Origin of the sequence: Arthrobacter sp. 24S4-2, assembly GCF_005280255.1 — a bacterium.
In the GTDB taxonomy this organism is placed as follows: domain Bacteria; phylum Actinomycetota; class Actinomycetes; order Actinomycetales; family Micrococcaceae; genus Arthrobacter.
Window position 1 is genome coordinate 795288 of record NZ_CP040018.1, and the last position, 56687, is coordinate 851974.

48 protein-coding genes, 4 tRNA genes and 2 pseudogenes (2 of these 54 cut by a window edge) are annotated in these 56687 nt (G+C 66.3%); 30 read left to right on the top strand and 24 right to left on the bottom strand.

Features of this window, described 5'->3' with window-relative positions:
* The 7 genes from FCN77_RS03820 to FCN77_RS03850 all read left to right on the top strand — a co-directional run.
* Window positions 1-229 carry the 3' end of a hypothetical protein gene (locus tag FCN77_RS03820; RefSeq protein ID WP_254678837.1) on the top strand. 623 nt of this gene lie to the left of the window's left edge, so the window shows 229 of its 852 coding nt (coding positions 624-852); the start codon falls outside the window, past its left edge; the stop codon is at window positions 227-229.
* A 531-nt stretch (window positions 230-760) separates the two neighbouring features.
* Window positions 761-1627, top strand: coding sequence for a winged helix-turn-helix domain-containing protein (locus FCN77_RS03825; protein ID WP_137321192.1), 867 nt, complete (start codon window positions 761-763; stop codon window positions 1625-1627).
* 227 nt (window positions 1628-1854) lie between these two features.
* A complete protein-coding gene (locus tag FCN77_RS03830; RefSeq protein WP_137321193.1) occupies window positions 1855-2058 on the top strand; it encodes a dodecin family protein in 204 nt (67 codons plus the stop codon).
* A 57-nt stretch (window positions 2059-2115) separates the two neighbouring features.
* Window positions 2116-2643, top strand: a complete 528-nt coding sequence (locus tag FCN77_RS03835; protein ID WP_137321194.1) for a histidine phosphatase family protein — start codon at window positions 2116-2118, stop codon at window positions 2641-2643.
* 134 nt (window positions 2644-2777) lie between these two features.
* Window positions 2778-3365 (top strand): hypothetical protein, encoded by a 588-nt coding sequence (locus FCN77_RS03840; protein WP_254678838.1) that lies wholly within the window; start codon window positions 2778-2780, stop codon window positions 3363-3365.
* 45 nt (window positions 3366-3410) lie between these two features.
* Window positions 3411-4517, top strand: a complete 1107-nt coding sequence (locus FCN77_RS03845; RefSeq protein ID WP_137321195.1) for an EamA family transporter — start codon at window positions 3411-3413, stop codon at window positions 4515-4517.
* Window positions 4518-4579: 62 nt separating this feature from the next.
* The gene (locus FCN77_RS03850; protein WP_137321196.1) at window positions 4580-4984 is read left to right on the top strand and encodes a hypothetical protein; all 405 of its coding nucleotides are present in this window, start codon (window positions 4580-4582) and stop codon (window positions 4982-4984) included.
* Window positions 4985-5035: 51 nt separating this feature from the next.
* Here the strand turns inward: FCN77_RS03850 and FCN77_RS03855 are convergent, their stop codons facing one another.
* The 4 genes from FCN77_RS03855 to FCN77_RS03870 all read right to left on the bottom strand — a co-directional run bounded on the left by FCN77_RS03855 (window position 5036) and on the right by FCN77_RS03870 (window position 9949).
* Window positions 5036-5653 carry a TetR/AcrR family transcriptional regulator gene (locus FCN77_RS03855; protein ID WP_137321197.1) on the bottom strand — a complete coding sequence of 206 codons (618 nt, stop codon included), beginning with the start codon at window positions 5651-5653 and terminating at the stop codon, window positions 5036-5038.
* Complete coding sequence (locus tag FCN77_RS03860) at window positions 5650-7647, bottom strand: YhgE/Pip domain-containing protein (protein WP_254678989.1); 1998 nt, start codon at window positions 7645-7647, stop codon at window positions 5650-5652. Before FCN77_RS03860 ends, FCN77_RS03855 begins: the two co-directional genes overlap by 4 nt.
* On the bottom strand, window positions 7529-8392 hold the full coding sequence (locus FCN77_RS03865) for an ABC transporter ATP-binding protein (RefSeq protein WP_254678839.1): 864 nt from the start codon (window positions 8390-8392) through the stop codon (window positions 7529-7531). The genes FCN77_RS03860 and FCN77_RS03865 overlap by 119 nt, the downstream gene beginning before the upstream one ends.
* 87 nt (window positions 8393-8479) lie before the next feature.
* Window positions 8480-9949 (bottom strand): NAD(P)/FAD-dependent oxidoreductase, encoded by a 1470-nt coding sequence (locus FCN77_RS03870; protein WP_137321199.1) that lies wholly within the window; start codon window positions 9947-9949, stop codon window positions 8480-8482.
* Between the two features lie 149 nt (window positions 9950-10098).
* On the opposite strand from FCN77_RS03870, the gene FCN77_RS03875 reads away from it, so the two are divergent.
* Window positions 10099-10827, top strand: coding sequence for a FadR/GntR family transcriptional regulator (locus FCN77_RS03875; protein WP_137321200.1), 729 nt, complete (start codon window positions 10099-10101; stop codon window positions 10825-10827).
* Between the two features lie 104 nt (window positions 10828-10931).
* Here the strand turns inward: FCN77_RS03875 and FCN77_RS03880 are convergent.
* Window positions 10932-11005 (bottom strand) — tRNA-Arg (locus FCN77_RS03880).
* 278 nt (window positions 11006-11283) lie between these two features.
* On the opposite strand from FCN77_RS03880, the gene FCN77_RS03885 reads away from it, so the two are divergent.
* Entirely contained in the window at window positions 11284-13116 is a 1833-nt protein-coding gene (locus FCN77_RS03885) for a phosphoenolpyruvate carboxykinase (GTP) (protein ID WP_137321201.1), read from the top strand.
* Between the two features lie 114 nt (window positions 13117-13230).
* Here FCN77_RS03885 and FCN77_RS03890 read toward each other — a convergent pair whose 3' ends face one another.
* The 4 genes from FCN77_RS03890 to FCN77_RS03905 form a co-directional block, all read right to left on the bottom strand.
* On the bottom strand, window positions 13231-14391 hold the full coding sequence (locus FCN77_RS03890) for a globin domain-containing protein (protein ID WP_137321202.1): 1161 nt from the start codon (window positions 14389-14391) through the stop codon (window positions 13231-13233).
* Window positions 14392-14553: 162 nt separating this feature from the next.
* A complete protein-coding gene (locus tag FCN77_RS03895; protein WP_137321203.1) occupies window positions 14554-15015 on the bottom strand; it encodes an Rrf2 family transcriptional regulator in 462 nt (153 codons plus the stop codon).
* A 20-nt stretch (window positions 15016-15035) separates the two neighbouring features.
* Complete coding sequence (locus tag FCN77_RS03900) at window positions 15036-15506, bottom strand: hypothetical protein (protein WP_137321204.1); 471 nt, start codon at window positions 15504-15506, stop codon at window positions 15036-15038.
* 8 nt (window positions 15507-15514) lie between these two features.
* On the bottom strand, window positions 15515-16933 hold the full coding sequence (locus FCN77_RS03905) for a phosphomannomutase/phosphoglucomutase (RefSeq protein WP_137321205.1): 1419 nt from the start codon (window positions 16931-16933) through the stop codon (window positions 15515-15517).
* Window positions 16934-17085: 152 nt separating this feature from the next.
* On the opposite strand from FCN77_RS03905, the gene FCN77_RS03910 reads away from it, so the two are divergent.
* Both FCN77_RS03910 and FCN77_RS03915 read left to right on the top strand, forming a co-directional pair.
* Window positions 17086-19275: an ATP-dependent DNA helicase RecQ gene (locus FCN77_RS03910; protein ID WP_137321206.1), complete on the top strand. Its 2190-nt coding sequence runs from the start codon at window positions 17086-17088 to the stop codon at window positions 19273-19275.
* Between the two features lie 95 nt (window positions 19276-19370).
* Window positions 19371-20813 (top strand): MFS transporter, encoded by a 1443-nt coding sequence (locus tag FCN77_RS03915; RefSeq protein ID WP_137321207.1) that lies wholly within the window; start codon window positions 19371-19373, stop codon window positions 20811-20813.
* A 43-nt stretch (window positions 20814-20856) separates the two neighbouring features.
* Here the strand turns inward: FCN77_RS03915 and FCN77_RS03920 are convergent.
* Together FCN77_RS03920 and FCN77_RS03925 are read right to left on the bottom strand one after the other, a co-directional pair.
* Window positions 20857-22445, bottom strand: a pseudogene (locus FCN77_RS03920) (phytoene desaturase family protein).
* Window positions 22446-22563: 118 nt separating this feature from the next.
* Window positions 22564-22651, bottom strand: a tRNA-Ser gene (locus FCN77_RS03925).
* 372 nt (window positions 22652-23023) lie between these two features.
* Between FCN77_RS03925 and FCN77_RS03930 the strand changes: the two genes are divergently transcribed.
* Window positions 23024-24130 (top strand): IS110 family transposase, encoded by a 1107-nt coding sequence (locus FCN77_RS03930; RefSeq protein ID WP_137321208.1) that lies wholly within the window; start codon window positions 23024-23026, stop codon window positions 24128-24130.
* A gap of 291 nt (window positions 24131-24421) precedes the next feature.
* Here FCN77_RS03930 and FCN77_RS03935 read toward each other — a convergent pair whose 3' ends face one another.
* Window positions 24422-26704 carry a prolyl oligopeptidase family protein gene (locus FCN77_RS03935; protein WP_137321209.1) on the bottom strand — a complete coding sequence of 761 codons (2283 nt, stop codon included), beginning with the start codon at window positions 26702-26704 and terminating at the stop codon, window positions 24422-24424.
* Between the two features lie 61 nt (window positions 26705-26765).
* Here FCN77_RS03935 and FCN77_RS03940 point away from each other — a divergent pair, with 61 nt between their 5' ends.
* Window positions 26766-28757 (top strand): FAD/NAD(P)-binding domain-containing protein, encoded by a 1992-nt coding sequence (locus FCN77_RS03940; RefSeq protein ID WP_137321210.1) that lies wholly within the window; start codon window positions 26766-26768, stop codon window positions 28755-28757.
* Window positions 28758-28956: 199 nt separating this feature from the next.
* Here FCN77_RS03940 and FCN77_RS03945 read toward each other — a convergent pair.
* The 3 genes and pseudogenes from FCN77_RS03945 to FCN77_RS03955 form a co-directional block, all read right to left on the bottom strand.
* Window positions 28957-33533: pseudogene (locus tag FCN77_RS03945) on the bottom strand (ExeM/NucH family extracellular endonuclease).
* A gap of 364 nt (window positions 33534-33897) precedes the next feature.
* Window positions 33898-34713, bottom strand: a complete 816-nt coding sequence (locus tag FCN77_RS03950) for a VOC family protein (protein WP_137321211.1) — start codon at window positions 34711-34713, stop codon at window positions 33898-33900.
* A 170-nt stretch (window positions 34714-34883) separates the two neighbouring features.
* Window positions 34884-34971: transfer RNA gene (locus FCN77_RS03955), tRNA-Ser, on the bottom strand.
* A 124-nt stretch (window positions 34972-35095) separates the two neighbouring features.
* Between FCN77_RS03955 and FCN77_RS03960 the strand changes: the two genes are divergently transcribed.
* The 7 genes from FCN77_RS03960 (at window position 35096) to FCN77_RS03990 (ending at window position 41644) form a co-directional block, all read left to right on the top strand.
* Window positions 35096-36079, top strand: coding sequence for an NAD(P)H-quinone oxidoreductase (locus tag FCN77_RS03960; RefSeq protein WP_137321212.1), 984 nt, complete (start codon window positions 35096-35098; stop codon window positions 36077-36079).
* A gap of 132 nt (window positions 36080-36211) precedes the next feature.
* Window positions 36212-36748: a PadR family transcriptional regulator gene (locus tag FCN77_RS03965; RefSeq protein WP_137321213.1), complete on the top strand. Its 537-nt coding sequence runs from the start codon at window positions 36212-36214 to the stop codon at window positions 36746-36748.
* A gap of 146 nt (window positions 36749-36894) precedes the next feature.
* Window positions 36895-39195, top strand: coding sequence for a carbon starvation CstA family protein (locus tag FCN77_RS03970; RefSeq protein WP_137321214.1), 2301 nt, complete (start codon window positions 36895-36897; stop codon window positions 39193-39195).
* A gap of 13 nt (window positions 39196-39208) precedes the next feature.
* The gene (locus FCN77_RS03975) at window positions 39209-39400 is read left to right on the top strand and encodes a YbdD/YjiX family protein (protein WP_137321215.1); all 192 of its coding nucleotides are present in this window, start codon (window positions 39209-39211) and stop codon (window positions 39398-39400) included.
* Window positions 39401-39581: 181 nt separating this feature from the next.
* Window positions 39582-40208, top strand: coding sequence for a bacterial proteasome activator family protein (locus FCN77_RS03980; RefSeq protein ID WP_137321216.1), 627 nt, complete (start codon window positions 39582-39584; stop codon window positions 40206-40208).
* A 7-nt stretch (window positions 40209-40215) separates the two neighbouring features.
* Complete coding sequence (locus FCN77_RS03985; RefSeq protein WP_137321217.1) at window positions 40216-40671, top strand: hypothetical protein; 456 nt, start codon at window positions 40216-40218, stop codon at window positions 40669-40671.
* A gap of 127 nt (window positions 40672-40798) precedes the next feature.
* Entirely contained in the window at window positions 40799-41644 is an 846-nt protein-coding gene (locus tag FCN77_RS03990) for an aldo/keto reductase (RefSeq protein WP_137321218.1), read from the top strand.
* 64 nt (window positions 41645-41708) lie between these two features.
* Here FCN77_RS03990 and FCN77_RS03995 read toward each other — a convergent pair whose 3' ends face one another.
* Together FCN77_RS03995 and FCN77_RS04000 are read right to left on the bottom strand one after the other, a co-directional pair.
* Window positions 41709-41912 carry a hypothetical protein gene (locus tag FCN77_RS03995; protein ID WP_137324628.1) on the bottom strand — a complete coding sequence of 68 codons (204 nt, stop codon included), beginning with the start codon at window positions 41910-41912 and terminating at the stop codon, window positions 41709-41711.
* Between the two features lie 72 nt (window positions 41913-41984).
* Window positions 41985-42971, bottom strand: a complete 987-nt coding sequence (locus tag FCN77_RS04000; RefSeq protein ID WP_137321219.1) for a hypothetical protein — start codon at window positions 42969-42971, stop codon at window positions 41985-41987.
* An 85-nt stretch (window positions 42972-43056) separates the two neighbouring features.
* On the opposite strand from FCN77_RS04000, the gene FCN77_RS04005 reads away from it, so the two are divergent.
* Window positions 43057-43551, top strand: a complete 495-nt coding sequence (locus tag FCN77_RS04005) for a hypothetical protein (RefSeq protein WP_137321220.1) — start codon at window positions 43057-43059, stop codon at window positions 43549-43551.
* A gap of 27 nt (window positions 43552-43578) precedes the next feature.
* Window positions 43579-43986: a hypothetical protein gene (locus FCN77_RS04010; RefSeq protein WP_137321221.1), complete on the top strand. Its 408-nt coding sequence runs from the start codon at window positions 43579-43581 to the stop codon at window positions 43984-43986.
* 79 nt (window positions 43987-44065) lie between these two features.
* On the opposite strand, the gene FCN77_RS04015 is transcribed toward FCN77_RS04010, so the two are convergent.
* Window positions 44066-44138: transfer RNA gene (locus FCN77_RS04015), tRNA-Thr, on the bottom strand.
* Between the two features lie 271 nt (window positions 44139-44409).
* Here FCN77_RS04015 and FCN77_RS04020 point away from each other — a divergent pair.
* The gene (locus FCN77_RS04020) at window positions 44410-45168 is read left to right on the top strand and encodes an HAD family hydrolase (RefSeq protein WP_137321222.1); all 759 of its coding nucleotides are present in this window, start codon (window positions 44410-44412) and stop codon (window positions 45166-45168) included.
* Window positions 45169-45210: 42 nt separating this feature from the next.
* Here the strand turns inward: FCN77_RS04020 and FCN77_RS04025 are convergent, their stop codons facing one another.
* The 3 genes from FCN77_RS04025 to tmk all read right to left on the bottom strand — a co-directional run bounded on the left by FCN77_RS04025 (window position 45211) and on the right by tmk (window position 48699).
* The gene (locus FCN77_RS04025; RefSeq protein WP_137321223.1) at window positions 45211-46788 is read right to left on the bottom strand and encodes an alpha/beta hydrolase; all 1578 of its coding nucleotides are present in this window, start codon (window positions 46786-46788) and stop codon (window positions 45211-45213) included.
* 91 nt (window positions 46789-46879) lie between these two features.
* Entirely contained in the window at window positions 46880-48022 is a 1143-nt protein-coding gene (locus tag FCN77_RS04030) for a DNA polymerase III subunit delta' (RefSeq protein WP_137321224.1), read from the bottom strand.
* Complete coding sequence (gene tmk / locus FCN77_RS04035) at window positions 48019-48699, bottom strand: dTMP kinase (protein WP_137321225.1); 681 nt, start codon at window positions 48697-48699, stop codon at window positions 48019-48021. Before tmk ends, FCN77_RS04030 begins: the two co-directional genes overlap by 4 nt.
* 89 nt (window positions 48700-48788) lie before the next feature.
* Between tmk and FCN77_RS04040 the strand changes: the two genes are divergently transcribed.
* Both FCN77_RS04040 and FCN77_RS04045 read left to right on the top strand, forming a co-directional pair.
* Window positions 48789-49973 carry a PLP-dependent aspartate aminotransferase family protein gene (locus FCN77_RS04040; protein WP_137321226.1) on the top strand — a complete coding sequence of 395 codons (1185 nt, stop codon included), beginning with the start codon at window positions 48789-48791 and terminating at the stop codon, window positions 49971-49973.
* Window positions 49974-49982: 9 nt separating this feature from the next.
* Window positions 49983-50336 (top strand): DUF2516 family protein, encoded by a 354-nt coding sequence (locus FCN77_RS04045; RefSeq protein ID WP_137321227.1) that lies wholly within the window; start codon window positions 49983-49985, stop codon window positions 50334-50336.
* 26 nt (window positions 50337-50362) lie between these two features.
* On the opposite strand, the gene FCN77_RS04050 is transcribed toward FCN77_RS04045, so the two are convergent.
* Window positions 50363-51199 carry a class I SAM-dependent methyltransferase gene (locus FCN77_RS04050; protein ID WP_175417126.1) on the bottom strand — a complete coding sequence of 279 codons (837 nt, stop codon included), beginning with the start codon at window positions 51197-51199 and terminating at the stop codon, window positions 50363-50365.
* A gap of 101 nt (window positions 51200-51300) precedes the next feature.
* On the opposite strand from FCN77_RS04050, the gene FCN77_RS04055 reads away from it, so the two are divergent.
* A complete protein-coding gene (locus tag FCN77_RS04055) occupies window positions 51301-52047 on the top strand; it encodes a phosphoglyceromutase (RefSeq protein ID WP_137321228.1) in 747 nt (248 codons plus the stop codon).
* Window positions 52048-52120: 73 nt separating this feature from the next.
* On the opposite strand, the gene phoU is transcribed toward FCN77_RS04055, so the two are convergent.
* Window positions 52121-52783 carry a phosphate signaling complex protein PhoU gene (gene phoU, locus FCN77_RS04060; RefSeq protein WP_137321229.1) on the bottom strand — a complete coding sequence of 221 codons (663 nt, stop codon included), beginning with the start codon at window positions 52781-52783 and terminating at the stop codon, window positions 52121-52123.
* Between the two features lie 206 nt (window positions 52784-52989).
* On the opposite strand from phoU, the gene FCN77_RS04065 reads away from it, so the two are divergent.
* Entirely contained in the window at window positions 52990-54210 is a 1221-nt protein-coding gene (locus tag FCN77_RS04065) for a cell wall metabolism sensor histidine kinase WalK (protein ID WP_137324630.1), read from the top strand.
* Window positions 54207-54887, top strand: a complete 681-nt coding sequence (locus FCN77_RS04070) for a response regulator transcription factor (protein WP_137321230.1) — start codon at window positions 54207-54209, stop codon at window positions 54885-54887. The genes FCN77_RS04065 and FCN77_RS04070 overlap by 4 nt, the downstream gene beginning before the upstream one ends.
* Window positions 54888-55010: 123 nt before the next feature.
* On the opposite strand, the gene FCN77_RS04075 is transcribed toward FCN77_RS04070, so the two are convergent.
* The gene (locus FCN77_RS04075; RefSeq protein WP_137324631.1) at window positions 55011-55547 is read right to left on the bottom strand and encodes a hypothetical protein; all 537 of its coding nucleotides are present in this window, start codon (window positions 55545-55547) and stop codon (window positions 55011-55013) included.
* 350 nt (window positions 55548-55897) lie between these two features.
* Here FCN77_RS04075 and FCN77_RS04080 point away from each other — a divergent pair, with 350 nt between their 5' ends.
* Together FCN77_RS04080 and ispD are read left to right on the top strand one after the other, a co-directional pair.
* Window positions 55898-56380: a CarD family transcriptional regulator gene (locus tag FCN77_RS04080; RefSeq protein WP_026266570.1), complete on the top strand. Its 483-nt coding sequence runs from the start codon at window positions 55898-55900 to the stop codon at window positions 56378-56380.
* A gap of 109 nt (window positions 56381-56489) precedes the next feature.
* Window positions 56490-56687 carry the start of a 2-C-methyl-D-erythritol 4-phosphate cytidylyltransferase gene (ispD, locus tag FCN77_RS04085; RefSeq protein ID WP_137321231.1) on the top strand. Its footprint extends 624 nt past the window's final position, so 198 of the gene's 822 nt are visible here — the first part of the coding sequence; it begins with the start codon at window positions 56490-56492; the stop codon falls past the right edge of the window.

A 56687-nucleotide genomic window follows, 5' to 3' on the forward strand; every position in this document is an offset into this window, starting at 1 on the left:
CAAGAGCACGGACGGGTTCAGCCGCACCTATTCGCTGGGTTCGGATGTGGTGGTGAGCAATGTGCAGCAAAGGCGTCAACAGGCCGGCGGAACGTCAACCAGCCAGCTGACCGTGGCGGACATCGTCTCCGGAGCCACGGTCAGGATCGTGGCAGGTAAGGACTCCAACGGCTTCCCGGCCGAGTCCGTTCAGCTCGTGGCGGCGACGCTTACCGGCCAGTCCAACTGAACTGGCGGGGGCTCAAGGAGACAATTTTTCCGTGAAGCCCGGCCAGGGGCTGGACATCCGCGCCGAGGAGTTTTGGCTATTTCAGCTATTCCATACATGCTGATTTTTTGCGCGAGAAACCGCTGTTTGGAAGAATAATATTCGGAATACGGCAGAATCCGATCGATCGTTCTGAAAAACACTTGTTATTTTATTGTCAATTCAGAATCGTGATTTAGGCCACATTGCGGGATTTCATCTCACGATGCGGACGATAGCGTCCATTGTTACTTGCAAGTTGTCATTGTTACGTTGCACACTTCAATTGTGAACAAGAACTCAACAGCACCTGCAGCCGCAGAATCCTGGACCAGCCCACCCGCTGGCGAAGACATGCGCTGTTGTCGAATGCACGCCTAACTTCCCCACCCCCGAGAAGTTTTTAGGCATTCGCCCCAAGCCCAGCGTCGGGCGCCCCTCCCCAGATTTCATTGCGGGGAAAGCCAGCATTCGAGCCGCGATGACGGCCATTCACATTGAGGTAAGCATTCCATGTCAGTTGCATCTGGATACGTCCACATCTCCGTCCGAAACGCCAACAAGGGTGGCCAGCCTTCAGGCCTCCGCCAGGGATTCGGCGCCCGCCCGGCGTTTGCCCCGGCAGCGCCGAACAGCAGCTTCCCGGCCCCCGGCTACGCGCCGCAGGGCTACAACCCCAATTCGTATGGCCAGTTGCGTGCCGTCCCTGCCGCCGAAGCCCCGCAGACGGCACCCACGCCCGTGATTGCACCTGCCAACGGAAGCGCAGTACGACCGGTCGCGAATGAAAACGTGGCCCGTGGATTCGTGCTCTACATGGGCATCGACGAGGAAACGGCCGCAGCAGCAGGCACCTCCATTGCCAAGCTTGCCCAGGAAATCCGCGCCTATGCGCAGTCCCTCGTCAACGGTGCGGAAAGCTACGCGGCAGTGGCGGTAGCCCCCGCCAGCGCCCCGGGTTCCGCGCTCGACGTCGTCCGGTCCACCTTCGGTGACCCCACCGTGTCCCGCCAGCGCACGGAGGCCTCCCGCCTGCCGCAGCCGCAGGACCCCCGGCCCTCCGGCGTCCTCATCGACCTTGCCCGCCGCGAGGTGCACCTCGACGGCGAATCCCTGAACCTGACGTTCAAGGAATTCGAACTCCTCAACTACCTCGTGGAAAACGGCACCCGCACCGTGGGCCGCGACGAACTGCTCGAAGGCCTGTGGCGCAACGCCGAAGAAGTGCCCAACGAGCGCACCATCGACGTCCACATCCGCCGGCTCCGCTCCAAGCTGGGACGCCTCGCCAACACGGTCCGCACGGTCCGCGGCCAGGGCTACCGGTTCTACGAGCACCCGGAAGTTGTGGTCTGGGCCGCTCCGGAATACTCCATCTAGTCCTTAACTCCGCGCAAAGCGCCTGTCCCCTTGTTGGGGACGGGCGCTTTCGCTTTCGCGGTCCTTTCGGGCGCCGCGCTTCAAGCGGCGGGCTCTTGGCGTATGTGCCTCCGCGGCTGATGGGTGTTGGTGGGGAGGGCTTCGGCTTCGGTGCGGTCCTATGACCCTGTTGGTGCGGGGTGGGGCGGCGTAGTCTCTGATCGTCCATCCGACCATCAGGAGGAGCTATGTCTGTTGCACGCATTACCACCCTGAGCGCTAACTCGAAGACCTCGTTTGATGATGCCATCAAGGAAGGCATCGACCGGGCCAACAAGACGCTTCGGGGTGTCACGGGCGCGTGGGTGAAGGAACAGAAGGTCGAAATCGCGGACGGCGCCGTCGTTGCCTGGCACGTGGTGCTCGAAGTGACGTTTGTACTGGAGGGCTAAACCTCGTGCAGGGCGGCCGTGACCTGAGGGGCAGGGCCGCCGCACTAGGATTGGTGCATGAGCGAGCATCACATCAGGCGCCTGGTCCTCATGCGGCACTCCAAGGCAGACTGGCCCGGGGGTGTGCCCGATCATGAGCGCCCGCTGGAGGAACGCGGGCACCGTGAGGCTCCGCTGGCCGGCAAATGGCTGCGCAAGCATGGGGTGATTCCTGATTTCATCCTGTGTTCCAGTGCGCTGCGCACCCGCCAGACGTGCACCTGGGTCTGCTCGGAACTGGGGGACAAAGCCCCAACCCCAAAGCTCGAGGACGGACTGTACGGAGCGTCCGCGCTGCGCATGCTGGCCGTCATCAACCATGTGCCTGACACCGTGACCACACTGATGGTGATCTCCCACATGCCCGGCGTCCAGGATCTCGCTATGCACCTGGCGTCACGCGATTCCAACCACGATGCCTACATGGACGCCGCCACAAGGTTTCCCACCAGCGGGCTGAGTGTCCTGGAAACCGAAAAGACGTGGGCCGAACTGGACGGCCAGGACGCCCGCCTGACGCATTTCAAGGTGCCGCGCGCGCACTAAGGGAGCCCGTTGCAGCACCTGCCGTTGGCCGGGGCTTTGTGCCGCGCCGCCCGGGCCGCCGTTCCATGGTCACGAGTGGGTTTGTGATGTTTACTGGAGATATTCGTCAGCGGCCCAGGTTAGAGGAGATCATCGTGGACTCAGGACAGCTCGTGGGGATCATCATCGGCATCATAGTAGTGGCGGCGATCGTAGCGGCGGTGCTGTTCTTCAACCGCAAGCGCAAGACGGACGCGGACCGGAACAGGGCCGCCGAAATGCGCGAGAAAGCCAAGGCCGACGAGCTCGGCGCCCGCGACCGCGAGGCCAAGGCGGCACGCTCCGAGGCTGATGCCAAACAGGCCGAGGTTGAGGCCGAGCGGCTGCGCCGGGACGCCCACGAAAAGCAGCAGGAAGCGGAGCGCGTGCGCGTCGCTTCGCAGGATCAGCTCCGGAAGGCGGATGAGGTGGATCCGGACGTTGTCACCTCCGACCGCCACGATGCCGACACCCACGACGAGAACGTGCCTCCCCAGACCCGTGCGGAAGCAGGCACCCGCGGACGCGGTGACGCTGCCCCGGGTACCGCTGAACCGGGAACCGCTGCCCCGGGTACCGTAGCGCCGGGAGCTGCTGAACCCGGCTCCACTACCCACCATGACGCTGTCCCTGACCACCATGACGCCGTCCCGGACCGTCCCGGCCCCGACGGGGCTCCCGGGGAACGCCCGCGGAACCTTTGAGCGGCCGGCCATCGCGCCTGAATCCCTGGACCGGCAGCGCCGGGCATGAACCTTCGCCATTCCGCCCTGGCGGTTCTCGTCGCGATCCTCTGGGGCGCAAACTTCGTCGCGATTGACATCGGGCTGCACGCCAACGGCGCCGAAGTTCCGCCGCTGCTTTTCGTGGCCATGCGCTTTGTTCTCGTTGTCATCCCGTGGATTTTTTTCATCCGCAGGCCGGACGTCAGCTGGCGGGCCATCCTCGGCGTCGGCCTGTTCATGAGCGCCGGACAGTTCGGTCTCCTGTACCTCGCCATGGCGCTGGGAATGCCTGCGGGGCTCGCCTCACTGGTCCTGCAGGCGCAGGTGCTGCTCACAGTCCTGCTGGCTGCCGGAATCCTGGGTGAACGTCCCAGCGGCAGGCAGTTCGCCGGTGTTGTCCTCGGGGTGGCGGGCCTCGCTGTGGTGGCGGTGGGCCGGAGCATGGTGGCTCCCGTCCTTCCGCTGATCATCGTGCTGGCGGCCGCGCTGTCCTGGGCCGCCGGCAATATTGTCGCCCGCCAGGCCAGGGCCGCTTCCGGCCTGGGCCTCGTGGTGTGGTCAGGCGCGGTGGTTCCGCTGCCCCTGATCGGACTGTCGCTGCTGATCGACGGGCCGGCTGCCGTAGGGGGCGCACTGGCTGAGCTGCAGCCGGTCACTGTCCTGAGCGCCATCTACACGGCGTTTCTCGGGTCCCTGGTGGGCTACGGAATCTGGAACCGGCTCCTGGGCATCTACCCGTCCTCAGCAGTAGTCCCGTTTACGCTGCTGGTCCCGGTGGTTGGCATGGCGACGGCGTGGCTGGTCCTGGGCGAGGCCCCGTCACTGGCAGAGGTGGCCGGTGGGCTCCTGCTGCTGGGCGGGGTGGCCACTGCCGTGCTGCGGCCGGGCCGCCAAGGGGCCACTCCGGGCCAGCGCCGATGGCACGCTCAGCGCCGGGATGTGGCTTTTGCCGGCGACTTGGGCCCTGGTTTGGGTACCGATTTTGGTGCCGCAGATTTAGGTGCCGCCGATTTGGCGGCCGGCCGGGACACGCGCGGTGCGGTGGCCTTGACGGAGGACGACGCCGGTGCGGGCCGCTTGGCGGCCGGTACCCGCGTGGCACCGGACCTCGACGCCGGCACGCGCCCGTAAGCTGCTCCGGACGCCCGCCGGGAGGCCTGCCGGACCGCGGGCCGCCGTGCGGGGCCGGCAGGTTGACGCCGGCCGGCCCCGTTGCGGTTGCCGGACCTGATCCGCTTGCCTGCCGGCCACACGGCGCCGGCGAACAGGACCAGCAGCGTTCCCACGCCGGAAACAGCCGCGAGGTAGAAATAGATGTCGGAGTCCATGGTTGTCACGGCCGTGCCCAGCGAATCCGGCTCCGCCGTGAAGGCCAGCCCCCACATGCGCAGGAAGGCGATGGCGAAACCGATGAACAGGCTGGTTCCCGCGCCTCCCGCAAGCAGGGCCAGGTTGCGTCCCCGGGCCACCACCTGGACGACGCAGGCAAGGTACCCAACGGCCAGGGTCCCGAGGAACGCGAACAGCGCCGCCTCTTCAAGCGTGATCGCGGTGAGCACCAGAAGGCCGGCGGCTACGAAAGCCGCAACGATGGCTAGCTTCCCGCTGTTACCCATGTGGCGCATGTGACTAATCTTCCCCGACGCGGGCTACTTCCTGACGTAGCCACGCATGATTGCCATAATGGCGGCCACGCTCTGCTCGCGTGTGCGTTCGGGGTTGTATGTCTGGCGATCCAGGCCCACCACGAAGCACGCGCCGAAGATGGCCGTTTCCAGGCTGCCCTGCGAGATGGATTCATCAACGTCGTAGCGTCCGGCCACACCCTCAATGGCAGCGCCGATCACTTCCAGCAGACGGCCACGGAGCTCGGCAAAGGTGTCCTGCCATTCGCTGGGGGTCCGCCAGTTCTCGCTGACCCACAGCCTGGCGAACGACGGGTACTCTGCCATGAAGTCCATCGCCTGGCCGATCATTTCGTCCATGGCGGCCAGCGGGTCCGCGGAGGAGTCCTTCACGCTCAGCAGCCGGGCCAGCAGGATGTCCACGCCGTGGCGCAGCAGCTGGGCGATCAGATCGGACTTGCTGCCGAAGTTGTAATAGACGGTTCCCTTGGAAACGCCCGCTGCCGCCGCGATCTCGTCCACCGTGACCCCGGCCGCGCCGCGTTCACCAATGAGCTCCATGGAGGCTTCGAACAGCTTCTGCTTGGTGGCGTTCGTGCGGGCGGGGCGGAGCTTCTTTTCGCCGGCATCCTGCGTGGTCATACGGCGATCTCCGGTTTCAGGGACTTCAGGGTCCAGAACTTGTGCTTGTGGACCGCCAGCGTTGAGAGTGCGGCCCCCAGCACAGTGTAGCCAAGCAGGCCCGCCACGGTGGGCAGGATCATGGACAGGTCCGCACCGTAGATCAGGTGCCGCATCCCGGTAACCACGTAGCCCATGGGGAGGACCTCATGCACCACGTGCAGGGGCTGCGGTGTGGTCTGCCACGGGAATGTGCCGCCCGAGGACACCAGCTGGAGCACCAGCAGGATCAGCACCACCAGCTTCCCCGGCGAACCAAGCAACGCCACAATGCCCTGGATCAGGGCACTGAAGGCCATGGCCGCCGCCAGCATGAACAGCCACATCAGTACGGGGTGCGCGGGGTTGAGGCCCAGCGCCAGGTCCACTACGAGGGTGAGCAGGCTCGCCTGGACCACGGAGACCGCCAGGAACGGCAGCCAGCCGCCGATTGCGATCTTCCAGGACGGCGCGTTGGACGCCAACGCCCGCTGCGTAACGGGCCGCATGGCCTGGATGAGCATGAAGATGCCGATCCACATTGCCAACGTGAGGAAGAACGGGGCCAGCCCGGCACCGTAGGAGCCGGCCTTGGCCTGCGAGACGTTGCTGACGGCCACCGGATCGGACATCACCTTGGCGAGGCTGCTCTTCTGCGCATCGTCGGGGTTGGGTACCTTCCCGGCTCCCGTGGCCAGCTCCGAGGCCAGGGTGCCTGCTCCGCTGGCGGCCGTTGCCGCGCCGTCCTCAAGCTGCGCCGCGCCGTCGTCGAGCGTGCGGGCACCTTCCGCGAGCCTGGCGGTGCCGTCAACGGCATTTTGCTCGCCGCCGGCCAGGGTGGAGGTTCCGGCGTGGAGCTGGTCCGCGCCGGCGGATGCCTGGGAGATGGCGCCCGTCAGGGCTGGAGTGGCCGCCGCCAGTTTGGCGGCACCTGCGCTCACGGCGGCCGAACCGTCTGCGAGCTGCTGGATCTGGGCGGCGTCGGTCTGGATCTTCGTTTTGGCGTCGGCCACCGGGCCGGAGGCAGCAGCCTTGTCAAAGTCAGCCAGGATGCTGTCCGCCTGCGCCTGCGTGATGATCCCGGCGGTCATCAACCTGCCGTTGGACTCCACCACGCGGTTCCTGAGGCCCTGGTCCGCCGCGTTGAGCTGTCCGACGACGTCCTGCACTTTGGTGTTCAGTGCGGCGTTCCCGGCGGCTACCTGCGCCGCGCCGTCGGCCAGCTTTTGTGAGTCGGCCGGCAGGGAGGCCGTCTTGTCCTTGAGCTGCCCGAGTCCGTCGCTGAGCTGTGCCGCGCCGGCGTCCAGTTGGTTGGCGCCGTCGCGCAGTTTGACCTGGCCGGCGTAGAGCTCGCCGGCGCCGCTGCTGAGCTGCGTTGTGCCGTTATGCAGGGTCACGGTGCCGTCGTGGAGTTTGCCCACGCCGTCGGAAAGCTGGCCTGCGCCGTCCGCTGCCTTGACCATCTGGGTGTGGATGGTCCCGAAGCCGGTGAGCAGCTGGTTGGCGGTCTCCTCGCCCACTTCCTTGGCCACGCTGGAATGAACGGCCGTTGTCAGCTTGTCCACGATGGTGCTGAGCAGGTAGTTGTTGGCGTCGTTCGTGGTCACGTTCAGCATGGCCTGGTTCGCGGCGTCGAAGCTGCCGGGGGAGGCCAGGTTGGCGGAGAAATCCTTGGGAATCTTGAGGGCAAAGGCGTACTTGCCGCTGCTGACGCCCTGATCGGCCTGCTCGGCGGAGTCCACGGGCTGCCAGTTGAAAACGTGCCCTTCCACCAGGCTGTCCGCAACATCCTGGCCGGCCTGGAGCCGCGTTCCGTCGCTGGACGTGGCGCCGGTATCCTCCACCACCAGCGCGGCGTCAATCTGGTCGAGGTTGCTGTACGGATCCCAGTTGGCGTACAGGTACACGGCGCCGTACAGCAGCGGCACCATGGTCAGGGCAATGATGGTCAGCTTGGGCAGCAGCCCGCCGGTCATGCGCTTGAGTTCGGAGCGGGCCAGCCGCAGCACAGTCACTTTGCGTCCTCTGTTTCGGGGGTCGGGGCAGGGGTGCCCGCGGTTTCAGGGGCCGCCGCGGCGGCTGTTGCGTCTGCCGTCCGGGGGCGGCGTTGCCGATCACCACTGCCGGGCCGGTCCAGTTGTCCGGGAGGGCAGCAACGGTGGCGACGACGGCGAGCGGCCGGCCGCCGTCGTACGCCAGTTCCTCAAGGCGCGGCAGCCAGTCCGCGGAGTCCGCGCTGTGCCGGTCGGGAGAGTCAATCACCAGCAGGTCGGTGTCCGGGTTGGCGAGCGAGAGTGCCGTGAGCAGTTCGATGCGGCGGGCCGGGGCGAGCTGCTCCGTCCAAAGCCCGGCGATGTCCTCAAACCGGTTGACTTTGAGCCACGGCTTGCTGAGCAGGGCTCCGCGGTAGCGGCGGGGGATCAGGGCAAGGTCCTCAGTGACCAGGTCGCGGACGCTCAGGTGCTGTTCCGGCTCGTTGACTCCCGGGGCGTCCACCAGGGCAGCGGCGAGCCGGAGCCGGTTGGTCTTCTCCTGGCCGTCCCAGAGCAGCTGGCCGGACGACGGTTTCATCCGACCGCTCAAGGTCAGTGCCAGGGCGGTCCGCTGGTCCTGGCGGTTGCCGGAGACCAGCACGAGTTCGCCGCGCCGTGCCTGGAGCGAGGTGGGCGGGAGCAGATCATCCCGCCGGCCCTTCACGTGGAGCTGTTGAACCGAGAGCATTGGAGCCTTTCGCAGAGCTTGTCTGCATCAAGGCTAACTAAACTGACCAGTCAGTTCAAATAGAATCGGGTGGATGTGACCAAACAGTCAGAGGCCGTACTTCTCCAGCAGCCGCAGCCAGACTTCGCTGATGGTGGGGTAGGACGGCACGGCGTGCCAGAGCCGGTCCAGGGGAACCTGGCCCACGACGGCGATCGTGGCGGCGTGCAGGAGTTCGGCGACGCCGGGCCCGGCGAAGGTGGCGCCGAGCAGCACTTTCCGGTCTTCGTCCACCACCAGCTGCGCCCAGCCTTCGTAGTGCTCGGAATGCAGTGAGGAGCCGGACACATTGATGGGAAGTTCCACCGATGAGACGTTGTAGCCGTCCTTCCCGGCCTGGCTGACCGACCGGCCGACGCTGGCCAGCTCGGGATCCGTGAACACCACGTTGGGGACGGCGTGCTCATTGGCCGTCTGCGCGAAGCGGCTCCATGGCGCCGGCGTGCCTTTGAGTTCGCCCTTGGCCCGCGCCACGATGGCATCTCCGGTGGCCCGCGCCGAGTACTTGCCCTGGTGGGTGAGCATGACCTGGCCGGCGGCGTCCCCGACCAGGTAGAGCCACTGGCCGCCGTTCTGGCTCTGGTCCTGGTTCCCGGCCGGACCGGCGACCAAGCCCGTGCTGTCCGTACGCAGCGACGGTGCCTTGCCGTCTGTGGGGCCAAAACCGACGCTTTCCACTCCCAGCCCTGCCAGGGCCGCGCGGCGGCCGGTGGCTACGAGGAGTTTTTCGGCCCTGATACTGTCGCCGTCCGCCAGATCCACGGTGAAGGAGCCGTCGTTCTGGCTAATCCGCTCGGTGCCGGTGTTGAGGCGCACGTCCACGCCGTCCGCCCGGAGCCCCGCCAGCACAAGTTTCGCCGCCTCTGCGGGGTACATGCTGAGCAGCTCGCCGCGCGCCACGAGTGTCACGGCTGAACCGAGCCGCGCAAAGGCCTGCGCCAGCTCTGTGCCCGCAACTCCGCCACCCAGGACCGCCAGGCTGTGCGGCACGGTGCGCGCGGAGGTGGCTTCGCGGGTGGTCCAGTACTGCAGCCCGTCCAGGCCCGGTACGGGCGGGGCGGTGGGAGCGGATCCGGTGGCGAGTACGACGGCCTGCCGCGCCGAAACGACGTAGGTGACGCCGTCCAGCCCCGTCACTTCGACGGCCCGCGGCCCCGTGATGCGCCCGCGGCCGCGGATCAGCCCGATCCCCGCCTCCTCCACCCACTTGGCCTGGCCGTCGTCCTGCCAGTTGGCGGTGAAGTAGTCCCGGCGTTTGAGCACGGCCTCCGAATCCAGGGTGCGGGTCACGGCTTCCTCCGCGCCGGGCACTGTCTGTGCGCCATGCAGGGCGGTGCCGGGTCGCAGCAGCGCCTTGGAGGGCATGCATGCCCAGTAGGAGCATTCGCCGCCCACCAGTTCCGCCTCTACGAGCACCGCGGTCAGGCCGCCGCGGACCACGCGGTCCGCGACGTTTTCACCCACGGCGCCGGCGCCGATCACAATGACATCGAATTCGCGTTCAATTTTCGCCGACATGGCAACAGACTACGCCCGGCATCTACGGACCCGGGGCGGCAAGCGGCCCGGGAGATTGGGCGTGGGAGCTTAACAGAAGGTGGGACATCCAATATTGTTTGCTGTGGGCCCTTCAACGGGGCGGCTCAGGACACTCGGTAAGGGGAACCATGACCACTTCCAGCGTTGCTTCGCAGGCCCGGTTCAGCGCCCAGGCACGGCTGCGCGCCCTACAGTCGGACATCATGGACCTCATTCTGGAGCGCGAACTTGAAGCGGGCGATGCGCTGCCCACGGAAAATGAACTGGCACTTGCCCTGGGCGTGGGGCGCAACACCCTGCGCGAGTCCCTCAAAGTGCTGCAGGCCCTGGGCGTGATCGAAATCCGCCACGGCTTCGGCATGTTCGTGGCGCCCAGTAATTTCGATGCCCTGACCGACGGGCTCACATTCCGCGGCAGGCTTTCTCTGCGCCACAAGGGCGGGGAGGCGCTGCAGCTGGTGGACGTGCGCCAGGCCCTGGAATCGGGACTCGTCGGCAGTGCCATGGATGCCATGACCTCAAGCCAGCTGGCGGCCGTGGAGGACTCGGTCGCCACGATGGAGCAGCTGGCCGCCGCGGGGGACGCCTTCGTGGAGGCTGATGCAGAGTTCCACCGCCGGTTGTTTGAGCCGCTTAACAATGAGTTGCTGGTCAACCTTCTGGGAGTCTTCTGGAAGGTCTACCGGCAGATCCATCTTGAGGTGGGCACAGGGGCCGAAGACCTGATGGAAACCGCGGCCATACACCGGAGGATCTTTGAGTCCGTTGCGGACGGTGACAAGGTCCAGGCCGCCGAAAGGCTCAACCGCCATTTTGACGGCATTCGCCAGCGCATTTCTGAAGCTATGGAGCAGTAGTCCGGCCCTGAGGGCGGCAGCAGTGGGCGCCGGACCGGCAGGCGCACGCATCGGAGTTAAACAAAAGATCCGCACCGGCGAACCAGTGCGGATCTCTATATCTGTGCGCCCAAAGGGATTCGAACCCCTGACCTTCTGTTCCGTAGACAGACGCTCTATCCAGCTGAGCTATGGGCGCATTCTCGGCTCCGGGAGTTTTTCGTTCACCCCCGAACCTCGAATTACTTTACGCGAGATGCTGCCGACTTCCAAATCGAAACATGTGTAATCTGCGCGACTAGACCGGTCTATGTGACCTTGCTCACAAAAACAAGAATTTTTGGGGGTGCTGTTCCTTGATTTTCCGCGGTTTTTGCTTTTCGGCGTCCAAGACATCCCATGTCTGACCCAAAAATTGCAGTGGTCTAGAGCCCTAGCATTTAGGACACACGACTGAACCCGAGGAAGGGAACCGCAATGGGCGATCTCGCACGACTGCCGCTGCTTGAGAAAGCACCCACCACACATGCTGGCCTGCTGGCATGGGTCGAAGAGGTTGCAGAACTTACCCAGCCGGACCGGATCCACTGGGTTGACGGTACGGAAGAGGAATACACCCGGCTCACGGGCGAACTCGTTGACGCCGGAACTCTGACCAGGCTGAACCCGGAGCTGTTCCCGAACTCGTTCGCCGCATTCTCCGATCCTGCGGACGTGGCGCGCGTTGAAGAGCAGACCTTCATCTGCTCCGAGAACGAGCGCGATGCCGGCTTCACCAACAACTGGATGGCACCGGCAGAGATGAAGCAGAAGCTTCGCAGCCTGTTTGCCGGCTCCATGCGCGGCCGCACCATGTACGTCATTCCGTTCGTCATGGGCCACCTGGACGCAGAAGACCCCAAGTTCGGTGTGGAGATTACGGACAGCGCCTACGTTGTCGCCTCCATGCGCATCATGGCCAATATCGGCACTGAGGTGCTGGACAAGATCACGGCGACGAACGCGTTCTTCGTTCCCGCCCTGCACTCCCTCGGTGCCCCGCTGGCCCCCGGCCAGGCCGACGTCGCATGGCCGTGCAACCCGGACAAGTGGATCGTGCACTTCCCCGAGGAGCGCTCCATCTGGTCCTTCGGCTCCGGCTACGGTGGAAACGCCCTCCTGGGCAAGAAGTGCTACGCCCTGCGCATCGCCTCGGTGATGGCCCGCGATGAAGGCTGGCTTGCGGAGCACATGCTCATCCTCAAGCTCACCTCGCCGGAGAAGAAGTCGTACTACCTGTCCGCGGCCTTCCCCTCGGCCTGCGGCAAGACCAACCTCGCCCTGCTTGATCCGACCATCGAGGGCTGGGAAGTCGAAACCCTGGGTGACGACATCACCTGGATGCGGATCGGCAAGGAAGGCGAGCTCCGCGCCACCAACCCGGAGGCCGGCCTGTTCGGCGTAGCCCCGGGCACCGGCTGGGGCACCAACCCCAACGCCATGCGCGCCATCGCCAAGGGCCACAGCATCTTCACCAACGTCGCCCTCACGGACGACGGCGGCGTGTGGTGGGAGGGTATGACGGACGACGTTCCGGCGCACCTGACCGACTGGCAGGGCAACTCGTGGACCCCGGATTCGGACCAGCCGGCCGCCCACCCGAACTCCCGCTTCTGCACGCCGATCTCGCAGATCGACATGCTGGCCGAGGAGTACTACAGCCCCGAGGGTGTGGAGCTCTCCGCCATCCTCTTCGGCGGCCGCCGCAAGACCACGGTTCCCCTGGTAACCCAGGCCCGTAGCTGGACCAACGGCATCTTCATGGGCTCCACGCTTTCCTCGGAGACCACGGCCGCCGCTGCCGGTCAGGTTGGCGTGCTTCGCCGGGACCCGATGGCCATGCTGCCGTTCATCGGCTACGACGCAGGCGACTACCTGAAGCACTGGATCAGCGTCTCAGGCAAGGCCAACCCGGAGCGCCTGCCCCACATCTTCCTGGTCAACTGGTTCCGCCGCACCGCCGACGGCGGCTTCGCCTGGCCCGGTTTCGGCGACAACGCCCGTGTCCTCAAGTGGGCCATCGAGCGTCTCGAAGGCAAGGCTGACGCCATTGAGACCCCGATCGGCTTCGTTCCGGCGGGCCACTCGCTGGACCTCACCGGCCTGGACCTGACTCACGCCCACGTGGAAGACGCCGTCCGCGTCGACCGCGAGGAATGGGACGCCGAGCTGGCCTCCATCGAAGAGTGGTACGCGAAGTTCGGTGACTCCCTGCCCGAGGCCCTGCGCTCCGAGCTCGAAGCCCTGAAGGAACGCATGGCTGACCACTAGCAGCCGGCACGGCAGCTAGCCAGGACGAACAGCTACAACGACGGCGGCGCCGCACCTTTTCCGAAAAGGTGCGGCGCCGCCGTCGTACCGTGCGCGAACGGACAATTAAGTCCCTTAAGAAGCCAGCCAGATGTCCGGGCCGAAGACTTCGTAGTGGATCTTCGTGGCGGGGATGCCCGCGTTGATGGCCTCGTTGCGGATGTGCTTCATGAACGGCAGCGGCCCGCAAAGGTACAGCGACGCATTTGCCGGCAGGTCCACCTCACGCAGGGACATGAAGCCGGCCTTGGAGCCGGCCTGCGGTTCCTCCAGCCAGAGCTGGAGGTCGGCGCCGTCGAGGCGTTCGACGTCGTCCGTCATCTGGCTGCGCAGGGCCCAGCTGTCCAGGTCGCTTTCGGCGTGCAGGACCAGGACCTGGCGGTCCGAGCCGGAGTCTGCGAGGGAGCGCAGGATGGAGGCGGTGGGTGTGCAGCCGATCCCGGCGGAGGCCAGGACGACGGGCCCGTCGCCTTCCTTGAGGGTGATTTCACCGTAGGGGTTGGAGATTTCCAGGATGTCGCCCACCTGGACGTTGTTGTGCAGGACCGGGGAGACTTCACCGCCGTCGTCCTTCTTGGTGGTGAAAGTGCGGCTCGTGCCGGCATCGCCGGACAGCGAGTACTGACGGACCTGGCGCAGTCCGTCCGGAAGCTGGACCTTGACGCTCACGTACTGTCCAGGGAGAGCGGGGGTGATGGGGGTGTCATCGGCGGGTTCCAAGGTAAAGGTCATGGAACCGGTGCCGGCGGTGGTCTTGGCGGCGACCCGCCACGGGCTCCACATCACGCCGTTGGCCTGTGCGGCGTAGAGGCCCTTCTCGAGCTTGATCAGCGCATCCGCCATGAGCCAGTAGACCTCGGTCCAGGCTTCGGCGATTTCGGGCGTGATGACCTCGGCCAGGTCCTCGGCGATGGCGGCGAAGAGGTGCTCGTAGACCACCTGGTACTGCGGCTCGGTGATGCCGAGGGACGCGTGGCGGTGGGCGATGCGGGCGAGCACGGTCTCCGGCAGGGTTCCGGGGTTGTTCACCAGGTGGGTGGCGAAAGCGGCGATGCTTCCGGCCAGGGCCTGCTGCTGGTTGCCGTTGCGCTGGTTGGAACGGCTGAAGAGCCCGTCCAGCAGTTCCGGATGGGCTGCGAAGAGGCGGGCGTAGAACTTGGGGGTGATTTCACCGATCCGGGAACCGACCAGCGGCAGGGTGGCCTCGATGACAGGGCGGGATTTGTCCGAGAGCATGTGTACTCCTGAGGTTAGGGCCCGGTACTTCCGTCCAGACCGCGTTCAATACATGTATTTGAAATACGAGTATTTATACCTAAGTTCTACACGGCGTAGAAGAGATATCAAAATCGGGCCTGCAAGTCGCGTGGGGCGTGAAGCTTGAGGGCCGTCCGGGCCTTAGGTGTTGGGGCGGAGGCTGGGGCGGAGACCGATCGCCTGGAACACAGGTGCCATCTGGCGGGTACCCGGGAGTGTGGCCACCACGATGTCGTCGAGTTCACGGTAGAAGGCTTCGCGGGCGCGGGCGAGTGCGCCGCGGAGGCGGCATTCGTTGATGAGCGGGCACTCGCCATTCAAGGAGTGGCAGTCGGCCGGATCGGCCCTGGTGTTCAGCTGCCGCAGGAGCTGGCCCACCGTGGCCCGGCGGCCGGCTTCATTCAGCCGGGAACCGCCGTTGCGTCCCCGTTCGACGTCGATCACGCCGAGTTCGCGGAGTTTTGCCATGGCCTTGCTGACGTGGTTGTACGGGGTACCAACGGCGTCGGCGATGCTCTGGGTGGTCAGCAGGCTGCCGTCCGGCGCCGCCGCCAGGACCATCATGGCGCGCAGGCTTACGTCCGCGAAGGCATTGATCTTCATGTCAGCAACCTATTGGCGGTCTAGTCCACCCAAATGGCGGGCTCGTTGGTGTCAGCTGCAAGTTGCCCGAACTCCCATTCGTGTGACTCGGCGTTGGGTTCGTAGGCCAGCACCGCGGCGAAAACAGAGCCGTCGCGGTGCTCGGCGGCAACGTGGATGGCATCTTTGTCCTCCTCCAGCAGGGTGATGTCGCAGACCACTGCCGCGGCACGGAAGTCGTCCCGGTTCTGGCGGAGCAGTTCGGTGAGGTCGCCGATCATCTCATCAGCGTCGAATTCGCCTTCGGAGCCGTCCTGGGCGTCCGCCGGGGCGACGGCGACGAGGCGCACCTCGCCGTCGTTCTCCACCACCAGCGCGAACGGCAGGAAGCCGCCATTGCGCCCCAGCTGTTCCTGTGCCGCGCCGACGCCGGTGCCCAGCAGGTTCTCCAGGTCAGTGGCCGTGGCCTCCGGCACCGAGTCCCGCCATGACGTCCCGCGGAGTTCAGTCATGCGGGGGCCTAGCCGTTCACCAGGGCCAGGACGCGGTCGCGGATGCGTTCCATGGTGGCCCGGTCCGTGGCTTCGCTGTTGAGGCGGAGGAAAGGCTCGGTGTTTGACGGGCGCAGGTTGAACCACCAACTGCCGTCCCGGGCGGTGAAGGTGCTGCCGTCCAGCAGGTCGATTTCGACGTCCTCGCCCGCGAAATCGGCCCTGACACGCTCCACGGCGCCGGTCTTGTCTTCAATTTCGGAGTTGATCTCGCCGGAGGAGACATACGGCTCGTATTCGTGGCCGAGCTCGGACAGCGGGCGGTCCTGCTCGCCGAGGGCAGCCAGGACGTGCATGGCGGCCAGCATGCCCGTGTCTGCATTCCAGAAGTCGCGGAAGTAGAAGTGCGCGGAGTGCTCGCCGCCGAAGACGGCGCCTTCCTCTGCCATGACGGCCTTGATGAAGGAGTGCCCCACGCGCGTGCGGACCGCGCGGCCGCCGTCGTGCGCCACGAGTTCCGGCACGGCCTTGGACGTCAGCAGGTTGTGGATGATGGTGGGCGTTTGTTCGCCCTGCGCCTTGGCGCGGGCGATCTCCCGGCGGGCAACCATTCCGGTGATGGCCGACGGCGAGACCGGGTTGCCCTTTTCGTCGATGACGAAGCAGCGGTCGGCGTCGCCGTCGAACGCCAGTCCGATGTCGGCGCCGTGTTCGATGACGGCGGCCTGCAGGTCCAGCAGGTTTTCCGGCTCGAGCGGGTTGGCCGGGTGGTTCGGGAAGGAACCGTCCAGCTCGAAGTACAGCGGAATGATCTCGAACGGCAGCTTGGGCAGCAGTGCGTCGCCCAGTACCGCGGGAGTGGTCAGGCCGGCCATGCCGTTGCCGGCGTCGACGACGACCTTCAGCGGGCGGGATCCGGTGAGGTCCACCAGGGTGCGGAGGTACTCGGAGTAGTCCTTGAGGACATCGTGGACGCCGATGAGGCCGCGGGTTCCCGAAGCGGGGATGGATCCGGCGTGAAGGTAGTCCTCCGCGCGGGCCTGGATTTCCTTCAGGCCGGATTCCGAAGAAATCGGCTGGGCGCCGGCCTTGGACATCTTGATGCCGTTGTACTCGGCCGGGTTGTGGCTGGCAGTGAACGTGGCTCCGGCTGCGTTGAGCGCACCGCAGGCGTAGTAGAGCTCGTCCGTGGAGATCAGATCAAGCAGCTGGACGTTTGCTCCGCGGGTGGCGGCCCCGTTGGCGAAGGCCTTGCTGAATTCGGGGGAGGACGGGCGCATGTCGCCGCCCACCAGGACCGTCTGGCCCTGGAGGTTCAGGACATCGACGAATGCGGCACCCACGGCCTCGACGATTTCGGCGGTTATGGAGTCGCCCACAATGCCGCGGACGTCGTAGGCCTTGAACGATGCCGAAAGGTCAAAAATCTTTGTCTGGTCGCTAGTCACGCATTCCATCTTACGGTGCAGCGCAACGGGGCTGTGGAGGAACAGTTGCGTTACGCGGCCGCGCCGTACCGGCGCGGCAAAAGGGGGCCGCCTGTCCACATGGCCCGAACCTGAACTTTCCGGGTGTCAGAGGGGGCTGGGATACTGAAGCAATGGCCAATAACCAGAATGCTGCAGTCCTTCCCTCCTCCGCCAACCCTGCCGCGGGTGAAACCGGAACCAGGGACCAAGCGCTGGAGGTGCTGCGCGAGCTCGTGGGACACCCCGAGGCCCGCTTCCATGACGGCCAGTTCGAGGCAATCGAAGCCCTGGTCGACGGCGGCCGCCGTGCGCTGGTGGTCCAGCGGACCGGCTGGGGAAAATCGGCCGTCTACTTTGTGGCTTCGCTGCTGCTCAGGCGCCGCGGCGCGGGGCCTACACTCATTGTTTCGCCGTTGCTGGCGCTGATGCGGGATCAGGTGGCAGCCGCGGCCCGCGCGGGCGTGCGGGCCGTTGCCATCAACTCCGCCAACCAGCTCGAATGGGATACGGTCCGCGAGCAGCTGGCTGCGGATGAAGTGGACGTGCTCCTCGTTTCCCCGGAGCGGCTCACCAATCCTTCCTTCCGGGAGAACCAGCTTCCGGAGCTGACCCGCCGCACCGGGCTCCTGGTGATTGACGAGGCACACTGCATCTCGGACTGGGGCCATGACTTCCGCCCGGACTACCGGCGCATCGCGGACCTCATCACCCAGCTGCCGGACACCGTGCCCGTGCTGGCCACCACCGCGACAGCCAACTCCCGCGTGGTCCACGACATCGAGGAACAGCTGGGCGAGGGTGTGCTGACCATCCGTGGCGCCCTGGGCCGTGAGTCGCTCCGGCTCGGCGTCCTGAACCTGGCGAACTCCCGGGACCGGCTCGGCTGGCTGCTGACCCACCTGTCAGACCTGCCGGGCAGCGGCATCATCTACACCCTCACCGTCTCCGCTGCCGAGGACACCGCGCGGCTGCTCGCCGAAGCCGGCCACGAGGTGCTCGCCTACACGGGCCGCACTGATCCCGCGGACCGCGAACGCGCGGAGCAGCTCCTGAAGGACAACCAGGTCAAGGCACTGGTGGCCACCTCGGCCCTGGGCATGGGCTTCGACAAGCCTGACCTGGGGTTCGTGGTGCACCTGGGCGCACCGTCATCGCCAGTGGCCTACTACCAGCAGGTCGGCCGTGCCGGGCGTGGCGCGGCCAACGCCGATGTCCTGCTGCTGCCGGGCTCCGAAGACCGCGACATCTGGCAGTACTTTGCTACCGCGTCCATGCCCTCGGAAGACAAGGCGGCTGCGGTCCTTACCGCGCTGGCAGAGGCCGGCACCGCTGTGTCCACCGTCGCCCTGGAAGCCCGCGTTGACCTGCGGCGTACGCCCTTGGAGCTGTTGCTGAAGGTCCTGTCCGTGGACGGCGCAGTGGAACGCGTTGGCGGCGGCTGGCGCTCGACGGGCCAGCCCTGGACCTACGACGCCGAACGCTACACCCGCATCGCCGAAGCCCGCGTGGATGAGCAGGATTCCATGGTGATCTACCAGGACACCGCGGGCTGCCGGATGGAGTACATCACCTCCGTCCTGGACGACGAGACAGCGCATGCCTGCGGCCGCTGTGACAACTGCGCCGGGCGCTGGTTCCCGGCGGACATCGCGTCGGCGGCGACGGAGGCCGCAGGACAGACGCTGAGCCGGGCCGGCGTTGCCCTGGAGCCGCGACTGCAGTGGCCCAGCGGAATGGACCGGCTTGGCGTGACGGTGAAGGGCAAGATCAAGCCGGACGAAAGCCTGGCCGAGGGGCGGGTGCTGGCCCGGCTGACGGACCTTGGCTGGGGCGGTGCGCTGCGCGAAGTCTTCGCTTCCAGCGCAGCGGACCGGGAAGTTGACCCGGCCATGCTCCAGGCCTGCGTCCAGGTCCTCCGCGAGTGGGGCGCCGGAAACGGGCGAAACCCCGGGTGGAGCGGGGCCGGCCGTCCCGCAGCCATCGTCAGCATCCCGTCACGCAGCAAGCCTGCCCTGGTGGACTCGCTGGCGCGGGGCATTTCCGGGATTGGCCGCATACCGTATCTTGGCCAGCTGCAGCTGGAGCACGGCGGGCCCACCGGCGGGCGCGGGGGCAACAGCGCCTACCGGCTTGCCGGGGTCTGGGAGCGGCTCGCGGTGGGACCGGAACTGGAAGCAGCGTTGGCCGGTATCCAGGGCCAGAGCGTCATGCTGATCGACGACCTCACGGACAGCCGCTGGACGGTCACCGTTGCCGGCCGCGCCTTGCGCCGGGCCGGCGCGGGCGCCGTTCTTCCCCTCGTTCTGGCACAGGCCGGATAGCGGGTTCCCGGCGGGGGCCGCGTAAGGGGCGGACTTATTCTGGTACCGGCCGAGGCACGCCTATAGGATCGACGAATGAGTCCAGGTCAGGAGCCATGAGCGAATCCCAGAGCGACGCCGCCGCGGCCCGGCCGGAGTGGCAGCCCAGGCTGGCCCTGCTGGTGGCCGCGACTTTCTTCATGGAGTTCCTGGACGGCACTGTGCTGACAACGGCCATCCCCAGCATCGCGGCAGACTTCGCGGTGGCCCCCGCGGACGTCAATATTACCATGACGGCCTACCTCATGACCGTGGCCATGGGCATCCCGGTAAGCGGGTGGCTGGCCGAACGGGTGGGCGCCCGGGGGGTCTTTTGCGCTGCCATCGCGGTGTTCACTGCGGCCTCGCTGCTGTGCGCCCTGAGCCAGGACCTCACCATGCTGACCGCCAGCCGCGTCCTGCAGGGCGCAGGCGGGGCCATGATGGTCCCCGTCGGGACGCTCGTGGTACTTCGCCGGACTCCCAAAGAGGACCTGCTGCGGGCCACGGCCTATCTTGTCTGGCCGGGCCTCCTGGCCCCGGTCCTGGCGCCGCTCGTGGGCGGAGCGCTCACCACGTTCCTGTCGTGGCACTGGATCTTCCTGATCAACATTCCCTTGGGCCTGGCCGCGTTCATTGCCGCCCTTCGCCTGGTTCCCAAGGGCGCGGGCGACCAGGCCCGGCGTCTTGACTGGTTCGGGCTGCTGCTGACAACGGCCGGCGTGGGCGCCCTCGTCGTGGGGCTCGAACTGGCCACCGCACACCCCTCGGGGCCGGGCGGGGCGATCTCCATGGCTGCAGGCATCGCCTCGATTGCCGGGGCGGTTCTGTGGCTCAGGCGCACCAGCAATCCGCTTTTCCAGCTGAATGTTTTCGCCACGCGGACGTTCCGGGCAACATCCACCGGCGGGTTCATCTACCGCCTGACCATCAGCGCCGTTCCGTTCCTGCTGCCGCTGATGTTCCAGGACGGTTTTGGCTGGGACCCGCTGCATGCCGGCATCATGGTGGCCGCGGTATTCGTCGGTAACATCGGCATCAAACCCGCCACCACACCGCTTATCCGCAGGTTCGGTTTTAAGCCCGTCCTTGTCTTCGCATCGCTCGCCTCCGCGCTCACCTTTGCCCTGTGCGCCCTGCTCGACGCCGGGACCCCGGAGCCGCTGATCTTTGCCCTGCTGGTCTGCAGCGGGGCATTCCGCTCCATCGGCTTCTCCGCCTATGCCTCAATCCAGTACGCCGACATCGTGCCCGGCCAGCTGCCGTCGGCCAACGCAATTTCGGCTACCCTGGTCCAGCTGGCGGCGGGCGCGGGCATTGCCGTCGGCGCCCTGTTCCTCCGGCTCTTTGCCGCGCCGGGAGCCTTCGGAGCCGACGCCGTTGCGCCGTACCGGAGCGCGTTCCTGGCCATCACGGTGCTGATGCTCCTCAGCACCGCGGACAGCCTGACGCTGCACCGGCAGGCGGGTGCCGACGTCAGCCGCGGGCGTTCCCCGTCACCGAGGGCAGCAAGCTCCTAGGCCTGCAGCCTCCCGGGCCCCCGGGGCGTGCAGCCGCCTGGTTCTAGGATTCCAGCACCGCCATGGCCGCATTGTGGCCCCGATGGCGCTCACAGCCCCGCCGCGGCGTGCGCCCGAACCGCACAGCAGGATCCGCGGATCGTCGGTTGCCACACCCCACCGGCGGGCGGGCGTATCCAGCTGTGCGTCGTCCTCGGCGAACGGCCAGTCGAGGCCGCCGTGGAAGATGTTGCCGCGGGGCATGCCCACTGCGTGCTGGATGTCCAGGGTGGTCTTGGTTTCGATGCACGGGGCACCGTCGGCGCCTGTCAGCAGCAGCTCCTCGATAGGCTCCTCGAGTACCGAGTTGAGGGATTTCAGGACGGCGCCCTGCAGCGCCGCCCGCATGTCCTCGTTGTTCTCTTCGGTGACCAGCCGGTCCGGCACGTGCAGTCCGAACACAGTCAGGGTCTGCGCGCCGGAAGCCTGCAGCGCCGGCGAGAGGATGGTGGGATCGGTCAACGAATGGCAGTAGATTTCGCACGGCAGCGGATCCGGGACTGTGCCCTGCTCTGCTGCCAGATAGGCGTCGTCCAGCTGGGTCCAGGATTCGTTGATGTGGAACGTGCCGCCGAAGGCCGCCTCCGGGCTGACGCTGCGGTCCAGCAGCCGCGGCAGGCGCTTCAGCAGGAGGTTCACCTTGACCTGGGACCCTTCCCGCCGGTGGTTCGGGTTGGCGGGCTCCCCGGCGCTGCTTCCACGCAGCCTGTCCAGGACCGCGGGCGCCACGTTGGACAGCACCCAACCCGCGGAGACCGAATGTTCCCCGCCGCCATGGCGGTAGTGCACCGAGCCGCCGGACCGGACGGCCGTGACCTCGGCAGACGTCACGATGGTGGCGCCTGCTTCCCGGGCGGCGCGCTCGAGCTCGCCCGAGACCGCCCCCATCCCGGCGATGGGAACATCCCAGTCACCGGTGCCGCCGCCCAGGAGGTGGTACAGGAAGCAGATGTTCTGCTGGAGGTCGGCGCTGTCCGCCCTGGCAAAGGTCCCGATCAGCGCATCGGTCAGGACCACGCCGCGCACCAGGTCGCTGTGCAAGCCGCTGCTGATGGCTTCGCCGATGGGCCGCTCGATCAGCGATTCCCACGCATCCCCGGCTCCGGCCGCTGTGGCGAGCCGCTTGGCCTCGGACCGGGAGAGCAACGGGGACGTCATGGTGGGCCACAGCGCGCCTGTGAGCTTCCTGCACTCCGCGTAGAAGTGTCCAAAGGCCTCTGCCTCGGTGGCGGGCGCCCCCACCGAAGCAAACGACGCCGCAGTTGCCTCCGCGTCACCGTTGTCGATCAGCAGACCCCGGCCGGGACTGGCCGGGTCCGGTGTATACGAGGAGTAGCGGCGGCGGGCCAGCCGGATCCGCAGACCAAGGTCGTCGATGATTTCCTGCGGCAGCAGGCTCACCAGGTAGGAGTACAGCGAAAGCCGGGCGTCGACGCCGTCGAACGCCCGTGCGGATACGGCCGCACCGCCGGCGTGGTCCAGTTTCTCCAGCAGCAGCACGTCCCTGCCGGCCCTGGCCAGGTAGGCCGCCGCCGCCAGGCCGTTGTGTCCGCCGCCGACAATAACCACGTCATGATTGCTGCTGCTCGCCATCTGGCCATCCTGCCACCCTGTGCACTGTCGACGCGGGACGCAAACGCAGAAGGCTCCGGGAAACACAGACAGCCCTTGGGAACGCAAAAGGCCCCGGTCCAGGGACCGGGGCCAAACGCGGAGACGGGGGGATTTGAACCCCCGGTGGAGTTGTGCCCCACACTTCATTAGCAGTGAAGCCCATTCGGCCGCTCTGGCACGTCTCCAATTGCTATTCCTAGCCCACCAAGGATACGCAGAACGGGGCATTCAGTGCAAAACGGCGCCATGCTCACGGCGAACGGGGCCGCCGTGAGGCTAGACAATATGAAGTGTGGTGCAGTTCCTGCCCGTCCGGGTCGGCCATTATCGCCGGGCCGGTCCCGGCAGCGCCGGCTTGGGTGTAACCCGTGCCGTCCGTGTGGTGGGCGGCGCTGCCGGGGCCTGATACCCCCGGCGGTGATGTCCTTTATCCCGGACGGGGCAGGTAACGGCAAGAGGCCGGGGCCTTCTGTTTCACAGGGTCCGTGGGTTGCCACTAACTACTCCCTCGGGGGTGCAATGGTAGTGCCACATGTGATGTTTGGGAGGTCCCGGCTATGTTTGAGCATACTTTCATTGGTCTGGATGTTCACGCGGTCAACGTAGTTGGCCATGCGCTGAACCCGGCCACCGGTGAAATCAGCGGCCACACGATGGCTTCCGACCCTGCCGTGGTGCTGGAGTGGGTCCGCCGGTTCGAGCCGCCGGTCAAGGTCGTCTACGAGTCCGGCCCGACCGGGTTCGTCCTGGCCCGTTACCTGCGGGCCGCGGGCATCGACTGCGTCGTCGCGGCGTCCTCGAAACTGCTGCGGGCACCCGGGGACCGCATTAAAACTGATCGGCGGGACGCCCGGGTGTTGGCGGAGATGCTGGCTGTGGGCTCGGTCACCGAGGTGCGTATCCCGGACCTTGAGGAAGAAGCGCTGCGGGACCTGTCCCGGCTGCGCGCCGGCACGGCCAAGGACCTAGCGCACGCCCGCCAGCACGTGAATGCCATCTTGCTGCGCCACGGCATCCGCTACCCCAAAGACACCAGATGGACGAAGGAACACGGCCTGTGGCTGCACCGCCAGCGCTTTGATGAGCCGGCGCTGCAGTTCACCTGCGAGGCGGACATCGAGCAGGCCGAGCTGCTCGCCGGCCAGCTTAAACGGATCGATAGGCAGGTCGCCGTCACTGCCGCGGAGTGCCGCTACTCCCCGGTGATTGACGCGCTGATGTGTCTGCGGGGGATTCGGATGACGACCGGGTTCGGGCTGGCCGTGGAGATCGGGGACTGGACCCGCTTCACCGGTTCGTCCATCGGCTCCTATCTCGGGCTGGTGCCCAGTGAGGACTCCTCCGGCTTATCCCGGCACCAGGGCCCGATCACCAAGGCCGGAAACACGTACGCCCGCAAACTCCTGATCGAAGCCGCCTGGCAGCACCGGCGCCCGTACGCCCGGCCCGGGGAACGGCTGCTGCACCAGCTCGATCTCGTCGCCCCGGCAACCCGCATCCGCGCCCTGGAAGGAAACCACAGGCTCCACCACAAGTGGGAACACTTCGACGAGCGCCACAAAATGTCAGTCAAGGCCAACACCGCGATCGCCCGTGAGCTCGCCGGCTGGTGCTGGTCACTGGCCGCCCCGCTCCAGCAAGGAGAACGCATGAACGCGGCCTGACCCGAACGTGCCCCCGGGACGTGGTGGAAGTGCGATGGCAGCAGCGGAGCCAACTCGAGACGCAGCTATGAGCAGACTGGCCACCGTCGACGCTCGATGCTAGACACCGATACCGCTCCAGCCGAACAAATCGTCATGCGGTAACCAACCCGCGAATGTCAGCCTGACACTGCAGTCGAGAAAAGACTCGCCAACACAGGTCACCACGACCGGCCGGCACACGTTGAGCGGCCCCCGGACCCAAAAGCCAGGAGCCGCTCAACCATGCCTCTTGACAACCCGACCTACATATCAGCTGTCGGAGCGGCCCGCCAGCGAACGCCACAGGAAATGCTGGCTTCGGCTCTGCAGCGCGGCCGCCTGCCGGTTGTCGGAAGCACCGGCATGCCCGCCCTCCAGCGCCTCGTGGAACCAGACGTTGGGGATGCCCATGGCCTGCATACGCGCCGCCATCTTGCGGGCCTGCACGGGGCCCACCCGGTCATCCGAGGTGGCGGTCCAGATGAAGGTCTCCGGGTAGTCCACACCGTCGCGGAGCAGGTGGTACGGCGAGAACGTCCGGATGAACTCCCACTGCTCGGCCACATCCGGGTCCCCGTACTCGGCGATCCAGGAGTAGCCGGCCGACAGCTTGGTGTACCGGCGCATGTCCAGCAGCGGCACCCCGCAGGACACGGCGCCGAACAGCTCCGGGTACCGTGTCAGCATGTTGCCCACCAGCAGCCCGCCGTTGGACCCGCCCACGCAGCCAAGGCGTTCCCGGGAAGTGACGCCGCGCGAGATCAGGTCCCGGGCCACGGCCGCGAAGTCCTCGAACGCCCGGTGGCGCTTCTCCTTAAGCGCGGCACGGTGCCACGACGGCCCGTACTCGCCGCCGCCTCGGATGTTAGCCACCACGTAGACGCCGCCGCGGGTATGGACCGCACCGCCTTCGCCTGTCTCTTCGGCTCCGCCCGGTGCCTCCGTCCGCCGCTCCAGCCAGGCCCGGCCGATTGCTCCGCTGTAGGCAGGCGTCCGGGAAACCTCGAACCCGCCGTACCCGGACAGCTGCGTGGGATTCTGGCCGTCCAGGACCAGGTCCTTTGACGCCACCTGGAAGTACGGGACCCGGGTGCCGTCTTCGGACACTGCGAAGTGCTGCTGGACCTCGTAGGCGGAATCGTCAAAGTAGGACGGCGACGTGCGGATCACCGCGTGCTCGCTCACCACGGAGCCGCCGCTGCGGCGCAGTGTGCCCCGGGTTAGGGTGCTGGGCGTGGTGAACCCGGTGGCCACGAGCCAGAAGTCATCCCCAGCACCGGGAGCTTCCCCCTCCGGCACGGGCACGGTGCCGCCGGTACCGTCGTCATCGGAATCGCCGGCGTCGTCCTCGTCGTCAACGGCGAAGGCGTTGACGTCATGCAGCGGCGGGCAGGCATCGAGCAGCGTGGACGCCCAGGCCGAATCAGTTCCGGCCTGTTCCGGGTCCAGGACGCGGATCTCCGAGGACACATCCCGCAGGAGGTTGAGCAGGAGGAAGTTCCGGGTCCAGCTCCAGGACTGCAGCGAGGTGTGCGCATCCGGGGTGAACAGGACCTGGAGTTCGCGGCCGCCCGCCAGGTAGTCCTCGAAGTTCGCGGCGAGCAGCGAGCCGGCGGCATACGAGGTTCCGTTGACGTCCCAGTCGCCTTGCGGCCGGAACAGCAGCCACTCACGGTGCACGCTCAGGTTCACGTCGGTCGGAGTGTCGATGACAACCCAGGACCCGTCCCGCAGCACGGACGTGTTCTTGTTGAAGAAGCTGATCCAGTCCATCGCGAAGGTTCGCTCGTACCCCGGTGTGGAGTCGTGGGCAACCAGCGCCATCATGTGGTCCTCGGGGATTTCAAAGACCCGTTCCGCCTCGGAAAGCGAGCCGCCGCGGGGGAGCTTGACGGCGGTGCGCGCATAGGAGGAGGACGTCCTGGGCATGTCTTCGGCGGTGCTGGCCACCAGCAGCGTGTCCCGGTCCAGCCAGGAAGCGTTGCCTTTGGCCGTCGGGAGGTCGAACCCGCCTGACGCCGGGTCCACAAAGGTCCGGGACTCGACGTCGAACTCCCGGTAGCGGTTGGCGTCGCCGCCGTCGGGGGAGAGGGCCACCAAGGCCAGCCGGTGGGGTTCGCCGGCAGAGGGGCGGAGGAAGTTGGCGCCGTGGAAGACCCACTCCTCGCCTTCGGCGGCGGAAAGCGCGTCCACGTCCAGCAGCACGTCCCAGTCCGGCGAACCGTCCCGGTAGCCTTCCCAGGTGGTCCTGCGCCACAGTCCCTTCGGGTTCTGGCCGTCCCGCCAGAAGTTGTAATACCAGTCGCCGTGCTTGCCCACCATGGCGATCTTGTCGGTGGAGTCCAGCACCTCCAGGACCCTGCTCTCCAGGGCGGCGTAGTCGGCGTCCTCCAGCAGGTCCTCGGTGCGGGCGTTCTGTTCACGGACCCAGGCCAGCGGTTCCTCGCCGTAGATCTCCTCAAGCCAGATATTCTCGTCGGTCGGTTCAGGCGCTTTTCCGCTCTGGGAAGGGGCGCCGGACGCGGGCTGGTGATCAGCTGCTGTGGTGGTCATGGCCCCTACGAAACAACATCGGCGCTCAGCTGGCAAGTCACATGCGGATACTCTGGATGGCGTGGGCATATCGCAAAGCATCCGGACGGCACTGATAGGAGCCGGACCCCGCGGTACCAGTGTCCTGGAGCGGCTCCTGGCCAATTGGCGGCTCATGCATCCCACCGCTGCCGGATCCGAGGGACCCGCCGGCCTCCATATTGACGTGGTGGATCCCTACCCGGCCGGCGCAGGCCATGTGTGGCAGCCCGGCCAGTCGCGGCTCTACCTCATGAATACGCAATCGTTTTATCCCACGGTCATCCCCGAAGATCCCGAGCTGGCAGCACCGGTGGCAGGCAGCACCTTTGACCAGTGGCGGGCCGCGCAGCAGGACCAGCCCCTTGCCTCCATCACCGAGGAGGAACGGGCTGAACTGTCCGGCCTCGGATCGCAGGATTTCCCCAGCCGCGCCATCTACGGCCGGTACCTGTGCTCCACCCTGGACGACCTCCTGGCCCACCTTCCGGAGGGCGTCACTGTCCAGTTCCACCGCACCGCCGCCACCGGCGTCCGGCCGGCAGGCAACGGAACGTTCGACGTCGACCTCCAGGACGGCGGTCCGCTCACCGTCGGTTCCGTGGTGCTGGCCCTGGGCCACCTCGAGTCCAGGCTCAACGCCGAACAGCGCGAGCTCCGAGCCGGCGCCGGGCAGCTGGGACTCCTTTACCTTCCGCCGGCGGCGCCGGCCGACGTCGACTGGTCCGTCGTTCCGGCCGGGCAGCCTGTGCTGGTCCGCGGCATGGGGCTGAATTTCTTCGACGTGATGGGTCAGCTCACAGAGGGCCGGGGCGGGAAGTTCGTCGCAGCGGGATCCGGCGGCGGGGCATCCGGATCGGCCGCATCCGCCGGCACAACCGAACTGGAATACATTCCCTCCGGCGAGGAGCCGCTGATTATTGCCGCCTCGCGTCGCGGCACGCCGTACCGGGCCAAGGCAAGCCTCGCGGGCTACTACCCCTCGGGTGTGACGCTCCGGTACTGCACCGAGGCCGCCGTCGGGCGGTTCGCGGCGGCCGGAATCACGCCCGGCTTCGACCACGACCTCTGGCCCCTCCTGCAACGCGACGCCCTGTGGGCCTACTACTCGACGCTGGTCAGGACCCGGCCGGACGCGGTCAGCGAACCCGGGGAGTTCCTGGCCCTGCTCCAGGAGACGATGCGGCCGCACGCCCACAGCGTGTCCCGCTGGGAGGCCGACGCCGAGGCCCTGATTGCCAAGCACGTGGCGCCGGCGCAGCGCCTGAACCTTCCCGGCCTCGCCGCCCCCTTGGCCGGCCGGTCCTTCGCGTCCCGGGTGGACGTGGACGCCGCTGTCGTCGGCTATCTGCTCGATGACGCCCGGCGCTCGGCGCTGGGGGAGGACGATCCGGTGAAGATGACCATCGGGGCGCTGCACCACGGCAGGGCGGTGCTGAAATCGGCAGTGGCCGACGGCGGCATCACCGACGAGTCCTGGGTCGCCGGCCTTCGGGGCTGGTTTGAGTCCTTCGTCGAAGGGCTGGCCAGCGGCCCGCCGGCCCTCCGCGCGGAGCAGCTCGCCGCGCTCGCCAAAGCAGGCGTGGTGAGTTTTGTGGGGCCGGACCCGAAATTCTCGCTCGACCGCACTGCCGGCACTTTCACTGCGGCGTCCCCGTGGGTCAGGGACGGCGCCGTTCACGCGCGCACCATGATCGAGGCGCTCGCGCCGGCCAACAGGGTGGCCGTCAACCTGTCGCCGGTGCTGGAGCAGCTCCTGGCAGACGGCCTGGTGCGGTCCCGCCTGATGATGACAGTGGAGGGCGCGCCCGTGGAGACGTCGGGACTGGATGTCAGCCCGCACCCCTACCGGCCGGTGGGCGCCAACGGGTCCGTCGCCGAGGGTCTCTACGTGCTGGGGCTTCAGCTGTCCGCCGCCCAGTGGGGCACGGCCATCGCCGCCGAGGCGCGGCAACAGGGCGGGCCGGTGTACCGCAGCGGCCAGCGAACGCTCCGCGACGCCGACGAGATCGCCCGCCACATCCTCAGCCGCTGACCCCGGCGCCCCAGCCAAGACCGGGACGCTCTCTCACTTCCTGCCGTATCTGCCCGGACGCTCTCTCACTTCCCGCAATCTTTCCGGGGACGCTCTCTCATTCCCGGGGAAATGAAAAATGCCCCGTCCCCGTGCTACGGACTCCGAGGGGAATCCGTAGCCGGGGCGGGGCACCTTCACTGGCAGTCAGGCGTCGGAATTAGCCTTTCAGGCACTTCTGGTACTGGAGCCAGTCCAGGCCGTACCTGATCCAGCCCGCGAAGTCGTACCACTTGGTGGGCGGCACAGGTGCCGTACAGACCGGCGGAACCGGACCGGTGGAAGCAACCTGGACGGCGGCCTTGACCACGGTCCCTGATTCGGCCGCGGTGAGCGCGAGGGTGCCCGCGCCCGAGGCTGCGCCGGCCGGAACCTTCACGTCCACTGCCGCCGCGCCCGCTGACACCGGGACGGTGCCGAGCTGCGTCACCGTGCCGGCCGCATCCGTGAAGGCGGCCGTGAGCGAGGTGTTGACCGGGCTGCCCAGGGACGTGAGGTCCAGCTTGGAGACCGCCAGTGTGATGGAGCCCCCGGCTGTGACCTCCGCCGCCGTGGTGTTCACAACAGCCACGGTGCGGCGGGCAAAGTCCGGCGACACCGGATTGTGGCCCTGCAGGTACTTGATCCAGGCGTCGCGGTCCACGAGGCCGGAATCCTTGGTGCCGGCGCCTTCCTTGAAGATCCGGAAGTTGTCGCCGCCGGTTGCCAGGAAGCCGAACGTGCCGATGCGGTAGGACCTGGCCGGATCGATGAGGGAGCCATTGACCCGGATGGACGTGACCCGGTCACCTGCCGCCCGGGCAGCGTCGTAGGCGTAGTTGACGTTCCTGGACAGCCCCAGCTGCTGGTAGGCGCGGCTGGGGACCGTGCCGTCCGGGTTGGTCTGCCACTGCTGTTCCAGGAGCGTCTTGAACTGCACCCCGGTCAGAGACGTGGTCCAAAGGTTGTTCACGAACGGAAGCACCGCGTTCGCCTCCGCGTACGTGATGGTCCCGTCCGGCGCGAAGTACAGCTCGTTGCGCAGGCCGCCGGGGTTCACGACGCCGATTTCCGCGGCGCCGAGGTCGGGCGCCTTGAGCGCGTCCACCAGGGAATCCGCCACGAGGTTGCCAAGGGTGGATTCGCTCGCGCGGTCGTCACGCGATGCCGGGCTGCTTGCCGTGGCCGGCGTGAAGGCCGTGGTGATATCAGCGGTCACCTTCCCTACGGGCTGGTTGCCCACCACAGCGGCGTCCGCGAGTGCCTTGTCCACAATTGTTTTGACTGCTGCCACGCGCGGATACCTGGCTACCAGGTCCGCCGCCGTCTCCGACGCGGTGGGCACGGTCCGCTGGACGTTGCCTGCCTTGTAGGCGGTCACCTCCATGGTCCCGGTGTCGACTGTCAGCTGGATCTGGCCGATGAACTCGCCGTAGCTTCCGGTCTGGACGATGGGCCGGGTCCTGCCCGTCGGCTGGCCGTTGGCATCCAGGACCGGGGCATCCCAGGAGTACTGCTTGTGGGTGTGTCCGGTGAAGATGGCGTCCACGTCGGGAGACGTTTCGTTGACCAGCTTGGCGAAGGGGCCGCCGGCAGCGACTTCCTGCTCCAAAGTGGAGCCGTCAGGGGTGCCGGACCCGGCGCCGTCGTGGTCTTCCACGATGATGACGTCGGCGAGCTTTTCGGCGGTGATCTTCGCGGCAACGCGGTTGATCGCCTCCACGGGATCGCCGAATTCAAGGTCGGTGATGCCAGCCGGCGTGACCAGTGACGGCACTTCCTGGGTAACCGTGCCGATCACGGCCACCTTGACGCCGTTCAACTCCAGCACCGTGTATTCAGGCAGGGCCGGCTCAGTGGTGCCCTTCTTGTAGACGTTGGCGCCCAGGTAGGGGAACCTGGCGTTCGTCCCGCCGGCGATGACGCGGTCGCGCAGGTCCGCCCAGCCGCCGTCGAACTCGTGGTTGCCCACGGCGGATGTGCGCAGCTCCAGGGTGTTCAGCACGTCGATGGTGGGCTGGTCCTTGGCAACTGCGGACGCGAACAGCGAGGCTCCGATGTTGTCGCCTGCGGACAGGAACGCCGTGGCGCCGGGTGCTGCCGCCTCGCGGAGCTTTTCGATGGTGGCGGCAAACAGGACCGTGTTGGAATCGATGCGGCCGTGGAAGTCGTTGACGCCCAGGAAGTTCAGGTCAACGCTCGGCGGTGTGACCGGTGCGGCCGGCAGATCGAGGCCCACCACCACGGGGTCGTGGTCGCTGGCCCGGAACTGGTCCGGCGCATAGTAGTTGGTCACATTGTTGTTATACCGGCTGTACTCCAGCGCCACGGACTCCACGGAGTTGATGTTCCAGATGTCGGCGCCGGTGACCACCGAGTCCGCGCCGGGCGAGGCGAGGACGTGGTCAAGGGAACCCGTCAGGCCGCCGAACAGGTAGGAGTGCTTGGCTGATCCGTCCGCGTTCCGGGCCTTCTCGTCCTGGTTGATGTAGCCGGCGGCCGTGAGGACGTTGATGGGGTCTTCCTTGGCGTAGGCGTTGAAGTCGCCCATCAGGAAGACCTTGTCGGTGCCCTTGGACGCCTGCAGGTCGTTCGAAAATGCGAGGAGCGACTTGGCCTGTGCGGTGCGGGCAAGGTTCGAGGCGCCCTGGCCCTGGTCGGTGTCCTCAGGAGTGGCTGCGGAGCCCTTGGACTTGAAGTGGTTGGCGATCGCGATGAACTTCTTGTCATCGGAGGCGCCGACCGGCTTGAAGACCTGGGCCAGCGGCTTGCGGGCACTGGCGAAAGCAACGGTGTCGTTGTGGATGATGGATTCGCCCACAGGTTCCGCAGCAGCCTTCTTGTAGATGAACGCGGTGCGGATCATGTCCTCGTCAGACAGCGGGGGAGCGTTGGCGGGCGTGCGGACGTAGTCCCAGATCCCCGGTGTGGGCACGTTCAGCGCCTCCACCAGCTTGGCCAGGGCGTCGTCGCGGTCCTTGCCGAACTGAGCTGAATTCTCAACCTCCATCAGGGACACGACGTCGGCGCCGGACTTGCCGATGGCCGCCACGATCTTGTCCTGCTGGCGCCTGAGGTTCTCGGCGTTGGCGGCACCGCGGGCGTCGCAGCCCCCGCGGACGGTGATGGGGTTGCCGTCGCGGTCGGTGTAGAACGTACAGCCGGCCAGCATGTCACCGGTAGTGGGGAAGTAGTTCAGCACGTTGAACGAGGCAATCTTCAGGGTGCCTCCGACGGCGGCGGGTGCCTCGGCGCGGGTGGCACCGAAGGTTGCCGGCTGGATGATGCCGGCGTTTTCCGGCGTCAGGTGGGTCAGCGGCTGGAACTTCCAGGAGTTGTTGGCATAGCTAAGCACCACGTCGGTCTGGAACGTCACCGGGGAACCGACGCGGACGGGATCCGCGGTGGTCAGGTACGGCAGCTCCTGCGCCTTGGTGGCAGCGTCCTTCAGGAAATTGGTCGTGGCGCCGTCGTCGAGCTTGATGCCGCGGGCGGCGTTGGCCGCCACGGTCGCCGTGTATTCGGCGGAGCCATACGTGGCGACGGCTGTGGGCTGCTCGAGCGGAGTGGTTCCGCCGGCCAGTCCAATTTCGCCGTACTGGTTCAGGGAGTAGTTGTCGGTGACCGTCACCGGTCCCTGCGGTGTCAGCAGCATGCCTTCGAGGGATTCGCGGACGGCTTCGTCCGCCGGAAGGGTGAAGCCGGTGGACTTCACTTCCGGAGCGGCCTCGTCAAGCTTCTTCAGGCCCGCAGCATCCGCCACGTTCAGCTGGGTCATCCCGTAGAACTCGCTGACGGCGCCGGTGATTTCGACATAGTCGCCAATCCGGACAGCGCCCGCCGTTGCGGGGGAATAGACGAAAATAGCATCCGACGCCGTGTGGTTGGCCGGCGTGAGATCGCCGCCGGTTCCCGGGGTCTGGACGTAGAAACCCGCGAAGCCGCCCGTGGGAAACGCCGCCGTCACCCTGCCTCTGGTGGTGACGGTGCTGCCCGCAAACGGACTGGCGGCGCCGGACCCCTGGATTTCGGCGATGGTCCTGGCGGTGGGGGCGGGTGGCGGATCCACGGGGTCCGGGTCGACCGGACCCGGGTCCGCTGTGCCGCCGGCCGCCGTCGGCGTGATGGTGGCGCTGAGCGCGAAGTCGGCCTCGTTGTTATTGCTTTCCGCGGAGGTGGAGCGGTTGAGGCTCTTGACGTCGGTGTTCCCGGCGGGTGCGGCCGCGGCCTGGGCCTCGAAGGTGTTGGATGTGCCGTAGCCGAGCAGGTCCGCCACGTTGCCGGCTTCGATCACCGAACCGGTGGCCAGCGGGCTGAGTGCCGTGGCCTGCCTCGCCAGCACCAGCGTTCCCGCGGATCCGGACGGGTTCAGGCCTGTGGCCGCGGGGAGTTCGGCCGCAGTGGACGCGGAGCTGTTGGTGCCGCCCTGGACCAGGTAGTGCCCCTTGGCCGGGATGCTGCCACTCAGCGGAGCCACTCCGGTGGGGCTGAAGTGCCTGTGGCGGACCGGTACTGCAGGGACCAGCCGTCCAGGGCGACGGGGACATCAGAAGTGTTGTACAGCTCTACGAACTTGTTCCTGTAGGCCGCTCCGGCGCTGCCGCCGCTGAGGTAGGCCTCGGTGATTACGACGGGCGAGGTGCCGGCAGCGGCAGGTGAGACCTCCACTGCGAACGCCGGGACGGCCGTCAGCGGGGCGGCAATGAGCCCCGCTGACAACACCGTGCCCAGCGCAATTTTCCAAGGTGTGCGTTTCATCCGCTCTAACTCTCATTAGGGTGCCCCGGGTAAGGGGCGAAGTGGAATGTGTCCGGCTTCGTGGCGACGGACAGAAGGGCCCGGACTTTACTCCTGGTCAAGTAGTTTTCGGCACAGCAAAACAGGGTTGAATGAACTTGCGATGGATTGAGCGTGCATTCTGCGAGACGTCCCCCAGCGAAACGTTCCCCGCCGGGCCAGGGGCGGCATCAGCCCCTGCCCGGCAACGGTGTTTGTGGTTGTTGCATGTGTTCCGGCTCACCCCATGTGCCGGACATGCCAAAAGAATACCGGCCAGTAGCTCCGATGGAAGCTGCTGGCCGGTATTTCTTAGATCAAATTGCCTAAATAGTGCGGGCTGAGGTCAGGCCTCCGGGCTGGCTGCCGCCTGTTCGCCTGCGCCCTGGCCGGTGTCCGCCACGATCTTGAACATGGCGCCCGTGGTGTCGGCAAGGGTGGCGAGCCGCCCGAACGGAGTGTCGTCCGGCCCGTCGATCACCTTCCCGCCGAGGCTGACTGCCTTCTCAATGGCCGCATCCGCGTCCTCGACGGCGAAATAGACCTGCCAGTTGGACGGAACCTCGGCCGGCAGGTAGCCGGAAGCATCCATGATGCCGGCCTTCGCTGCATCACCTGCGCCCAACGTGGTGTACCGGAACTCGGGAGTGTCGCTCATGACGTCCGTTTCCCAGCCGAAGACGTCCTGGTAGAACTTCACGGCGGTGGCGTAGTCCTTGGTGTGGAGTTCGTGCCAGGCCGCTGCGCCGGGCTCGGCCACGAGCTGGTAACCCGTCATTTCACGCGGCTGCCAGATTCCGATGGCCGCCCCGGTGGCATCTCCGAACATGGCCATCACGCCCTGCTCCGGGACGTCCATGGGCGGCATGAAGATCTGGCCGCCGTGCTCGGTGACGGCCGCTGCCGTGGCGGCGGCGTCGTCCGAGCGCAGGTAGGTCGACCACACGTCCGGCATCCCGGCCAGGGTTTCATCCTTTTGCATGAGTCCGGCTACGGACTTGCCGTTCTTCCAGGCCGTGATGTAGCCGCCGTATTTCTCCTCGTCACCCGTCTGGAATTCCCACCCGAACAGTTCTCCGTAGAACTGCTTGGCGTTGGCGGCGTCCGAAGTCATGAGGTCGATCCAGCTGGGTGCGCCGGGAGTGATGTCAGGGCTGGGCATAGTGGCTCCTGTCGGTATCCGCGGCAGCGTGCCCGCGGAAGAGGGGTGGTCAGTAAAGACAGAACCGACCCTATTCCCGGGCACCGACACTTTCAATGGTCCGGGTCCGAACTTCCGATTAACGGGGAATGCCCTGGATCCTGACAACTCAGGACCCAGGGCACCATCCGCGGAAGGTAAGAGATTCGAACTCTTGGTACGGGGTTACCGCACACTGGTTTTCAAGACCAGCTCCTTCGGCCGCTCGGACAACCTTCCTTACCGAGTAGTGTTTCATAGGCAGTTGGCTGCGACAAAAACCGCACCGGAGTGTTTGCGGGCCGGCGAGGCCGCTGCGCACTAATTTTTGTGGCAGGAAGCAGCTAGGAATCGGGAGTTCTCCATGAAGGCCGTCTACGTTAGCAAGGCCGGCGGGCCCGAGGTGCTCGAAGTGCGCGAGGTGCCGGCTCCGGTACCGGGCCCCGGCGAGGTGCTGATCGACGTCGTGGCCGCGGGACTCAACCGTGCGGATGTGCAGCAGCGCAGGGGTTTCTACCCGCCTCCTCCGGGAGCCTCTGAGATCCTTGGTCTGGAAGTGTCCGGCAGGATTTCCGGCTTCGGCCCCGACGTGTCCAAACCGTTTTCCGTCGGGGAAAAGGTGGTGGCACTGCTGGCGGGCGGCGGCTATGCCCAGCAGGTGGCCGTGCCGGCTGAGCAGGTTCTGAGGATTCCCGACGGCGTGGACCTGGTTACCGCCGCATCCCTCCCTGAAGTGGCGGCCACTGTTTACTCGAACCTGATCATGACGGCGCAGCTCCACCCGGGCGAGACGGTGCTGATCCACGGCGCGACCGGGGGCATCGGCACCATGGCCATCCAGCTGGCCAAGGCCTTCGGCGCAAAGGTGGCCACCACGGCCGGGACCGCGGAGAAAGTGGGCACCGCCAAAGCCTTCCTCGGCGCAGACATCGCCATCAACTACACCGAGGAAGATTTCCCCGAGTCCCTCCGCGCGCAAAACGGCGGCCGCGGGGCCGACGTCATCCTGGACGTAGTGGGCGCAAAATATCTCCGCCAAAACGTCGACGCCCTGGCGGACTACGGCCGGCTCATCGTTATCGGGCTCCAAGGCGGCACCAAGGCCGAGCTGGACCTCGGGCAGCTGCTCAGCAAGCGTGCCGCGATCATTGGCACGGCGCTTCGCCCGCGTCCTGTGGCGGAGAAGGGCGTAATCATGAACGCCGTGCGCGAAGCCGTGTGGCCGCTAATTGCGGACGGGCGCATCAGGCCACTGGTTGCCAAGTCCTTCCCCCTGGACCAGGTGCAGGCGGCCCACGAGTACTTTGACTCGGGTGACCATGTGGGCAAGGTCCTCCTGGTCATGTAGGGTGCCCTGCCCGCGAATGAATACCCAGTATTGCCCCGGTGGCGGAATCACGCTACTGTAATTCCATACGCGGTATGCACGCGTCTTGGGGGCGCGTGTATGCCGTCGTCTTTTGCGTCATCAGGGGGCAGTATGTCCATTCGTCACAGTCTCCTGGCCCTGCTGCAGGACAAGCCCCGTTACGGCTACCAGCTGAGGGTCGAGTTCGAGGACCGCACCGGCTCCGCCTGGCCGCTGAACATCGGTCAGGTCTACACAACCCTGGACCGTTTGGAACGGGACGGGCTGGTCAGGAACGACGGCGGCGACGGCGAAGGCCATGTGGTTTACAGCATCACCGAAGCCGGCCGGACCGACGTGGCAGGCTGGTTCGAGGCACCCGTGGGCCGCACCAACCCGCCCCGGAACGAACTCGCCATCAAGCTCGCCCTCGCCGTAACCCTTCCCGGTGTGGATGTCGCGTCCGTCATCCAAGCCCAGCGCGTCGCATCCGTGAGGGCGCTTCAGGATTACACCAAGTCGCGGCGCGATTCATCCGCCAATCACCGCAGTGCTGACACTGCCTGGCTGCTGGTGCTTGATTCGCTCATTTTCCAGACCGAGGCCGAGGTCCGCTGGCTGGACCTTTGCGAAGCCAGGATGGCGCAGCTGGCTAATCCCGCCACCTAGGCCGGCACCGCCGCCGCTCGTCGCTGCCGTCCGACCGTTCGGCGAGGCCCGCCTGAACCCTGCCGAAAAACCGTACCGCTGCGTCGCGCCCGTTGGTAGGTTGGCATGGGCAGATCTCTGTTCAGCTGGGCTCTCGAGGAGGAGACATGGGCAAAATGCCAGATGGCAAGGCACGGACAGCGCTGGACGGCGACGTGCTGGTACCGGATCCAAAGCTTCCGCCAACGTCGGTGGACAAGGCAGTACTGGAAGCCGAGGAACGCAAGTGGACGCCCACGAAGATCGCGGTCTGGGCGGCCATCGCACTGCTGGGCGGCGTGGCCTGGTTCATGCTCGCCATTGTCCGCGGCGAAACGGTCAACGCGATCTGGTTCGTGTTTGCCTCCGTCTGTACGTACCTGATCGGCTACCGCTTCTACTCCAAGGTGATCGAACGCTACATCACCAGGCCAAACGACCTCCGCGCCACCCCGGCTGAGTACAAGGCGGACGGCAAGGACTACGTGCGTACCGACCGCAACGTCCTGTTCGGCCACCACTTTGCCGCCATCGCGGGCGCAGGACCCCTGGTGGGCCCGGTCATTGCGGCCCAGATGGGCTACCTGCCGGGCACCATCTGGATCATCATCGGCGTCGTGCTGGCAGGCGCCGTGCAGGACTACCTCGTTCTGTTCTTCTCCATGCGCCGCGGCGGCCGCTCGCTGGGCCAGATGGCCCGTGAGGAACTCGGCGTGATCGGCGGCACGGCTGCCCTTGTAGCCACCCTGCTCATCATGGTGATCATCGTCGCCATCCTCGCCCTCGTCGTCGTGAACGCGCTGGGCGAAAGCCCGTGGGGCGTCTTCTCGGTGGGCATGACCATCCCGATTGCCCTCTTTATGGGCGTGTACCTCCGCTTCCTCCGCCCCGGCAAAGTCATGGAAGTCTCGATCATCGGCTTCGTGCTGCTGATGGCCGCCATCATCGGCGGCGGCGCAGTGGCGGGCACCGAGTGGGGCGCGGCGTTCTTCCACTTGGACAAGGTCACCATCGCCTGGGGCCTGATCGTGTACGGCTTCATCGCCGCCATCCTTCCGGTCTGGCTCCTGCTGGCACCCCGCGACTACCTTTCAACCTTCATGAAGATCGGCGTCATCGTCATGCTGGCGCTGGCCATCATCGTGGTCCGCCCTGAAATCACGGTTCCCGCCTTCAGCGAGTTCGCGAGCCGGGAAAACGGTCCGGTGTTCCCGGGGGCGCTGTTCCCGTTCCTCTTCGTCACCATTGCCTGCGGTGCGCTCTCCGGTTTCCATGCCCTGATCTCCTCCGGCACTACGCCGAAGCTGATCGAAAAGGAACGCCAGGTCCGCCTGATCGGCTACGGCGGCATGTTGATGGAATCCTTCGTGGCCATCATGGCCCTCGTCGCGGCAATCTCCATTGACCGCGGCCTGTACTTCGCCATGAATTCCCCGGCCGCCCTGACCGGAGGCACGGTGCAAACCGCCGCTACCTGGGTCAACAGCCTGGGCCTGGCCGGGGTCAACCTCACCCCGGACCTCCTGGCGGAGACGGCCAGGAACGTGGGCGAGCAGAGCATTATCTCCCGTACGGGCGGTGCGCCCACGCTGGCCGTGGGTCTCGCCCACATCATGCAGCAGTTCATCGGCGGCACGGCCATGATGGCGTTCTGGTACCACTTCGCCATCATGTTCGAAGCACTGTTCATCCTGACCGCTGTCGACGCCGGAACCCGCGTGGCCCGCTTCATGCTGCAGGACTCCATCGGCAACCTCATCCCCAAGTTCAAGGAGCACTCCTGGCGGCCGGGAGCGTGGCTCTGCACCGCCGTTATGGTCGCAGCCTGGGGTGCGGTGCTGCTGATGGGCGTCACCGATCCCCTGGGGGGCATCAACACGCTGTTCCCGCTGTTCGGCATTGCCAACCAGCTGCTCGCCGCCATCGCACTGTCCGTCTGCCTGGCGATCGCGGCCAAGAGGAGTTCGTTCAAGTACCTTTGGATCGTGGCCCTGCCGCTTGCTTTCGCGGCCGTGGTGACCATCACCGCCAGCTTCCAGAAGATCTTTTCGCCGGTGCCGGCCGTGGGCTACTTCGCCAACAACGCGGCCTTCTCCAAGGCCCTGGCCGACGGCAAGACGGAGTTCGGCACTGCGAAGACCGTGGCCGCCATGGAGGCCGTGGTGCGCAACACCATGATCCAGGGGTGGCTGTCGGTGATCTTCGTGGTGCTGAGCATCATCGTGATCATCACGGCCTTGATCGCCACCGCGAAGGCGTTCCGTAATTCGGCGGACGGCGTTGCCCATGCCGACCATGAGGACCCGGCGTTGCCGTCCCGGAGCTATGCGCCGGCGGGATTCATTCCCACGGCGGCCGAGCGCGAACTCATGGCCGAATGGGACAAACTTCCGGCCGAGCTGCGGCTCGAAAAGTCGGCGCACCACTGATGCGGCCCCGGTCATGAACGCGATACTCGACGGCTTCCGCGGGTTCGCCCGGTACTTCGGCGGAGTGCTGGGGGCGGATGCGTACACGAAATACCTGGAGCACCATGCCGCCACCGGGCATGAGTCCGCGCCCCTGAGTGAGCGGGAATTCTGGCGGGACCGCACCGACCGCCAGGACAGCAATCCGCAGGGCCGCTGCTGCTGAGCTGCGCTGTCCCTGATCACAGCACTGACGGCGGAGGGCGCCGCCGGATCGTTAGGGTCCGACGGCGTCCTCCGCCTTTTCGGGGGACCGCCAGTCTTTTCGTGGGACGGGACAGCCCCTTCCGGGTCAACTGCGTTCATGGACTGGCGCCGCCGCTGGCGGCTCGTGAGAGTATGAAGCCATGAGCGATCCGAACGACACTCAGCCTGCCGAGGACGACCCGGTAGAGGGCACCACACTTGACGCCGCGGCAGCTCCGGGCCCGGCGTCGAACACTGGAACCGGCAGGCCAAAAGGAAGCAATCTCCAGGACCTGGTGGACGAGCCGGCAAAGGTGATGCGGATCGGCACCATGATCAAGCAGCTGCTGGACGAAGTGAAGTCGGCACCGCTGGATGAAGCTGCCCGCGGTCGCCTGGCAGCGATTCACGAACGCTCCATCAAGGAACTCGAAGACGGGCTGGCGCCGGAACTCGTAGAAGAGCTGGAACGGATCAGCCTTCCGTTTCCGGAAAAAGCCACTCCATCCGACGCGGAACTGCGCATCGCACAGGCCCAGCTGGTCGGCTGGCTGGAAGGGCTGTTCCACGGCATCCAGACCGCCATCGCCGCCCAGCATGCGACCCGCGAGCACACTGCGTCGCAGCTGCAGTTACGGCAGCTGCCGCCGGGGACGGTGATCGCCCCCGGCGTTGTGATTGGCGAGAACGGCGAGCCGCAGCGTGCCCGCGCACCCAGGCCCGACGGGGGCGCCAAGAAAGCCGGCACACCGGATGATCCGGACCACGGTCCAGGCCAGTATCTCTAAGGCTTCCGTGGCATTTTTCGCAGCCGCCCGGCAAGGGCGGAAAGACGACGCCGAGCTCGGCAAGGGCCTGTGGCGACGTGCCCACGACCGTTTCCACCGCGGGCTTGACCGTTACCACCAGGTGCTGGAAGGCGTCGAGGACGATCAGCTCTATGCCGAACTCGTGGAGATCGCGAACGAGCTCGCCGCCCTCTCGGAACGGGTCCGGAACGTTTGCGTCGAAGCGCAGAGGCGCTCACCCAGCGACGGCCTGGACATACCTGGCGCACTGGCCGGCGTCCACCGTTCGCTGTCCAAGGCGGGTAACTCACTGGCCACCACGGCAGAGGCGGCCGCCATGCTGCGGCTCGCCGTCGGGCCGGTGCCCGTAGGGGCTGCCTCGGTCCGGCGCCGCGCGGAGTCCGTATTTGAACAGATCGCCGACGCCGAGCGCCGCCTTGCTGAAACGCCCCAGGATTCGTAGCTGGCCGGGGGAAGCACGGCCAAGCCCTGCCCTGCCGGCTGACCGGGCCGCTATTCCCGGTTAAGCGCCTAGCTTAGCTGGGGGCATGTCGCTGGCCGGGCGGTGCCATCCTTGGCACGATGAACGAATGACTCTTTCTCCTGAACTGACTTTCAATGACGGCAACTCCATCCCGCAGCTGGGGTACGGCGTGTGGCAGGTTGAGGATGACGTGGCGGAAAAGGTTGTAGTCCAGGCCTTCGAGGCTGGCTTCCGCCACATCGACACCGCCAAGATCTACGGCAACGAGGCAGGCGTGGGCCGTGCCATCGAGCGTTCCGGGCTGAACCCCGAGGACATATTCATCACCACCAAGCTGTGGAACGCGGACCAGGGCTTCGAGTCCACGCTGGCGGCCTTCGATGCCTCCATGGACCGGCTTGGCCTGGAAACCCTTGATCTTTACCTGATCCACTGGCAACAGCCGCAGCAGGACAAGTACGTGGACACCTGGAAGGCCCTGATCGAGCTGCAGAAGCGCGGACGGGTCAAGTCCATTGGCGTCTCCAACTTCACCACCGAGGGCCTGCAGCGGATCATCGATGAGACCGGCGTTGTTCCGGCCATCAACCAGGTGGAGCTGCACCCGTTCTTCAACCAGGCGGAACTGCGCGCATTCAATGCATCCAAGGGCATCCTCACGCAGGCGTGGTCCCCGCTGGGCCAGGGCGGGGAACTCCTGGAGCACCCGGTCATCGCCGGGATCGCGGAGAAGCACAACGCCAAGCCGGCGCAGGTGGTCATCGCCTGGCACCTGGCCATCGGCAACGTGGTCATTCCGAAGTCCGTCACCGAGTCCCGGATCCGCGAAAACTACGCGGCCCTGGACGTCACCCTGGACGAGGCGGATTTTGAGGCCATCAACGGGCTGGACCGGACCGCTGAGGGTGCCGGCCGCATCGGCCCTGACCCGGCCGTCTCCGACTTCGCCTAGGCCCGCAGAGCGACCCGGGCCGGAGGCCCTGCACTCACGGAGTGCGGGGCCTCCTGCGTTCTCTTTAGGCCGCTAGCCGGCCCCGCTGAGCGGGCACGGCGTCGACGACGGCCCAGCCCTGTTCATCGGAAACATTGCGGCTGGCGAACCGTTCCGCCTCGGCCAGGGTGTCGAACACCTCTGACCGGACCAGGCCGCAGTCGGTATCAAAGTAGGTGACGTGGAATTCCCGGCGCCCAGTGGCGTCGCTGCCGAGGTTTCCCCGCATGGTTGCTTGGCTGTCGCTGAGGTTCGTGTCCATGAATCCAGTGTGCAGCCGGGGTCTGACAGTAATGGCCACTCAATCCGGCGTGTTGCGAAGCCGGAGCACCCTTTCCCTGGCGAGCACCTCCGCCCGCTGGCCTTTTTCCGCGGCGCGGGCAGCCAGTTGCATCCGGGCACCGGCGGCATCCCGCCGCTTCCGGGCCTGTTCGAACTCCACGTCAACAACCTTCAGACGTTCGCGGAGGCTGCGTGCTTCGTCCCCCAGGCTGGCCATGTCTTCCTCCGCTGCTTCGAATTCTTTCCTGCGGTGTTGGGCCTCTTCTGTTGCCGCCAGCGCGGCTTCTGCCGCTTCGGCCAGCCGTGCGGCTGCACGCTCCACGGCCGACGGCGTGGGAGCCGGCCGCTCCGTCCTGACGGCCTTTAGCCGCGGCTTTTCAGCGGAGCCTGCGGCCGGCGCACCGTTAGCGGGAGTGCCGGCCTTGGCCGCATCCCCTTTTGACCCGTGCGCTTCCGTGTCATCCAGCGGCGGCACGGCAGGCAGGGTAAGCACGGACGGGACGGCCACGGCGTCGCTGAGGTCCACGCGGTCTACGCCGTCGGCTGAAAGTACCCGAAGCAGCCTGCCGCTCCGCACGGCAGCGGCCGCGCCCTCGTCCACGGTGGCTGCCCGCAAAGTCTGTTCCACTTCGGCGGCCACCGTGGCGCTGAGCCGGCGGCCCTGCAGTTCGGCCACGCTGCGCGCTGAATCCATGACGGTGTTCAGCAGCTGCCGCCGTTCCTGCGCCAGCGTGCGCAGCGCCGGGGCGTCGAGGTCCTCCTGGGCGCCCCGCATCCGTGTTCCCAGCTCTGCTAGCTGCCCGAGCGGGTCCGGACGGTGTACCGCGAGCATGTTGACGGCCCAGGCCGCCACGGAGGGCTTGGGCAGGGCGCGGACGGCATCAGCGAGATCACGCCGGCTGTCCGCCGCAGCAGTCTTCGCCGCCGCTGCCCTGGCCGCTACGAAGTTTTCGAGCGGCAGCCTATAGAGCCCGGAGGCAATACCCACCAATTGTTGCTCTCCCATGCGAGCATCATAGGGTTCGGTGGAGGTGCCAGCACGTAAGCACATTAATCCACCGGGGTATCAACGTCGTAGTAGAGGAACTCGAATGATCGAAATTGCCGGCCTGCCTGCCCATATCCTGCTCATCCATGGCGTCGTCGTCCTCGCTCCGCTGGCGGGGATCGCTGCCATCGTCTACGGCGCGTGGCGTGCCGCGCGGCAATACCTGGCGTGGCCGCTGGGTGTGCTGTCCCTTGGCCTGGTCCCGCTGACACTGGTTACCGCACAGGCTGGCGAACAGTTGGCGGAAACCCGCCCGGCATCGCAGCTACTCCACGAGCACATTGAACAGGGCGACCTGTTGAAGTATCTCGCCGTGGCCTTCTTTGTGGTCATGGCAATGTCGCTGGCTGTCGCCTATGAACCGTTTGCCCGGCGGCTGGGCGCGACCGGACGGCTGGGCTTCATAGGGCACCTGCGGACCAACCGTGCATTGCGGTTCACTCTGCTGGCGGCCGGAGCAGTCGCTGGCGCGTTGTTGATTTACCAGAGCATCATCACCGGCCACTCCGGTGCTGCTTCGGTGTGGGCGGGCCGGTAAGCAGAGGCCAGCGGATAGGATCACCGGGTGACGAACTCACCGGGTGGCGAACGCTACGTCGTCCGCCGGTGGTGGAGGGGCCGGGCGCTGCCTTGGGCAGGGCTGGTCGGCGCCTCCATCATCCTGACAGGCATTTCTATGGAGCGGACAATGCTGTTCGCTTATGGGCCGGTCCCGGAGTTTGTGGAGCGTTTGCGTGTCGGCCGGCTGTTCATGCTTGGCGGGTCGGCTGCGTCCATTGCGGCGGCGGCCTGGTCCCAGATCCGGCAGTATCCGCTGTGGGTGACGCTCTGCGTTGCCGCGCCGGTGGCGCTGGTGGGCATGGCCACGATGATTGCATCGCCACCATCCCTGATCCCGCAGGTCCTTGGTCTGTTCGCACTGCCGGCCGCCCTGGCGGGGCTCATCGGAGGGGTGACATCCAAGGGCCCGTAAACGGAGTACAGCGCCCGTATCAATCCAGTAAAAAACCCCGCGTCACCGCCGAACCAGCGACAACACGGGGTTCTTCCCGAGCTTCCTATCAGAATCGAACTGATGACCTTTTCATTACGAGTGAAACGCTCTACCGACTGAGCTAAGGAAGCACCGCATGATAAGTCCCGGAAGAACCGGGCGGATCATGCAAGAGACAACTGTAATAGAGTCCCTTGCCCGGGTCAAAATGAGCGAATCATGAGTCCCTAAAATTGCCTGCCCGCCCGAATCCCCAACGGTCCGAGCGCGCCGCGGCGGACGTTGTCTGGATGTTCACCCTGCGGCCGAAGCGGGTTCAGGCAGGCGTTCCGGCTGGCCCCCACGCTGGAGCTAACAACCGCGGCCGCTTCTTCGGCCATTTGTCAGCAAAGGGGCTAGGCCATGACTCCGGACTCAGCGGGCGTATCCGCAGCAGAACGCGCACCGGCGGTAGTGCACCGGACGCAGCAGCCCGCCGCCCGGGACGTCCGGCTCGCCGTACTGGCCATGGTGGGCACTACTGTGTTCGACGGCGGCCTCATGGAGAGTGCCATGGCGCGCACGCTGGCTGACCAGGGGGTCGCGGCGGGCTCGGAACAGTTCGAACGCATGCTCCGCTACGCCCGGGACACTTCAGGGACGTCAAAACTGGCTGTCTTCCGTCACCTGTTCGCGGAACCGGCACGCGCCTCCGCCGCGAACAGCTTCTTCGAGCGAAGCTGCGATGAACTCATCGCCGACGGCGTCATCCAGGCAGTTCCGGGAGCGGAGGACGCAATCGGCTGGCTGCGGGACGCCGGCATCAAAATCTGCCTTGCCACCGGTTTCGGGCGCCACACCCAGAACATGGTGCTGGAAAGCCTCGGCTGGATGGGGCTTGCCGACCTCAGCCTCTGTCCTGCCGACGCAGGACGCGGACGGCCTTATCCGGACATGATCCTGACCGCCGTCCTGGCCCTTGACCTCGACGACGTCCGTGAGGTCGCCGTCGTGGGCGACAGCTGCGCAGACATCGAGTCAGGACTTCGTGCCGGTGCCACCACGGTGGCCGGGGTGCTCACCGGAGCCCACGGGGAGCCGGCACTTCGCGCAGCCGGCGCCACCGCCGTAGTGCAGTCCATCCGTGACCTGCCGGTGCTGCTCGAACCGCGCTCCGCGTAGCACGTTACGTCAGGCCGCTACCGGTTCCGTCAGGCCGCGGACCTAGCACTTTGTATTGTCAGCCGGCGCCTGGCCGCTCAGGAGGTAGCCGTCCACGGCGTCGGAGACGCAGCTGTTCGACCGGCCATAGGCGGTGTGGCCCTGGCCCTTCCACGTCACCAATGAGGCGTTGCCAAGCTGCTTGCGAAGGGCGCCGGCCCATTCCACCGGCGTGGCCGGGTCGCCGGTGGTCCCCACCACCACGATGGGCGCCGAGCCGGAGTACTCCGCGGGTGCGGGTGTGCGGATGCTCTTGTAGGGCCAGTCCTCGCAGTTGGCGCCGCCGTAGGCGAAGAAGTAGCCCAGCGTGGGGGACTCCTGCCGCAGCCGCTGCTCATCGGCCCGCATGGTGGCCGTGTCGGTGACCATCGGGTAGTCCAGGCAGTTGACGGCATTGAAGGCGAAAGCGGAGTTGGACGTGTATTTGCCGCTCGGATCCCGGTCTGCGCCGAAGTCGGCGAGCCGCAGCATCGGTGACGGGTCGCCCTTCATCGCCGCGTCCAGTGCCTGGGTCAGCAATGGCCAGTTGTCGTCGTTGTACAGCGGGAGAATCAGCCCGCTGACGAAGGTCGAGCCAGTGACCAGCCTGCCGTCCTGGGCCCGCTGCGGGTTGGCGTCCACGGCCTCGACGACGTCGCGGATCTGCTGGACGCCGCTGTCAACGTTCCCGCTCAGGGGGCAGCCCTTGTCGCCGAGGCACTTCTCCACGTAGGCGCGGACGGCCTTCTCGAACGCCCGGGCCTGTCCGCTGGTGAGCTCCTCATTGCTGAGGGAAGGATCCAGTGCGCCGTCAAGCACCATTCGGCCGACGTTGTCCGGGAAAAGCGATGCGTAGGTGGATCCCAGGAACGTGCCGTAGGAGTACCCGAGGTAGTTCAGCTTCTTGTCATTGACCACGGCGCGCAGGATGTCCAGGTCCTTGGCCGCGCTGACCGTGTCCACGTGGGCCAGGACCGGGCCGGTTTTTTCGGCGCACTTTGCCGCCGTAGCCTTGTTGTCCGCAACGGCGGCCGCCAGGCCGGCATCCGAGCTGAGGTCGTAATTCTTTGCCCGGGACTCGTCCCGTTCCTGGTCCGTGAGGCACGTTACGGGGGCTGACCGCTTCACCCCGCGGGGGTCGAAGCCCACCAGGTCATAGCTGGAGCGGACCTCACTGGAAACGTTCGTCGCGCCGGCATCCTTGACGAAGTCGTAGCCGGATCCGCCCGGGCCGCCGGGGTTAACCAGCAGGCTGCCGGTCTTCTTTCCTGCAGCAGGCATCTTGAGCGCCGCGATCTCGATGCTGTCGCCGGCAGGCTTGCTGTAATCCAGCGGGACCTTGACCTTGGCGCACTGGAACTTGCCCTCGCAGGGAGTCCAGGAAACCTGCTGGGAGTAGAAGTCACGCAGTTCGGCCGGAGCGGCTTCGGCGATGGCGGGGTCAGCCTTGCCGGTGTCGTTGCCGGCGTTTGATCCGCCGTTGGGGCTGCCGAACAGCGTGCAGCCTGTCAGCGCGAGCAGCACTGCCAGGGAGCCAGCAGCTGCCTTGGCCGCGGTCGCTCCGGACCGAAACCGTAGGGGCAGACGTCGGGCAGGCTTCATGCAGGGCTCCTTGAGGGACTTGGCGTGGGCTTGGACGGGGAATATTCGGCGGAGAATATGCGGCGACGGGAGGGGACCGGACGGAACGGCATCAGATCAGGCTCGCGGCCATGGATTCAATGGCCAGCAGCGGAGCAACGTTCGTGGTGGTGATCCGCTGGCGGGCCTTGTTGATGGCATCCATCCGGGCGAGCGTGGCCTCGGCGCCGGAGCGGCCGGCGAACTCCTCCAGCTCGTTCCTGAGTTCAACGTTTACCAGTTCCACGGCGTTCCCCATCTGGATGATCAGGACGTCCCTGTAGAAGGAGAGCAGGTCAGTGAGCGTCCGGTCCAGGGAATCGGTGATGGAGCGTTTGGCGCGCCGCTTCTGGTCATCCTCGAGCTGCTTGACCTGGCTCCGCATGGCAGGCGGCAGTGTGCCGCTCTCCGGGGCGCCGAGCGTTGCCAGCAGGGCAGCCTTTTCCTCGGCGTCGCGCACTTCGTTGGAACTGTTGGCTTCTTCCGTGGCGATCTTCACCAGCTTTTCGGCCATGAGCACCGCCGCGGTGATGCCCCGCAGCCCCAGCGGAAACCGGACCGTCTCGAGCCGGCGTTCGCGGGCATCCGCGTCCCGGGCCAGCCGGCGTGCAATGCCCACGTGGCTCTGTGCAGCGCGGGCTGCGCGTTCAGCGAGGGCCGGGTCGACGCCGTCGCGCCTCACCAGCAGCGCAGCCACATCGGCGGCCGGCGGCAGCCGCAGCGCCACGGCGCGGCAGCGGGAGCGGATGGTGACCAGTACGTCCGCCGGCGAAGGGGCGCAGAGCATCCACACGGTGCGGGGCGTGGGCTCTTCGATGGCCTTGAGCAGTACGTTCGTGGTCCGTTCCGCCATCCGGTCGGCGTCCTCGACCACGATGATCCGCCACCGTCCGGAGGACGGCCGGTTCCCGGCGGTCGAAACGAGGTCGCGCGCCTCATCGATGGTGATGGTGACCTTTTCGGTGCGGACAAAAACGACGTCCGAATGGGTTTCCCCCAGGATGGTCAGGCAGGCAGGGCACTCGCCGCAGCCGCGTTGGCTGACGTCCTCCTGGTCACAGTTAAGGGCGGCGGCGAAGGCCTTCGCGGCGTTGGACCGGCCGGAACCGGGCGGGCCAGTGAACAGCCAGGCGTGGGTCAGGGCCTCGCCCCGGGCGGCCTGGCGGAGCTGGGCGACGACGGCGGGCTGGCCCTGCAGGTCATCCCAGACGGTCACAGGGCAACCCCGTGCCGGGAAACTTGCCGGAAACTTTGCCGTGACCGGATCAGGGCGTCCACCCGCGCCAGGATCAGGGCAGTCAGCTCCGTGACCGGCAAATGGGCCGGCAGCACCAGATAGCGGTCCGGCCGGTCCGCGGCCAGGTCCAGGAACGCCGTGCGGATCTTTGCGTGGAACTCGTCGGCTTCTGATTCCAGCCGGTCTTCCGCGGCGTCGCCCGCCGTGCGGCGGAGGCGGCCTTCCGCCGGGTCGACGTCGAGCAGTACCGTCAGGTCCGGCTGCAGTCCTCCCGTGGCCCATTCGTTCAACTCCCGCACCGCCACGGTGCCGAGTTCCCGTCCGGCGCCCTGGTAGGCCACTGAGGAATCGATGTAGCGGTCCGTCAGGACGATGTCGCCGCGTTCCAGGGCAGGCAGGATCACCTGGTCCCCATGTGCCGCGCGGGACGCGGCAAAAATCAGGGCTTCGGTGCGGGCGTCGATGTGGCCGTGGCCGTGGTCCAGCACCAGGGAGCGCAGCTTTTCGCCGATCGGGGTGCCGCCCGGTTCCCGGGTCCGCAGCACTGCAAAGCCGCGCGACTCAAGGGCCCCTGCCAGCGCTGCGGCCTGCGTGGACTTGCCTGCGCCGTCCCCGCCTTCGAAGGCGATGAACAGTCCGGGGTTCTGGGTAGTCACAAGACCAGCCTACCGACAATCACGGACAGCTTAGGTGCCGGAGCGTAACGCCTTTCATGCGCTGGAGGCCGCCCCCGTACTCTTTGACCATGAGTCTTTCCGAACAGCAAGTTGCCGCGCTGTCGGCTGAAACGGTGGTTGTGGCCGCCGGCCGCCCGCCCCGCAAACGCGATGAACCGGTCAACCAGCCCATCGTGCTGTCCTCCACTTATTTCGGAACCGGGCCGCTCGCCGACGGTGACCGCGGCTATGGGCGTTACTCCAACCCCACCTGGGATCCGCTCGAAGAAGCCTTGGGCCAACTGGAGGGTGCTTCGCTCCCCGGCCTGCTGTACGCCTCCGGGCTCGCCGCGGTGAGCTCGGCACTGTCGCTCATCCCGGCCGGCGGAGTGCTGGTCATGCCCTCGCACAGCTATGCCGGCTCCCTGGTGATGGCCACCGAACTCGCGGACAAGGGGCTGTTCGAACTCCGCACCGTGGACATCGAGGACACGGACGCCGTAAAGGCGTTGCTGGCTCCGGCCGACGGCAAGGCGGCCAGCATGCTGTGGCTGGAGAGCCCCACCAACCCGATGCTGGGGATCGCGGACATCCGTGCCCTGACCGCTGCCGCCCGCGAGGCCGGCGCGATGGTTGTCACCGACAACACCTTTTCCACCCCGCTGGTCCAGCAGCCGCTGAGCCTGGGCTCCGACGTCGTCCTGCATTCGGTCACCAAGTACCTCGCCGGGCACTCCGACGTCGTCCTCGGAGCGCTCGTGACGTCGGACGCCGCGATCCGCTCAACGCTGCTGCACCACCGCATCATCCACGGCGGCATTGCCGGACCGTTCGAAGCGTGGCTGGCCCTGCGGGGACTGCGGACGCTTGCGCTGCGGATCGAACGTTCCCAGGCGTCGGCAGCCGTGCTCGCAGAGCGGCTGAGCGGGCACCCGCGTATTGAGGGCATCCGGTTCCCGGGGCTGGCCTCGGATCCCGGCCACGAACGCGCCAAGTCACAGATGAAGAGCTTCGGTTCCGTACTGTGCGTGCAGATCGCCCCGGCCGGCGGCCTCAGCCGCGCTGACACCGCGGACAAGCTGGTCCGTGCGCTGCGGCTGTGGCTTCCCGCCACCTCTTTGGGCGGGGTTGAATCACTGATTGAACGACGACGCCGCCACGCGGCTGAGCCGGTCAGCGTGCCGGACAACCTGGTCCGCCTGAGCGTGGGAATTGAGAATGTCGAAGACCTTTGGGCGGATTTGGAGCAGGCACTGGAGGCTCTGGACGGCTAGGCTGGGGACGTGGACGGAAAAGTGTTGATTTACTACGTAGAGACCGGGGTCTGGTTCGTACTGGCGCTCGTGGCGTTTGGTCTTGAAGTGTGGGCATTCTTTGATTGCCTTCGCCACAAGGCCAACGCCTTTGAAGCTGTTTCCAAGCGGACCAAGATGTTTTGGCTGGCACTGACCGGCGGCGCCCTGGCCATTGGCGCACTGTCCCTCTATGCCGGCGGGGGTGGCAGTTTCGGCACGCTTGGCCTGTTCGGGCTTGCGGCCGTAACCGCAGCCTCGGTCTACCTTGCGGACGTCCGTCCCGCCGTGAAGGATGCCGGCCGTGGCGGCAGCCGCAACAGGGGCCCCTACGGCCCCTGGTAATACGCCCTTGGCAGCCGGATAACGCGTTAGGCGGAGGGCGCTACGGCGTCCCAGCCGACAGTTAATTCCCCCAGCCGCCAACGGGACGGGCCGTCCGCAAGGGGCCAGCCGCCGTCGAGCATTGACCGGCACATGGCCGTCCACCGTTGCCTGTTACCAAACGCGGCAAGCGGCGCCGCGTCCAGCCAGGCCTTGTCCAGTGCCTGCAGGAAGCCGTGGATTTTTTCGCCGGGAACGTTCCGGTGGATGAGGGCCTTCGGCAGCCGTTCGGCAATCTCCGAGGGCAGCGCGAAGCCGCCGAAACGCATGGAAATGCTCAGGCTGAGCGGCCCGCCGGAGTCGATCGCCACCCACGTCACGCGCCGGCCGATCTCGTCGCAGGTGCCGTCGATAAACAGCCCGTCCGGGCTTAGCCGGCCCCGCACCAGGCGCCAGATAGCCTCCACGTCCGCTTCCTCATACTGGCGCAGCACGTTGAACGCACGGACAATCACCGGCTGGCCCGGCACCGGAATCTCGAATCCGCCCACATGGAAGCTCAGCCCTTTCCGTTCCAGTGGCTTGGCTGCGCGGACCCGCCCGGGTTCGATCTCTATCCCGGCAACCCGGACATCCGAGCGCACGGCGGACAAACGTTCAAAGAGCTCGACGGCGGTCGCGGGAGAGGCGCCATAGCCGAGGTCGATGACCAACGGGTCGTCTGCACGGCGCAGCCGCCACGCCTGCGGCCCGGTCAGCCACCGGTCAAGGCGCCGCATCCGGTTGGGGTTGGTGGTGCCGCGCGTCACGTTGCCTACGGGCTTGCCGCCTTTGACTCCGCCCCGGGCCGGCGCGGCGGTTACCCGTTCAGCTTTCTGCACCACCGGACCAGCTTAACCGGCCGCCCGCGCGGGTCAGGCACCGGGCGTTGCCACCTGATGTAACGCTCGGCAGTGCCGCCGCCTGCTCGGCTAGGATGAAAACCATGACTTACAAGCTGATTCTGCTGCGCCACGGCCACAGCGAATGGAACGCCAAGAACCTGTTCACCGGCTGGGTGGATGTCGACCTCAACGACCAGGGTCGCGAGGAAGCAGCTCGCGGTGGTGAGCTTCTGGTTGAGAACAACGTTCTCCCGGACGTCCTCTACACCTCGCTCCTGAAGCGGGCCATCAACACGGCCAACATCTCCCTGGACAAGGCCGACCGCGGCTGGATCCCGGTCAAGCGCGACTGGCGCCTGAACGAACGCCACTACGGTGCCCTGCAGGGCAAGGACAAGGCCCAGACCCTGGCCGAGTACGGTGAAGAGCAGTTCATGGAATGGCGCCGCTCCTACGACACCCCGCCGCCGCCCCTCGACGACAGCAGCGAGTTCTCCCAGGCGCATGATCCCCGCTACGCGGACCTGGGCGACGCCCTTCCGCGCACCGAATGCCTGAAGGATGTCCTTGTGCGCCTGATGCCGTACTGGGAATCGGACATCAAGGAAGACCTGAAGGCCGGCAAGACCGTCCTGGTCACCGCCCACGGCAACTCGCTGCGCGCCCTCGTCAAGCACCTTGACGGCATCAGCGACGAAGCCATCGCTGGCCTGAACATCCCCACCGGCATCCCGCTGGTATACGACCTGGACGAGGACTTCAAGCCCGTCAAGCCCGGCGGCACCTACCTCGACCCGGAGGCCGCTGCAGAAGCCATCCTCGCGGTGGCCAACCAGGGCAAGAAATAATAGAACGACGCCGGCCGGTCACCTTGGTGGTGACCGGCCGGCGTCGTTTATTGGCCTTATTAGCCTTGTTGGTTCAGCCGATTTCGGTGCTGTTCGGGTGCCAGGCGCCCGTGACGAGGTACGTGACCTTCTGCGCGACGGACACGCCGTGATCGGCGAATCGTTCGAAGTAGCGGCTGGCCAGGGCAACATCCACCGTAGTGGCCGGGGACTCGCTCCAGTCACTGCGGGCGATTGCCTTGAACACGCTCAGGTGGAGGTCGTTCACCGTGGCGTTGGCCTTCATGATGTCCCGGGCAACTTCCAGGTCGCGCGTCTCCAGCAGTTCGGTGAGCTTGTTCGCGATCAGCATGTCCTGTTCGGCGAACCTCTTGAACGTTTCTTCGAGCTGGGCAGGGATCACATTGGTCGGGAAGCGGAGCCGGGCGAGCTGGGCGATGTGCCGGGCGAGGTCGCCCATGCGCTCCAGGGACGCGCTCATCCGCAGCGATCCTACAATCATGCGCAGGTCGCTGGCCACCGGGCCCTGCAGGGCCAGGATGTCGATGGCCCGCTCGTCGAGGCTGTTCTGCAGGAAATCGATCCTTGCGTCAGCGGCAATGACATCCTGGGCGAGATCGACGTCCGCGCCTTCGAAAGCAGTCGTGGCTTTTTCAATGGCCTCGCTTACCAGCTTTGAAATCTCGACGAGCTGTTCGCCCACCTGGGTGAGCTCCTCCTGAAAAACCTTGCGCACTACGCGTCCTTTCCTTGGAAATGCTGCCCGCACCGCGGCGGCAGGCAGATTTCGTGTCACCGCTCCTGCAGTCCAACTGATAACTCTGTCAGTGGCTGGTGAACTGTTACGCACCTCTAGATGAACGTTAGCTGAACCGCTGGCGGAATCGCATCAGATTCGCCATTCGGGTCCAGGGCAGAGCATAAGCTGGAGCCGTGGATCCTATGCTCATCGGTGTCATCGCAGGCTTGGTTGGTCTGTCATTCGGCATCTTTGGCGTGCTCGCCTTCAGGGTCAGTGAACAGCAGCGCAAGCTGGTGGACGTCGAGTTCGACGAGCCGGTGCTGCCGGCCGGCGCCGCGGAGGTGCTCGCCGTCGTCGGCCGGGCCTTTGTGGTGGTGGATGCCATCGACGGCGTGGTGAGGGCGAGTCCGGCGGCGTATGCCTTTGGCCTGGTCCGCGGCCACACGGTGGTGCACGAACAGCTCCTGGACATGACGGCGAGGGTCCGGCGGGACGGCGTCATCCTCGAGAAGCAGTTCGAACTGCCACGCGGTCCGCTGGGGCAGGGGACAATCGTTGTCCAGGTCCGGGCAGCCATGCTCGGTGAAGAATACATCCTCCTGCTGGCCGACGACCGGACCGAGATCACACGCACCGAAGAGATCCGCAACGACTTCGTTGCCAACGTCTCGCACGAGCTCAAGACGCCGGTAGGCGCAATTTCCCTCCTGGCGGAGGCCCTCGAATCTTCGGCGGACGACGAAGTGGCCGTCCGCCGCTTCGCCAAACGCATGGAGAAGGAGTCGGCCCGGCTGGCGGCGCTCGTGCAGGACATCATCGAGCTGTCCAGGCTGCAGGGCGCAAACGTCGCCCAACAAGGGCATCCCGTGGACATTAACACGGTGATCACCGACGCAGTGGACCGCTCGCAGTTGCCCGCTGAAAGCAAAAACATCAGCATCGTGATCGGCGGCCATGTGGACGCCATGGTCTACGGAGACCAGGACCTGCTGGTCACGGCGCTGCGGAACCTGATCGACAACGCCATCCGCTACTCACCGGAGAATACCCGGGTGGGGATCGGGGTGCGTGCCAAGGCGGGCCTGATCTCGATCTCAGTCACCGACCAGGGGGACGGCCTGAGCCCGGAGGACCAGGAACGGGTGTTCGAACGCTTCTACCGGGTGGACGCCGCGAGGTCGCGGCAGACCGGCGGCACCGGGCTGGGCCTGAGCATCGTGAAACACGTCATCTCGAACCACGGCGGGGAAGTGACACTGTGGTCGCAGCCCGGCCAGGGGTCGACCTTCACCATCAGGCTTCCAGAGATGGAGGGGCAGGACGACGGCGACACCCCCGCGGAGCGGAAGCCTGCGGCCCGCACCAACGCACCACACAGACAGGACGCCGCCGGCGTCCACGAGCAAGGAGCCAGCGCTTGAGCAGGATTCTCATAGTCGAGGACGAGGAGTCGTTCAGCGACCCCCTGTCCTACCTTCTGGGCAAGGAAGGGTTCGAGGTGGAAGTCGTGGACAACGGCTTGGACGCCATCACCGAGTTCGACCGGAACGGCGCCGACCTGGTGCTGCTGGACCTGCAGCTGCCCGGCCAGTCCGGAACTGAAGTGTGTCGGCAGCTGCGCCAGCGGTCCATGGTCCCCGTGATCATGCTGACCGCCAAGGACGCCGAAATCGATAAAGTAGTGGGTCTTGAACTCGGCGCCGACGACTATGTCACCAAACCGTATTCGTCCCGGGAGCTCGTTGCCCGCGTCCGGGCCGTCCTTCGCCGCCAGGGAGAGCCGGAGGAGCTGATTGCGAACACCGTCCAGGCCGGCCCGGTGCGGATGGACGTGGAACGCCACGTGGTGAGCGTCGATGGCGAGCACGTGTCGCTGCCCCTGAAGGAATTCGAGTTGTTGGAGATGCTGCTGCGCAATTCAGGCAGGGTGCTGACCCGCGGCCAGCTGATCGACCGTGTCTGGGGATCCGACTACGTCGGCGACACGAAGACCCTCGACGTCCACGTCAAGAGGCTGCGCAGCAAGATCGAGCCGGACCCGTCCGCGCCGCGTTACCTCGTGACTGTCCGCGGCCTGGGCTACAAGTTCGAGCCGTAACCGCCGGCCCTAGCCAACCCCGGACTTGGGGCCCGGCCCCGGAAACTGAACGTTCCGGACGTGCGAAAGGAGGGCCCCGCCTGTGAACTGCACAGGCGGGGCCCTCCTTTCGGTAGATCCGGGCTAGTGGCTGGCGCTGCTCGAGGGAGTGGGAGTCGCCGACTCGGAGACAGTGGGCTCACTGCTTTCCGGCAGGTACTTCTTGTATTCGGACAGTGTCGCGTCCTGGACGGGCACCTTGACTTTGGCTGTCTGGTTGGTGCCGTCTTCGCTGATGGTGACCTGGGCCAGCGATCCGGGCAAGGTTCCGGTGCTGCTCAGGATCGCCGGATCCGTCGAGTCATTGAGCAGGGTGTAGGAGTTCTTCTTCACAGACACCTGCGTCTGGGAGCCTGCCGCGCCGCTGATGGTCAGCTTGACGTCGTTGGAAGACGAGTTGTACACGGCGCCGATCACGCGGCCGGGCTTGTTCTCGCCAGCGGAGACGATCATGAAGTTGCGGATCTCCAGGGGACCGAGGTTTTCCCTGGTGCCGTCCGACGCCGAGTACTGCTCGGAGGTCTGCTGCGGGTTGATGTAGCCGCAGCCGGTTACGGACAGCAGGCCGATGGCAAGTGCCGCCGTTGCCATTGCCAGCTTGCCGCGCTGGCCCCGGTTCATCGCAGTGAAACGCACGTCACGCACTCCTTGAGAGTCTTGAAACATTATTCAGCCATAGCCTATCCTCAAACGGCCTCAAACAAGGATTCGGGCAGTACACATTGGCGTCCCGGAACCGGTCCCCGCACCGCCCTAAGCGTTGCCCTCCGACTAGGACCGGCAAGCTCGTAACAGCCTTGTCGCGCCCTTGGCAGGCACCTTCGGATGCACTATTATCCGCGTTCGTCAAGGGGTTAAAGGGGGGTGATTCGCCCCATTTTCCCCGTATTCACGCGGTTCCGGGCCCGTATCCGTGCCAGTCATATGCCCGAATCGTGATAAACTGGTCTGCGGGAAAGGGGAAAGTCCACATGGTTTTTGAGGTCGGCGAGACAGTAGTTTACCCTCACCACGGTGCAGCCAAAATTGAAGAAATCAAGATGCGCACTGTCAAGGGCGAAGAGAAGATGTATCTCAAGCTCAAGGTGGCTCAGGGTGATCTGACCATTGAAGTTCCAGCAGAGAACGTTGACCTTGTTGGGGTTCGCGACGTAGTGGGCAAAGAAGGTTTGGAGCACGTATTTGATGTGCTGCGGGCCGAGTTCACTGAGGAGCCCACCAACTGGTCACGTCGTTACAAGGCAAATCTGGAGAAGCTTGCTTCCGGGGACGTCATCAAGGTAGCAGAGGTTGTTCGTGACCTCTGGCGCCGTGATCACGACCGCGGCCTTTCCGCAGGTGAGAAGCGTATGCTGGCCAAGGCCCGTCAGATTCTGATTTCAGAACTGGCGCTGGCTGAAAAGACAGACGAAGAGAAGGCAGCAAGCGTTCTCGACGAAGTCTTGGCTTCCTAAGAATTGAACCCCGGTGGCTCCGTAGCCGCCGGGGTTTCTTTTTGCCCTGATTCAGGCAGCCGCGTTTTTGCCGGGCGCCGGAGCGGGGCGGGCACGTAGTCTTGTGCCCATGAGTGCAACTGATCTTTCGGCCGGGAACGGGACGGACGCCGAGGCCGCCCATCCCCGGCCCGTCGTCGCCGTCGTCCTGGTTGCGGCCGGTTCCGGCCAGCGTCTTGGTTACGGCATGCCCAAAGCCCGGGTTCCGCTCGGCGGCGAACCCATCCTGATGCATGCCCTCCGCGGAATCGTGGCTTCGGGCGTCGCA

Bases quoted from the DNA above. Each gene is read 5' to 3' on its own strand.
- FCN77_RS03960 (WP_137321212.1), top strand. From the start codon at position 35,096: ATGAAGGCCGTCTACGTTAGCAAGGCCGGCGGGCCCGAGGTGCTCGAA.
- FCN77_RS03975 (WP_137321215.1), top strand. From the start codon at position 39,209: ATGAACGCGATACTCGACGGCTTCCGCGGGTTCGCCCGGTACTTCGGC.
- FCN77_RS03930 (WP_137321208.1), top strand. From the start codon at position 23,024: ATGTTTGAGCATACTTTCATTGGTCTGGATGTTCACGCGGTCAACGTA.
- FCN77_RS04065 (WP_137324630.1), top strand. From the start codon at position 52,990: ATGCTCATCGGTGTCATCGCAGGCTTGGTTGGTCTGTCATTCGGCATC.
- FCN77_RS04080 (WP_026266570.1), top strand. From the start codon at position 55,898: ATGGTTTTTGAGGTCGGCGAGACAGTAGTTTACCCTCACCACGGTGCA.
- FCN77_RS03860 (WP_254678989.1), bottom strand. From the start codon at position 7,647: ATGACCGGCGGGCTGCTGCCCAAGCTGACCATCATTGCCCTGACCATG.
- FCN77_RS04025 (WP_137321223.1), bottom strand. From the start codon at position 46,788: ATGAAGCCTGCCCGACGTCTGCCCCTACGGTTTCGGTCCGGAGCGACC.
- FCN77_RS03845 (WP_137321195.1), top strand. From the start codon at position 3,411: ATGAACCTTCGCCATTCCGCCCTGGCGGTTCTCGTCGCGATCCTCTGG.
- FCN77_RS03890 (WP_137321202.1), bottom strand. From the start codon at position 14,391: ATGCTCTCGGACAAATCCCGCCCTGTCATCGAGGCCACCCTGCCGCTG.
- FCN77_RS03995 (WP_137324628.1), bottom strand. From the start codon at position 41,912: ATGCGGGGAAACCTCGGCAGCGACGCCACTGGGCGCCGGGAATTCCAC.
- FCN77_RS03870 (WP_137321199.1), bottom strand. From the start codon at position 9,949: ATGTCGGCGAAAATTGAACGCGAATTCGATGTCATTGTGATCGGCGCC.
- FCN77_RS03830 (WP_137321193.1), top strand. From the start codon at position 1,855: ATGTCTGTTGCACGCATTACCACCCTGAGCGCTAACTCGAAGACCTCG.
- FCN77_RS03990 (WP_137321218.1), top strand. From the start codon at position 40,799: ATGACTCTTTCTCCTGAACTGACTTTCAATGACGGCAACTCCATCCCG.
- FCN77_RS03875 (WP_137321200.1), top strand. From the start codon at position 10,099: ATGACCACTTCCAGCGTTGCTTCGCAGGCCCGGTTCAGCGCCCAGGCA.
- FCN77_RS03825 (WP_137321192.1), top strand. From the start codon at position 761: ATGTCAGTTGCATCTGGATACGTCCACATCTCCGTCCGAAACGCCAAC.
- FCN77_RS03885 (WP_137321201.1), top strand. From the start codon at position 11,284: ATGGGCGATCTCGCACGACTGCCGCTGCTTGAGAAAGCACCCACCACA.
- FCN77_RS03865 (WP_254678839.1), bottom strand. From the start codon at position 8,392: ATGCTCTCGGTTCAACAGCTCCACGTGAAGGGCCGGCGGGATGATCTG.
- FCN77_RS03970 (WP_137321214.1), top strand. From the start codon at position 36,895: ATGGGCAAAATGCCAGATGGCAAGGCACGGACAGCGCTGGACGGCGAC.
- FCN77_RS04075 (WP_137324631.1), bottom strand. From the start codon at position 55,547: ATGAACCGGGGCCAGCGCGGCAAGCTGGCAATGGCAACGGCGGCACTT.
- FCN77_RS03980 (WP_137321216.1), top strand. From the start codon at position 39,582: ATGAGCGATCCGAACGACACTCAGCCTGCCGAGGACGACCCGGTAGAG.
- FCN77_RS03965 (WP_137321213.1), top strand. From the start codon at position 36,212: ATGTCCATTCGTCACAGTCTCCTGGCCCTGCTGCAGGACAAGCCCCGT.
- FCN77_RS03910 (WP_137321206.1), top strand. From the start codon at position 17,086: ATGGCCAATAACCAGAATGCTGCAGTCCTTCCCTCCTCCGCCAACCCT.
- FCN77_RS03950 (WP_137321211.1), bottom strand. From the start codon at position 34,713: ATGCCCAGCCCTGACATCACTCCCGGCGCACCCAGCTGGATCGACCTC.
- FCN77_RS03915 (WP_137321207.1), top strand. From the start codon at position 19,371: ATGAGCGAATCCCAGAGCGACGCCGCCGCGGCCCGGCCGGAGTGGCAG.
- FCN77_RS04005 (WP_137321220.1), top strand. From the start codon at position 43,057: ATGATCGAAATTGCCGGCCTGCCTGCCCATATCCTGCTCATCCATGGC.
- FCN77_RS03935 (WP_137321209.1), bottom strand. From the start codon at position 26,704: ATGACCACCACAGCAGCTGATCACCAGCCCGCGTCCGGCGCCCCTTCC.
- FCN77_RS04055 (WP_137321228.1), top strand. From the start codon at position 51,301: ATGACTTACAAGCTGATTCTGCTGCGCCACGGCCACAGCGAATGGAAC.
- FCN77_RS04000 (WP_137321219.1), bottom strand. From the start codon at position 42,971: ATGGGAGAGCAACAATTGGTGGGTATTGCCTCCGGGCTCTATAGGCTG.
- FCN77_RS04020 (WP_137321222.1), top strand. From the start codon at position 44,410: ATGACTCCGGACTCAGCGGGCGTATCCGCAGCAGAACGCGCACCGGCG.
- FCN77_RS03900 (WP_137321204.1), bottom strand. From the start codon at position 15,506: ATGACTGAACTCCGCGGGACGTCATGGCGGGACTCGGTGCCGGAGGCC.
- FCN77_RS03855 (WP_137321197.1), bottom strand. From the start codon at position 5,653: ATGACCACGCAGGATGCCGGCGAAAAGAAGCTCCGCCCCGCCCGCACG.
- FCN77_RS03895 (WP_137321203.1), bottom strand. From the start codon at position 15,015: ATGAAGATCAATGCCTTCGCGGACGTAAGCCTGCGCGCCATGATGGTC.
- FCN77_RS03835 (WP_137321194.1), top strand. From the start codon at position 2,116: ATGAGCGAGCATCACATCAGGCGCCTGGTCCTCATGCGGCACTCCAAG.
- FCN77_RS04040 (WP_137321226.1), top strand. From the start codon at position 48,789: ATGAGTCTTTCCGAACAGCAAGTTGCCGCGCTGTCGGCTGAAACGGTG.